Annotated in this window: 56 protein-coding genes and 2 tRNA genes (2 of these 58 cut by a window edge); 34 read left to right on the top strand and 24 right to left on the bottom strand. The window is 63.2% G+C overall.

Going from position 1 to position 55,016, the window contains the following annotated elements; genetic code table 11:
• Together D8676_RS13180 and rpoZ are read right to left on the bottom strand one after the other, a co-directional pair.
• On the bottom strand, positions 1-1,175 hold the 5' portion of the coding sequence (locus tag D8676_RS13180; RefSeq protein ID WP_121581345.1) for a bifunctional (p)ppGpp synthetase/guanosine-3',5'-bis(diphosphate) 3'-pyrophosphohydrolase. The gene continues 1,075 nt to the left of window position 1, outside the view; the window shows 1,175 of its 2,250 coding nt (coding positions 1-1,175); its start codon is at positions 1,173-1,175; its stop codon lies off the left edge, out of view.
• A gap of 115 nt (positions 1,176-1,290) precedes the next feature.
• Entirely contained in the window at positions 1,291-1,689 is a 399-nt protein-coding gene (gene rpoZ, locus D8676_RS13175) for a DNA-directed RNA polymerase subunit omega (protein WP_121581344.1), read from the bottom strand.
• Between the two features lie 297 nt (positions 1,690-1,986).
• On the opposite strand from rpoZ, the gene D8676_RS13170 reads away from it, so the two are divergent.
• Positions 1,987-2,571 carry an NYN domain-containing protein gene (locus tag D8676_RS13170; RefSeq protein WP_121581343.1) on the top strand — a complete coding sequence of 195 codons (585 nt, stop codon included), beginning with the start codon at positions 1,987-1,989 and terminating at the stop codon, positions 2,569-2,571.
• A gap of 9 nt (positions 2,572-2,580) precedes the next feature.
• A complete protein-coding gene (locus D8676_RS13165) occupies positions 2,581-3,228 on the top strand; it encodes a uracil-DNA glycosylase (RefSeq protein ID WP_121581342.1) in 648 nt (215 codons plus the stop codon).
• On the opposite strand, the gene D8676_RS13160 is transcribed toward D8676_RS13165, so the two are convergent.
• The 3 genes from D8676_RS13160 to dapA all read right to left on the bottom strand — a co-directional run bounded on the left by D8676_RS13160 (position 3,225) and on the right by dapA (position 5,438).
• A complete protein-coding gene (locus tag D8676_RS13160) occupies positions 3,225-3,938 on the bottom strand; it encodes a GH25 family lysozyme (RefSeq protein WP_121581620.1) in 714 nt (237 codons plus the stop codon). The two genes, D8676_RS13165 and D8676_RS13160, sit on opposite strands and share 4 nt — an antisense overlap.
• Positions 3,939-4,025: 87 nt before the next feature.
• On the bottom strand, positions 4,026-4,505 hold the full coding sequence (gene smpB, locus D8676_RS13155; protein WP_121581341.1) for an SsrA-binding protein SmpB: 480 nt from the start codon (positions 4,503-4,505) through the stop codon (positions 4,026-4,028).
• A gap of 51 nt (positions 4,506-4,556) precedes the next feature.
• A complete protein-coding gene (gene dapA / locus D8676_RS13150) occupies positions 4,557-5,438 on the bottom strand; it encodes a 4-hydroxy-tetrahydrodipicolinate synthase (RefSeq protein ID WP_121581340.1) in 882 nt (293 codons plus the stop codon).
• 224 nt (positions 5,439-5,662) lie between these two features.
• Between dapA and D8676_RS13145 the strand changes: the two genes are divergently transcribed.
• Entirely contained in the window at positions 5,663-7,708 is a 2,046-nt protein-coding gene (locus tag D8676_RS13145) for a lytic transglycosylase domain-containing protein (protein WP_121581339.1), read from the top strand.
• A gap of 134 nt (positions 7,709-7,842) precedes the next feature.
• Positions 7,843-8,733 carry an alpha/beta hydrolase gene (locus D8676_RS13140; protein ID WP_121581338.1) on the top strand — a complete coding sequence of 297 codons (891 nt, stop codon included), beginning with the start codon at positions 7,843-7,845 and terminating at the stop codon, positions 8,731-8,733.
• 122 nt (positions 8,734-8,855) lie between these two features.
• On the opposite strand, the gene D8676_RS13135 is transcribed toward D8676_RS13140, so the two are convergent.
• A complete protein-coding gene (locus D8676_RS13135; protein WP_121581337.1) occupies positions 8,856-10,001 on the bottom strand; it encodes a porin in 1,146 nt (381 codons plus the stop codon).
• A gap of 409 nt (positions 10,002-10,410) precedes the next feature.
• Here D8676_RS13135 and D8676_RS13130 point away from each other — a divergent pair.
• The 4 genes from D8676_RS13130 to D8676_RS13115 all read left to right on the top strand — a co-directional run bounded on the left by D8676_RS13130 (position 10,411) and on the right by D8676_RS13115 (position 14,760).
• Positions 10,411-10,500, top strand: a tRNA-Ser gene (locus tag D8676_RS13130).
• Positions 10,473-12,191 (top strand): sulfotransferase, encoded by a 1,719-nt coding sequence (locus tag D8676_RS13125; protein WP_245426787.1) that lies wholly within the window; start codon positions 10,473-10,475, stop codon positions 12,189-12,191. The genes D8676_RS13130 and D8676_RS13125 overlap by 28 nt, the downstream gene beginning before the upstream one ends.
• Before the next feature lie 205 nt (positions 12,192-12,396).
• Positions 12,397-13,593, top strand: a complete 1,197-nt coding sequence (locus D8676_RS13120) for a porin (protein ID WP_121581335.1) — start codon at positions 12,397-12,399, stop codon at positions 13,591-13,593.
• 204 nt (positions 13,594-13,797) lie between these two features.
• Positions 13,798-14,760, top strand: coding sequence for a site-specific integrase (locus tag D8676_RS13115; RefSeq protein WP_121581334.1), 963 nt, complete (start codon positions 13,798-13,800; stop codon positions 14,758-14,760).
• A gap of 701 nt (positions 14,761-15,461) precedes the next feature.
• Here the strand turns inward: D8676_RS13115 and D8676_RS13110 are convergent.
• From D8676_RS13110 to D8676_RS13090, 5 genes are all read right to left on the bottom strand, one after another.
• A complete protein-coding gene (locus tag D8676_RS13110; protein ID WP_121581333.1) occupies positions 15,462-16,478 on the bottom strand; it encodes an ABC transporter permease in 1,017 nt (338 codons plus the stop codon).
• Positions 16,475-18,055 carry a sugar ABC transporter ATP-binding protein gene (locus tag D8676_RS13105; RefSeq protein ID WP_121581332.1) on the bottom strand — a complete coding sequence of 527 codons (1,581 nt, stop codon included), beginning with the start codon at positions 18,053-18,055 and terminating at the stop codon, positions 16,475-16,477. Before D8676_RS13105 ends, D8676_RS13110 begins: the two co-directional genes overlap by 4 nt.
• Positions 18,056-18,140: 85 nt before the next feature.
• On the bottom strand, positions 18,141-19,088 hold the full coding sequence (locus tag D8676_RS13100) for a substrate-binding domain-containing protein (protein WP_121581618.1): 948 nt from the start codon (positions 19,086-19,088) through the stop codon (positions 18,141-18,143).
• 141 nt (positions 19,089-19,229) lie between these two features.
• Entirely contained in the window at positions 19,230-19,523 is a 294-nt protein-coding gene (locus tag D8676_RS13095; protein WP_121581331.1) for a hypothetical protein, read from the bottom strand.
• A 114-nt stretch (positions 19,524-19,637) separates the two neighbouring features.
• A complete protein-coding gene (locus tag D8676_RS13090) occupies positions 19,638-20,474 on the bottom strand; it encodes a DUF2189 domain-containing protein (RefSeq protein ID WP_121581330.1) in 837 nt (278 codons plus the stop codon).
• A gap of 334 nt (positions 20,475-20,808) precedes the next feature.
• Between D8676_RS13090 and D8676_RS13085 the strand changes: the two genes are divergently transcribed.
• The 3 genes from D8676_RS13085 to D8676_RS13075 are packed head-to-tail and all read left to right on the top strand — an operon-like array spanning position 20,809 to position 23,357.
• Entirely contained in the window at positions 20,809-21,849 is a 1,041-nt protein-coding gene (locus D8676_RS13085; protein WP_121581616.1) for a glucokinase, read from the top strand.
• A gap of 19 nt (positions 21,850-21,868) precedes the next feature.
• Positions 21,869-22,702 (top strand): 4-hydroxy-tetrahydrodipicolinate reductase, encoded by an 834-nt coding sequence (dapB, locus tag D8676_RS13080; RefSeq protein WP_121581329.1) that lies wholly within the window; start codon positions 21,869-21,871, stop codon positions 22,700-22,702.
• A 37-nt stretch (positions 22,703-22,739) separates the two neighbouring features.
• Positions 22,740-23,357, top strand: a complete 618-nt coding sequence (locus D8676_RS13075; protein WP_121581328.1) for a 2,3-bisphosphoglycerate-dependent phosphoglycerate mutase — start codon at positions 22,740-22,742, stop codon at positions 23,355-23,357.
• Between the two features lie 264 nt (positions 23,358-23,621).
• On the opposite strand, the gene D8676_RS27845 is transcribed toward D8676_RS13075, so the two are convergent.
• Positions 23,622-23,750 (bottom strand): hypothetical protein, encoded by a 129-nt coding sequence (locus D8676_RS27845; protein ID WP_281034281.1) that lies wholly within the window; start codon positions 23,748-23,750, stop codon positions 23,622-23,624.
• Between the two features lie 125 nt (positions 23,751-23,875).
• Here D8676_RS27845 and D8676_RS13070 point away from each other — a divergent pair.
• Positions 23,876-23,960: transfer RNA gene (locus D8676_RS13070), tRNA-Leu, on the top strand.
• Between the two features lie 289 nt (positions 23,961-24,249).
• Here D8676_RS13070 and D8676_RS13065 read toward each other — a convergent pair.
• Both D8676_RS13065 and D8676_RS13060 read right to left on the bottom strand, forming a co-directional pair.
• The gene (locus tag D8676_RS13065; protein ID WP_348629015.1) at positions 24,250-24,828 is read right to left on the bottom strand and encodes a sulfotransferase; all 579 of its coding nucleotides are present in this window, start codon (positions 24,826-24,828) and stop codon (positions 24,250-24,252) included.
• 386 nt (positions 24,829-25,214) lie between these two features.
• A complete protein-coding gene (locus D8676_RS13060; RefSeq protein ID WP_147448192.1) occupies positions 25,215-26,243 on the bottom strand; it encodes a hypothetical protein in 1,029 nt (342 codons plus the stop codon).
• 403 nt (positions 26,244-26,646) lie between these two features.
• Here D8676_RS13060 and D8676_RS13055 point away from each other — a divergent pair, with 403 nt between their 5' ends.
• The 6 genes from D8676_RS13055 to D8676_RS13030 all read left to right on the top strand — a co-directional run bounded on the left by D8676_RS13055 (position 26,647) and on the right by D8676_RS13030 (position 30,833).
• Positions 26,647-27,255, top strand: coding sequence for a L,D-transpeptidase (locus D8676_RS13055; protein WP_121581325.1), 609 nt, complete (start codon positions 26,647-26,649; stop codon positions 27,253-27,255).
• 166 nt (positions 27,256-27,421) lie between these two features.
• A complete protein-coding gene (locus D8676_RS13050) occupies positions 27,422-27,565 on the top strand; it encodes an ABC transporter (protein ID WP_121581324.1) in 144 nt (47 codons plus the stop codon).
• Positions 27,566-27,665: 100 nt separating this feature from the next.
• Positions 27,666-28,388, top strand: coding sequence for a hypothetical protein (locus tag D8676_RS13045; protein WP_245426785.1), 723 nt, complete (start codon positions 27,666-27,668; stop codon positions 28,386-28,388).
• Positions 28,389-28,484: 96 nt separating this feature from the next.
• Positions 28,485-29,066, top strand: coding sequence for a protein-S-isoprenylcysteine O-methyltransferase (locus tag D8676_RS13040; protein WP_121581323.1), 582 nt, complete (start codon positions 28,485-28,487; stop codon positions 29,064-29,066).
• 8 nt (positions 29,067-29,074) lie between these two features.
• Complete coding sequence (locus tag D8676_RS13035; RefSeq protein ID WP_245426783.1) at positions 29,075-29,872, top strand: hypothetical protein; 798 nt, start codon at positions 29,075-29,077, stop codon at positions 29,870-29,872.
• Positions 29,873-29,900: 28 nt separating this feature from the next.
• Complete coding sequence (locus D8676_RS13030) at positions 29,901-30,833, top strand: SDR family NAD(P)-dependent oxidoreductase (RefSeq protein ID WP_183097087.1); 933 nt, start codon at positions 29,901-29,903, stop codon at positions 30,831-30,833.
• Positions 30,834-30,924: 91 nt separating this feature from the next.
• Here the strand turns inward: D8676_RS13030 and D8676_RS13025 are convergent, their stop codons facing one another.
• Complete coding sequence (locus D8676_RS13025) at positions 30,925-31,788, bottom strand: FecR domain-containing protein (protein WP_121581321.1); 864 nt, start codon at positions 31,786-31,788, stop codon at positions 30,925-30,927.
• 239 nt (positions 31,789-32,027) lie between these two features.
• On the opposite strand from D8676_RS13025, the gene D8676_RS13020 reads away from it, so the two are divergent.
• Complete coding sequence (locus D8676_RS13020; protein WP_147448191.1) at positions 32,028-32,366, top strand: hypothetical protein; 339 nt, start codon at positions 32,028-32,030, stop codon at positions 32,364-32,366.
• A 76-nt stretch (positions 32,367-32,442) separates the two neighbouring features.
• On the opposite strand, the gene D8676_RS13015 is transcribed toward D8676_RS13020, so the two are convergent.
• Positions 32,443-32,709: a hypothetical protein gene (locus D8676_RS13015; protein ID WP_183097086.1), complete on the bottom strand. Its 267-nt coding sequence runs from the start codon at positions 32,707-32,709 to the stop codon at positions 32,443-32,445.
• Between the two features lie 186 nt (positions 32,710-32,895).
• Between D8676_RS13015 and D8676_RS13010 the strand changes: the two genes are divergently transcribed.
• A complete protein-coding gene (locus D8676_RS13010; protein WP_121581319.1) occupies positions 32,896-34,008 on the top strand; it encodes a pyridoxal phosphate-dependent aminotransferase in 1,113 nt (370 codons plus the stop codon).
• Between the two features lies 1 nt (position 34,009).
• Here D8676_RS13010 and D8676_RS13005 read toward each other — a convergent pair whose 3' ends face one another.
• Complete coding sequence (locus D8676_RS13005; protein WP_121581318.1) at positions 34,010-35,137, bottom strand: pyridoxal phosphate-dependent aminotransferase; 1,128 nt, start codon at positions 35,135-35,137, stop codon at positions 34,010-34,012.
• 91 nt (positions 35,138-35,228) lie between these two features.
• Positions 35,229-35,693, bottom strand: coding sequence for an NUDIX domain-containing protein (locus tag D8676_RS13000; RefSeq protein ID WP_121581317.1), 465 nt, complete (start codon positions 35,691-35,693; stop codon positions 35,229-35,231).
• Positions 35,694-35,756: 63 nt separating this feature from the next.
• Here D8676_RS13000 and D8676_RS12995 point away from each other — a divergent pair, with 63 nt between their 5' ends.
• Positions 35,757-36,917, top strand: a complete 1,161-nt coding sequence (locus tag D8676_RS12995) for an isovaleryl-CoA dehydrogenase (RefSeq protein ID WP_121581316.1) — start codon at positions 35,757-35,759, stop codon at positions 36,915-36,917.
• Positions 36,918-36,953: 36 nt separating this feature from the next.
• Here D8676_RS12995 and D8676_RS12990 read toward each other — a convergent pair whose 3' ends face one another.
• Positions 36,954-38,093, bottom strand: coding sequence for a PcfJ domain-containing protein (locus D8676_RS12990; protein ID WP_121581315.1), 1,140 nt, complete (start codon positions 38,091-38,093; stop codon positions 36,954-36,956).
• 254 nt (positions 38,094-38,347) lie between these two features.
• On the opposite strand from D8676_RS12990, the gene D8676_RS12985 reads away from it, so the two are divergent.
• From D8676_RS12985 to D8676_RS12960, 6 genes are all read left to right on the top strand, one after another.
• A complete protein-coding gene (locus tag D8676_RS12985) occupies positions 38,348-39,955 on the top strand; it encodes a carboxyl transferase domain-containing protein (protein ID WP_121581314.1) in 1,608 nt (535 codons plus the stop codon).
• Positions 39,956-40,175: 220 nt separating this feature from the next.
• The gene (locus D8676_RS12980) at positions 40,176-41,120 is read left to right on the top strand and encodes a substrate-binding domain-containing protein (RefSeq protein ID WP_121581313.1); all 945 of its coding nucleotides are present in this window, start codon (positions 40,176-40,178) and stop codon (positions 41,118-41,120) included.
• Between the two features lie 101 nt (positions 41,121-41,221).
• Complete coding sequence (locus D8676_RS12975) at positions 41,222-42,208, top strand: ABC transporter permease (protein WP_121581312.1); 987 nt, start codon at positions 41,222-41,224, stop codon at positions 42,206-42,208.
• A gap of 2 nt (positions 42,209-42,210) precedes the next feature.
• A complete protein-coding gene (locus D8676_RS12970) occupies positions 42,211-43,005 on the top strand; it encodes an ATP-binding cassette domain-containing protein (protein ID WP_121581311.1) in 795 nt (264 codons plus the stop codon).
• A 191-nt stretch (positions 43,006-43,196) separates the two neighbouring features.
• Entirely contained in the window at positions 43,197-43,823 is a 627-nt protein-coding gene (locus D8676_RS12965; protein ID WP_121581310.1) for a glutathione S-transferase family protein, read from the top strand.
• 114 nt (positions 43,824-43,937) lie between these two features.
• Positions 43,938-44,420: a DUF992 domain-containing protein gene (locus D8676_RS12960; RefSeq protein ID WP_245426781.1), complete on the top strand. Its 483-nt coding sequence runs from the start codon at positions 43,938-43,940 to the stop codon at positions 44,418-44,420.
• A gap of 79 nt (positions 44,421-44,499) precedes the next feature.
• Here D8676_RS12960 and D8676_RS12955 read toward each other — a convergent pair whose 3' ends face one another.
• On the bottom strand, positions 44,500-45,189 hold the full coding sequence (locus D8676_RS12955; protein WP_121581309.1) for an outer membrane protein: 690 nt from the start codon (positions 45,187-45,189) through the stop codon (positions 44,500-44,502).
• Between the two features lie 375 nt (positions 45,190-45,564).
• Between D8676_RS12955 and D8676_RS12950 the strand changes: the two genes are divergently transcribed.
• Together D8676_RS12950 and D8676_RS12945 are read left to right on the top strand one after the other, a co-directional pair.
• Positions 45,565-46,329, top strand: a complete 765-nt coding sequence (locus D8676_RS12950) for a VOC family protein (RefSeq protein WP_121581308.1) — start codon at positions 45,565-45,567, stop codon at positions 46,327-46,329.
• Between the two features lie 3 nt (positions 46,330-46,332).
• Positions 46,333-48,336, top strand: coding sequence for an acetyl/propionyl/methylcrotonyl-CoA carboxylase subunit alpha (locus D8676_RS12945; protein ID WP_121581307.1), 2,004 nt, complete (start codon positions 46,333-46,335; stop codon positions 48,334-48,336).
• A 47-nt stretch (positions 48,337-48,383) separates the two neighbouring features.
• Here D8676_RS12945 and D8676_RS12940 read toward each other — a convergent pair whose 3' ends face one another.
• Positions 48,384-49,508, bottom strand: coding sequence for an ABC transporter substrate-binding protein (locus D8676_RS12940; protein WP_121581306.1), 1,125 nt, complete (start codon positions 49,506-49,508; stop codon positions 48,384-48,386).
• A 282-nt stretch (positions 49,509-49,790) separates the two neighbouring features.
• Positions 49,791-50,051 carry a sel1 repeat family protein gene (locus D8676_RS12935; protein ID WP_121581305.1) on the bottom strand — a complete coding sequence of 87 codons (261 nt, stop codon included), beginning with the start codon at positions 50,049-50,051 and terminating at the stop codon, positions 49,791-49,793.
• 356 nt (positions 50,052-50,407) lie between these two features.
• Here D8676_RS12935 and D8676_RS12930 point away from each other — a divergent pair, with 356 nt between their 5' ends.
• Complete coding sequence (locus D8676_RS12930; RefSeq protein ID WP_121581304.1) at positions 50,408-50,752, top strand: DUF2147 domain-containing protein; 345 nt, start codon at positions 50,408-50,410, stop codon at positions 50,750-50,752.
• A 41-nt stretch (positions 50,753-50,793) separates the two neighbouring features.
• Here D8676_RS12930 and D8676_RS12925 read toward each other — a convergent pair whose 3' ends face one another.
• Entirely contained in the window at positions 50,794-51,498 is a 705-nt protein-coding gene (locus D8676_RS12925; RefSeq protein WP_121581303.1) for a glutathione S-transferase N-terminal domain-containing protein, read from the bottom strand.
• A gap of 175 nt (positions 51,499-51,673) precedes the next feature.
• Between D8676_RS12925 and D8676_RS27325 the strand changes: the two genes are divergently transcribed.
• From D8676_RS27325 to D8676_RS12910, 4 genes are all read left to right on the top strand, one after another.
• Positions 51,674-51,838, top strand: coding sequence for a hypothetical protein (locus D8676_RS27325; RefSeq protein WP_183097085.1), 165 nt, complete (start codon positions 51,674-51,676; stop codon positions 51,836-51,838).
• A 38-nt stretch (positions 51,839-51,876) separates the two neighbouring features.
• Positions 51,877-52,071, top strand: coding sequence for a hypothetical protein (locus D8676_RS12920; protein ID WP_121581302.1), 195 nt, complete (start codon positions 51,877-51,879; stop codon positions 52,069-52,071).
• A gap of 83 nt (positions 52,072-52,154) precedes the next feature.
• The gene (locus D8676_RS12915) at positions 52,155-53,657 is read left to right on the top strand and encodes an AMP nucleosidase (protein WP_121581301.1); all 1,503 of its coding nucleotides are present in this window, start codon (positions 52,155-52,157) and stop codon (positions 53,655-53,657) included.
• A 52-nt stretch (positions 53,658-53,709) separates the two neighbouring features.
• Positions 53,710-54,732: an endonuclease/exonuclease/phosphatase family protein gene (locus D8676_RS12910; protein ID WP_121581300.1), complete on the top strand. Its 1,023-nt coding sequence runs from the start codon at positions 53,710-53,712 to the stop codon at positions 54,730-54,732.
• Positions 54,733-54,780: 48 nt separating this feature from the next.
• Here the strand turns inward: D8676_RS12910 and D8676_RS12905 are convergent, their stop codons facing one another.
• Positions 54,781-55,016 carry the 3' end of an electron transfer flavoprotein-ubiquinone oxidoreductase gene (locus D8676_RS12905; RefSeq protein WP_121581299.1) on the bottom strand. Its footprint extends 1,444 nt past the window's final position, so 236 of the gene's 1,680 nt are visible here — the last part of the coding sequence; its start codon lies beyond the right edge, outside the window; it ends in the stop codon at positions 54,781-54,783.

Raw genomic sequence — 55,016 nt, 5'->3', positions numbered from 1 at the left:
TGGAACAGCTCCAGCCGCGTGTTCTCGAGGAAGTCCTCGGGATTGTCGCCTTCCGCCAGCTGCTCGATCGTATGCCGCAGCCAGGCATAGGCGTTGGTCTCGTTGGAGATCACATGCCCGCCGCCGCCGTTCGGCTTGCCGATCTTGTCCTTATAGAGGGCATGGGCGGCGACGCCGTACTCCGCGACGTTGTTCATCTCCCAGGTGCGGATCTGCAGCTCGATGCGCTGGCGCGACGGGCCGACGATGGTCGTGTGGATGGAGCGGTAGTCGTTCTGCTTGGGGGTCGAGATATAGTCCTTGAAGCGCCCCGGAACCATCGACCAGGTCGTATGGATGGCGCCGAGCGCGCGGTAGCAGTCGTCGACGGTGTCGACCATGACGCGGAAGCCGAAGATGTCGGAGAGCTGCTCGAAGGAGAGCGCCTTCGCCTCCATCTTGCGGAAGACCGACCACGGCTTCTTCTGGCGGCTCGTCACCTCGGCCTTGATGCCGTGCTTCTCGAACATCGCGCCGAGCGAGCGCTCGATCTCGCCGACCACGCCCTTGTTGCGCGCGAAGACGCCGGCGAGCCTTTCGGTCACCGTATGGTAGGCCTCGGGATTGATATAGCGGAAGCCGAGTTCCTCGAGCTCCTCGCGCATGCCCTGCATGCCCATGCGCCCGGCCAGCGGCGCGTAGATTTCCATCGTCTCCTCGGCGATGCGCAGGCGCTTGTTCTCCGGCACATGGTCGAGGGTGCGCATGTTGTGCAGGCGGTCGGCGAGCTTCACCAGCAGCACGCGCACATCCTCGGAGATGGCGAGCAGCAGCTTGCGCAGGTTCTCCGCCTGCTCCGCCTTCTTCGACACGAGGTCGAGCTTCTTCAGCTTGGTCAGGCCTTCGACCAGCTTGCCGATGTCGGGGCCGAACAGCTCGTCGATCTCGGCGCGCGTCGCCGTCGTGTCCTCGATCGTGTCGTGCAGCAGCGCCACCGCGATGGTCGACTCGTCGAGATGCATGTCGGTGAGGATGGCGGCGACTTCCAGCGGATGCGAGAAATACGGGTCTCCGGAGGCGCGCTTCTGGTGGCCATGCTTCTGCATGGCGTAGACATACGCCCGGTTGAGCATGGCCTCGTTCACGTCAGGCTTGTAGCGCTGGACGCGCTCGACAAGCTCATACTGACGCATCATGGGCGAAGTTCCGTAGGCTGGACCAGAAATAGATCATGCGCCGCAAAGGTTTACGGCGCATGTCATAGATAGCTACGAAACTGCCGCCACGAAAGTGGCGGCAGTACTCCAAGCCTCAGAAATCGTCGCTCTTTTCCGGCGGCACGAGCCCTTCGATGCCGGCGAGCAGCTCTTCCTCGCTCATGCGGTCGAAAGCGATGTTCTCTTCCGGCTCGTCGGCGTCTGCCGAGACGGTGGCGCCGGACTGATCGGTCAGTTCCTGGCCGTCGCTTTCCGGCTCGTCCACCTCGACATGCTTCTGCAGCGAATGGATGAGGTCTTCCTTCAGGTCGTCGGGCGACAGCGTCTCGTCGGCAATCTCGCGCAGCGCCACGACCGGGTTCTTGTCGTTGTCGCGCGGGATGGTGATCTGCGCGCCCTGGCTGATCTGCCGGGCGCGGTGGCCGGCCAGAAGCACCAGCTCGAAGCGGTTGTCGACCTTGTCAATGCAGTCTTCAACGGTTACGCGGGCCATTCATGTGCCCCTTTCATAGTCCTGGATGTATCGGAAAACAGGCGCGGTCCATAACGCGAACGGCCAAGGATTACAAGCAGGAAGCGCAGTCCCGCGTCGGCCACCGGGTCCCGGCCGGCCATCGGATTCAACTACACGGCGGATCACTTTTTCTTGTGAAGCGGCCAAATTGCTTGGAAATGGCGGATTTACGCCGATAGTTTGGGAACCAGATATCCGGATTCGAATTTTCCCGGATACCGGACGCATATCAAGAACGTTTTTGGTCTACTGCATATTTCAAGAAGGGTCTCGGGCATGTTTGATCCCCGCGAGAAGATCGCGCTCTTCATCGACGGCGCGAACCTCTATGCTACGTCACGCGCACTCGGCTTCGACATCGACTACCGCAAGCTACTGTCGAGTTTCCAGAAACGCGGCTATCTGGTGCGGGCTTATTATTACACGGCGCTCGTGGAAGATCAGGAGTATTCGTCGATCCGGCCGCTGATCGACTGGCTCGACTACAACGGCTTCAAGGTCGTCACCAAGCCGGCCAAGGAATTCACCGACTCGACGGGCCGACGGAAGATCAAGGGCAACATGGATATCGAGCTGACGGTCGACGCGCTCGAACTCGCCGAATATGTCGACCACTACGTCATCTTCTCGGGCGACGGCGACTTCCGCACGCTGGTCGAGGCGCTGCAGCGCCGGGGCCGCAAGGTCAGCATCGTCTCCACCATGGCCTCGCAGCCGCCGATGATCTCCGACGACCTGCGCCGCCAGGCCGACAATTTCATCGACCTGATGTCGCTGAAGGGCGAGCTCGGCCGCGAACCGAGCGAGCGGCCGGCGCGCCGGCCCGAGCCCGTCGTCGACGTCGACCACGACGACATCTGATCGCCTGACATGATTTTAGCCGAGCCGCCGCGCGACTGCGCTCTCTGCCCGCGCCTCAAGGACTTTCGCGACCTCTGGCGCGAGCGGGAACCAGGCTGGTTCAACGCGCCGGTGCCCGCCTTTATGCCGCCCGACGGCCCCGAGGGCGTGCGGCTGCTGATCGTCGGACTGGCGCCCGGCCTGCGCGGCGCCAACCGGACCGGCCGGCCTTTCACCGGCGACTACGCCGGCGACCTGCTCTACTCGACGCTCATCCGTTTCGGCCTGGCGCGCGGCCAGTTCCTGGCGCGTCCGGACGACGGGCTGGAACTGGTCGGGACGGCGATCATCAACGCCGTGCGATGCGTGCCGCCGGAGAACAAGCCGACGCCGGCCGAGATCACCACCTGCCGCCAGTTCCTGACCCCGGCGCTCATCGGGCTGCCCAATCTGCGCGCCGTGCTGGCGCTCGGCGCCATCGCCCACCAGTCGACCGTCAGGGCGTTCGGCCAGCGCGTGGCGGCCATGCCGTTCAAGCACGGCGCACGCTACGATGCCGAAACCGTTGCGTTGTTCTCCAGCTACCACTGCTCGCGCTACAATACCAATACGGGCGTGCTGACGGAGGAGATGTTCGTCCGCGTTTTCAGTGAGATAGCGGATTTCCTGCAGAACTAGAATCCGACAGCCTGCTGCGTCAGCTCGGCCAGCCGGGACTGCCCGCCCTGGAGCACATTGAGATCGACGTCGCCCTCTATGCCGTCGACCCGTCCCTTGTTGTCATACTGCCAGTACACCCAGTCCTCGTGTCCCGGATGACGGGATAGCGACCGCACCCAGCGCAGCCGGTCAGGCACGGTCGCGCCATAGAGATCTTCGGCTTCGCCGATCAGGTAGAAGATCGCCTGTTTGCCGAAGTAAGCCTCCACCGGCTCCAGGAACGCGGTGAGTTCCGCGCCCAGTTCCTCGGGCGTCGGTCGTCGCGGACAATTGCCGTGGAACTCGATGTCCACGACAGGCGGAAGCCAGGACCGATCGCGCGGCACCGTCGCGATGAAATTCTGCGCCTGTTCGATCGCCGGCCGACAGAAGGTGAAGAAATGATAGGCGCCGACCGCGAGGCCAACTTCCTTCGCCCCTGCGATGTTCCGGAGGAACGACTTGTCGACCCAGTCACCGCCCTCGGTCGCCTTGACTACGGCGAAGGAAACGTCATCGGCCGCGACGCGCCGCCAGTCGATCACGCCCTGATGGTTGGAAACGTCGATGCCGCGAATGGGGTAAACGGCCCGGTCCGGCGAAAAGCTCATGAAATATCTGTAGCCGACGGCGAGAGCGGCACAACCGAGGACAACAAGGACCAGCAGGCCGAACAGATAGCGTCGCATGGTGCGTTTGTCGGTGCCTATCACGACGGAATTTAGCCTGCCGCCTGGGCGTAACGATTTTACGGCACGCGCCGGCGGCGTGCGAGGTCAACCTCGTTCCTTGAGCAGCCGCCCCTTCTCGCGCGCCCAGTCGCGATCCTTTTCCGTCTGGCGCTTGTCGGCGACGTTCTTGCCGCGCGCCAGCGCCAGCAGAAGCTTGGCCCGGCCGCGATCGTTGAAGTAGATCTTCAACGGCACCATCGTCATGCCCTGCCGTTCGACGGCCTGCGAGAGCTTGGCCATCTCCTTCTTCTTCATGAGCAGCTTGCGGCGCCGGCGCGGCTCATGGTTGAAGCGATTGGCCTGCAGATATTCCGGAAGATAGGAATTGATCAGCCACAGCTCACCGCCTTCCATCGAGGCGTAGGATTCGGCGATGTTTGCGTGCCCGCCACGTAGTGATTTCACCTCCGTGCCGGTCAGCGCCAGCCCGGCCTCGTAGGTGTCGATCACCTCATAGGAGAAGCGCGCCTTGCGGTTTTCCGCGGCGACCTTGCTGTTGGGATCGGATTTCCGGACCTGGTTCATGGCCGGGACAGGTAAGACCCTCCCGGCCTTTGATCAAGTCGGTTGATGGACTCAGTTGATCAAGCCGGCAAACTTCATCGCCGCATCGATCTTGGCCGCCGTGCCTTCTTCGACAGTGGTCAATGGCGAGCGCACGACGTTCTCGACCCTCCCGAGCCGCGACAGCGCATATTTCGCGCCGGCCAGCCCCGGCTCGATGAAGATCGCCTTGTGCAGCGGCATCAGCCGGTCCTGCAGTTCGAGCGACTTCTCCTTGTCGTTGTCCAGCGTCGCCGTCTGGAATTCGGCGCAGAGCCTGGGTGCGACATTCGACGTCACCGAGATGCAGCCGATGCCGCCATGGGCATTGAAACCCAGCGCGCTGGCGTCCTCGCCGGAAAGCTGGATGAAGTCCTTGCCGCAGGTCATCCGCTGCTCGGACACGCGCTCCACCTTGCCGGTCGCGTCCTTGACGCCGGCGATGTTCTTGAAGTCATGCGCCAGCCTGCCCATGGTCTCCGGCATCATGTCGATCACCGAACGCGGCGGGATGTTGTAGATGATGATCGGCAGCGTCGTCGCCTTTGCGACGGCAGCGAAATGCGCATAGAGGCCACGCTGCGTCGGCTTGTTATAGTAAGGCGTGACGACCAGTGCCGCGTCGGCGCCCGCCTGCTCGGCGAACTTCACCAGGCCGATCGCCTCTTCGGTGTTGTTGGAACCGGCCCCGGCGACCACGGGCACCCTGCCCTTCGCCGCTTCGACACAGGTCTTCACGACAAGGCGATGCTCGTCATGCGACAGCGTCGGTGATTCGCCGGTCGTGCCGACGGGAACCAGGCCCTTTGTGCCTTCGGCGATCTGCCAGTCGATGAACGCGCGAAAGGCTTTCTCGTCGAAACGCCCGTCCTTGTCGAACGGCGTCACGAGCGCAGTGAGAGAGCCTCTCAGCATGATGCGATACTCCAGAGTATTATCGGTTTTTTCTCAACTCCCGCGCGGCTTCTAGCCGAAAGCGAAGCTTGGCGCCATAGCCGGCCGACCGGTGGCGCAATGTCATTTCCGGGTCTGGCTACCCCGCCGCTACCCACAAAGATAACATATCCTTTACTTATGCTTCACCACCCCCAGCCAGACTGTCCCTACCCGTTCCGGTCCATTTCGTGTAAGGACAGGACATGATCAGCAAGCTGCGCCGCAGGCGCGATAGCCGCTTCGCTCTCATCGCCGCCTCGCTGGCGCTGGCGCCGGCCGCTGCCGTCGGCGCCGAAAAGGATGCGACTTTCGCGTTTGTGATGCCCGACGCGGGAGCTGTCGCCGCAGCCGGCGAGATCGCCCTCCTGAAGGCCGGGCTGGACGCGATCGAGGCGATGGACATAGGCAAGGCGCGCCGTATCCGCGACCGCTTGCCGGAGGCGAGCATCGACCGCCACATCCTCACCTGGGCGATCGCCTTCGACGGCGGCAGGGATGTGTCGAGCATCGATATCGCCAGCGCGGCGCTCACGCTGCCCAACTGGCCCGGCATGAAACGGCTGCGGCGGAACAGCGAGCGTGCCTTCTACCGCGAGAACCCCGACGCCAAGCGGGTCGTAAGCGTTTTCGGCGACAGCAGGCCGCAGACGCTCGACGGCATTGTCCTGCTCGCCCGCGCGCATGCCTCGCTCGGGCAGGTCAAGGACGCGCGCGCCGTATTGGCGCCCTTCTGGCGCACGGCAAAGCTGGAAGCGCCGGAAGAGCAGCGCATCATCAAGGAATTCGGCGCCATCCTCCTGCCGGAGGACCACCGCGCCCGCATGGAAGGCATGCTCTATGCGGAGCGCGTCAATTCGGCCGACCGCGTCGCCGAGCTCGCAGGCGCCGAGCCGCTCGCCAAGGCGTGGACGGCCGTCATCCGCGGGGCAAAGGAAGCGCCTGCGCTGCTCAAGGCCGTGCCGGCCGACATGCGTTCGGCCGGCTATTATTTCGCGGAAGCCCGCTATCTCCGCAGGAAGAACAAGTTCGCCGAGGCCGCAGCGATCATGCTGAAGGCGCCGACGAATCGCGAGGCGCTGGTCGATCCCGACGCATGGTGGACCGAGCGCCGCGTGCTGTCGCGCGAGCTCGTCGACCATGGCGACATGAAGCTCGCCTACCGAATCGCCGCCGCGCACGCCGCCGAAAGCCCGGTCGAGGCCGCCGACGCCGAGTTCCACGCGGGCTGGTATGCGCTGCGCGGGCTGAGCGACGCCAAGGCCGCGGCAAAGCATTTCGCCCGCATCGCGGAGATCGCCGAAGGGCCGATCTCGCTCGCGCGCGCCTATTACTGGCTCGGTCGCGCCGCCGAAGCCGGCGCACCTGGCGACGCCAGGACCTTCTACGAAAAGGCCGCAGTCTACGGCACCGCCTTCTATGGCCAGCTTGCCGCCGACCGAATCGGCGGCAAGACGCTGAACGTCGCCTATCCCGAGCCGACCGCAGCCGACCGCGAAAGCTTCCGGCGACGCGAGACCGTCAAGGCTATCCGCCGCCTCGAACGCTGCGGCTATCAGAAGCTCGCGGACATGCTCTATCGCGAGCTTGCCGGGGATCTTGCCAAGCCCGGCGAGCTGGCGCTGCTGGCCGACATGGCCGAAAGGCGCGAGGATCACACGCTGGCGCTGAAGATCGGCAAGATCGCCGCCGGGCGCGGCCTCGACATCGGCGCCCTGTCGCACCCGGTCGGGGCGATCCCGGCCGACGCCGACATTTCAGGTTCGGGCAAGGCGCTTGCCTATGCCATCGCCCGCCAGGAGAGCGAGTTCAACGCCGCCGCCGTCTCCCATGCCGGGGCGCGCGGGCTGCTGCAGCTCCTGCCGGGAACCGCGAAGTCAGTAGCCAGGAAGGCGGGCATGACCTTCTCGCAGGAGCGGCTGACGACCGACGCTGGCTACAACGCGACGCTCGGCGCCGCCTTCCTCAGCGAGCAGCTCGGCCGATTCGACGGCTCCTACGTTTTGACCTTCGTCGGCTACAATGCCGGTCCCGGCCGCGCCCGCGACTGGATCAAGCGATACGGCGATCCGCGCGGCAAGGACATCGACACGGTGGTCGACTGGATCGAGAGGATCCCCTTCACCGAGACGCGCGCCTATGTGCAGCGCGTGATGGAAAACTACCAAGTCTACAAGATGCGTCTTTCGGGAAGTTTTGACATCGAAGGCGACCTGGTGAAGGGACGCCAGCGTACCGCCGCCGAATACTGACGGACCGGGTCCGACGACTCGCGCTCCCCCACCTCCCCTTCATCCTCGCCCGAAGCGGGCCCGATCGTTCCTTTGACGCGGCCGCAACCGGTGGTATCTGCTGAAAGACCACACCTTCCCGAACGGAATCATCGATGACCACCGAGCAGGGCTTTTCGGATTTTTTCTATTCCGCGCCGGACGGGCTGAAGCTTCATGCCCGCATCTACGGCACCGAACGCGCCGACACCACGCCGGTCGCCTGCCTTCCCGGACTGTCTCGCAATGCCCGTGATTTCCACGAGCTGGCTCTCCATCTCTCGCGCCGCGAGGAACGGCCGCGTCAGGTGATCGTCTTCGATTATCGCGGGCGCGGCCAGTCGGCCTATGACCGCAACTGGCGAAACTACGACGTCAGGATCGAGGCGGCGGACGTCGACGCCGGGCTGATCGCCGCCGGCATCGAAAGGGCTCATTTCATCGGCACCTCGCGCGGCGGAATGATCATCCACGCACTGGGCTCGATGCGCCCGACCGTGATGAAATCCGTCGTGCTCAACGATATCGGCCCGGTGATCGAGGGCGAAGGGCTGGCGCAGATCCGCTCCTATCTGGAGCGCTCGCCGCGGCCCCGCGACATGGCGGAGGCCGCCGCCATCCAGCGCGCCGCCCACGGCTCGGCGTTTCCCGCCCTGAACGAGGCGGACTGGCAGCGTTTTGCCGCCGCGATCTACCGCGACCACAAGGGACAGCCGGTCGCCGATTTCGATCCGGCCCTGCTGAAGGTCGTCAAGACATTCGATCTCGACAAGCCGATCCCCGTCATCTGGCACCTGTTCGAGGCGCTGCGCGGTTTTCCGATGCTCGTCATCCGCGGCGCCAACTCGAAGCTCCTGTCGGCGGCGACGCTCGCCGAAATGGCCCGCAGGCATCCCGACTGCCAGACCGTCACGGTCGAGGGCCAGGGCCATCCGCCGATGCTCGAGACGGGCGACCTGCCGCAGACGATCGCCGCTTTCTTCGACCGGGCAGAAGCTGGCGCCTGAGCTTTCTCCGCAGGCTCACGTTACGTTGGCAGGCCTCAGCCCTCTTTTATTCCAGCTCGAAAACGAAAACGGCCCGCGCTCTTTCGAGCGCGGGCCGCCTTGACTAGCTCGTCAGCCGATTATCAGCCGCCGAAGTTCGCCTGCAGGCGGAGGAAGCCGCCCCAGTTGTCATCCGGATCGGTGTCGAAGTTGTCGACGTAGACGATTTCCGGAATGATGTGGAAGTTGTTGACCAGCTCGTAGTCGACGTTGACGGCGGTCGAGAAGTTCTCGAGGTCGTCATAGCCAACTTCGAAGTTGAGCGTGGTCTTCTCGTTGAACTGCCAGGCGCCGCCAACCCAGACGGCCCACTCGCCGCCCCAAGGAGCGTAGTAGTTCTGCGCATCGGCCAGGGTCGAATCGTCGTTGCTGGCCCAAGCGCCCATCACGAAGAGCGACAGAGCGTCGGAAGCGTTGAAGTCGACGCGGCCCTTGATAGCGCCTTCGCCGTAGACGGAGTCGTAGCCGCCGACGACCGAGATGCCGCCCCAACCGCCGGTCCAGCCGACGCCGCCAACCACGTGCGGGACATAGTCGTCCAGCGCATAGCTGGTGAGGTCATAGGCACCCTCGCCGTCGCCGCCTTCTTCGAGAGCGACTGCAGCGGTGAAGCCGTTGCCGCCGTTGAAGGTGTAGGCGATCTGGTGGGTTCCGAACGGACCGTAGGGAACGAGACCGTCGTTCGAGACGCCCGACGAGTAGCCGGTGAAGGTCGAGAACAGCGAGTCGGTCTTACCGATGCGGAAACCGCCGAGCTCGATATAGGCGTGCTCGATGGCGACCTCATCCTGGGTGAAGGTGCTGCTGCCGATGAAGACATCTTCGTCATCGAAAATGTCCGCCGTTTCAACGTCGTACTGGAAGTTGATCTGGGCGTAGGTGCGCAGGGTGCCGAGTTCGGTCTCCGCACGGCTGTCAACGCGAAGCGCGAAACGAGCACGCTTGTAGTAGGTGTCGTTGAACGAAGCCTCGCCGTCCACGAAGTCTTCCTTATCGAGGACGTCCTGGAAGCCGGAGGCGCCGATGCCGATGTCGTAGCGCATGTAGCCGGAGACCTTGAGGCAGGTCTCGGTGCCGGGGATGTAGTAGAAGCCGACGCCGTACGTGTCGCAGACGCGCACGTATTCCATCGGTTCCGGTTCGGCGATCACCACCGCGTCGGCGGCGCGCGCACCGGACACTGCGACGAGAGCCGCAGCGGAGCCGAGAAGCAGGCCCTTGATGTTCATTTTCTGACCTCCAGTCAAAAGTTAAAAAACGGGTCTGGGTATTTTTGCTGAAGGACAGCGTTCCCTGCCCCATCCCCAATTGCGAAAAAGAGGCGCCTCGCGCTGCTTCTTCATCGCCGACATTACCGATGGAGCGCCGTCATTCAACCACGATCTAGCCCCGTTTGCCGTCGTCGGTCCGCTATCCGGACGCGATGTTGCACAAATGACACGATTTGGCCGGGCCCGGAAAGCTTCGATTAACCATTGGGGCCAGCGAAGGGGTTGAAACCGCAGCGCAAGGCGATTCGCCTGCTGTTTCGCCAGGGCGCCGGCGAATCGAGGCTTGCAGGCGGCTCCATAGTTTTTTCGATGGCGGCGGGGATGGCTGTTGATTGTGGGAGTGCTTTTCTTTATCCAGCGCGGCGACGGAGAGGTGGCCGAGTGGTCGAAGGCGCGCCCCTGCTAAGGGCGTAGAGGTGGAAGCTTCTCGTGGGTTCGAATCCCATCCTCTCCGCCAGCACCCCGCGCTGCTGCTGGATTCCCTTCCTTATTGTTGGTAGCCATTCCTGCATGAGCAGATTGCCGACCTCCTTCGCCAAGCATCTGAAACCCGTGCGCCAGCCCCAAATGCGGCCGCCGGCGGCCAAAAATGGCGTAGAAGAGGCGCTGCGAAGGGCAAAAGAGCACTACGACAGGGGCGAGGTCGCCCAGGCGGAGAAGCTGTCCGTCGCTATACTGACGCGCGATCCCCACAACGTCCCGGCGCTGATGCTTGCCGGAGCGCTTGCGCGCCGCGTCCAGGATTTCGGCCTTGCCGTGAGCTTCTTCAAGAAGGTCGTCGCGCTGCAGCCGAACTCGACCGAAGCCCATCTGGTTCTGGCAACTGCATACGGCGAGGCTGGCGAACACCCGGACGCAATCAAACATTTTCGACAGGTGCTGGCCCGCAAGCCCGACCTGGTCGCAGCTCTGGGCGCGCTTGGAAAATCCTATACCGCAGCCGGTGAGGCGGAACTCGCCCTGCCGCTTTTCGAAAGAGCGACAAAGCTTCAGCCAAACCACACGGCGCTGCGTTACGATCACGCGACGGCGCTTATCGCGCTCGGGCGCATGGATGATGCCGCCGACGTCCTGAGAGAGAGCATCGTGCGAGGGTATCGCGTCGCCGCCTCCTACCGGTCGCTGGCAGACACGCAGAAGTTCTCAAGCGAACCCGTGGAACTTGGCGCGATCTTCGCGAAGCTCAAGGAATCCAACCTCGATCGGGCGGACCGGATCGCACTTCACCACGCGGCGGGCAAGATTTTCAACGATATGGGACGCCACGAAGAGGCGGTCGATCAGTTCCAGGCCAGCAAGCTTGCAGCCGGCCACGGCTTCGATATCGAAGCCTACCGCCGTCGAATCGATACGCTGATTGCTGCCTTTACGCCGCAGTTGCTGAAGTCGAAAACGGGATTCGGCAATCCCACCGCGGTTCCGGTCTTCATCGTGGGCATGCCTCGCTCGGGAACGACCCTGATCGAGCAGATCTGTGCAAGCCATCCTGCGGTGCACGGCGCCGGCGAACTCACCAAGCTGGGATCGGTGGTCCGATCGGCCGGTTACACACATGAACCGAACGGCTCCATACAGAAATCACCGCAAGCCTTGACTGCGGAGGAAACTCGCTCGCTGGCGGAGAATTATCTCGGTTTCGTTCAGCGAATGGCCCCTTCATCGGCCCGAATCATCGACAAGATGCCGCACAACTTCCAGTCGATAGGAATGATCGCGCTTCTCTTTCCGAACGCGAAGATCATTCATTGCACGCGGGACCCGATCGACAACTGCATTTCCTGCTTTTTCAATACCTTCAACGAAAGGCACGGCTACAACACGGACCTGCGCACGCTCGGGCTCTACTACCGGGAGTATGCACGCCTGATGCGTCACTGGTACGCGCTGCTGCCGGGCCGCATCCACGAATGCCGCTACGAGGCCATGATCGCGGACCAGGAGGCAGAATCACGTCGGTTGATCGATTTCCTCGGCCTGCCCTGGGACGAGGCATGCCTGAACTTCCACGAAACAGAGCGCTCGGTCACCACGCCGAGCCGCTGGCAGGTGCGCCAGCCGATCTATGCCTCTTCGGTCAAGCGCTGGAAAAGGTACGAAAACAAGATCCAGCCGCTGATCGAAGCGCTCGGGGACCTCGCCGAGGTCTAGTTTTCAGGGGTGTCGGCGCGCTCGTGGCGCCGCGGTGCCAAGCGCTTAGAGGTCGATTGCTGCTGGCGGGCCTAACTTCCTCCCATTCCGTTAGATTTCTCAATGCTTTGAAATTGTTGATTTTTTCGATCTGAATTCCGGCAAAATAGCCCGGAAGAGGACCCGAAATGTGAGGCCTCCGCTTTTTTAGACTGGAGGTCAGAAAATGAACATCAAGGGCCTGCTTCTCGGCTCCGCTGCGGCTCTCGTCGCAGTGTCCGGTGCGCGCGCCGCCGACGCGGTGGTGATCGCCGAACCGGAACCGATGGAATACGTGCGCGTCTGCGACACGTACGGCGTCGGCTTCTACTACATCCCCGGCACCGAGACCTGCCTCAAGGTCTCCGGCTACATGCGCTACGACATCGGCGTCGGCGACGCTCTGGGCATCAACAATGCTCTGGATCGCGATTCCGTGTTCGACGGCAACCCGGGCTTCGAGACCGACGACACCTATTTCAAGCGCGTTCGTTTCGCGCTTCGCGTTGATAGCCGTGCGGAAACCGAACTCGGCACCCTGCGCACCTACGCCCAGATCAACTTCAACTACGACACCGGTGATGTGTTGGAGGGTGCTAATCAGCCCAACTTCGCCATCACGGATGCCTATGACTATGTCGCCATCGAGCACGCTTATATCGAGCTCGGCGGTTTCCGCATCGGTAAGACCGACTCGCTGTTCTCGACCTTCACCGGCTACTCGTCGGGCGTCTCGAACGACGGTCTCGTTCCCTACGGTCCGTTCGGAACCCACCAGATCGCCTACACCTTCAACGGCGGCAACGGCTTCACCGCTGCAGTCGCTCTCGAAACGGGCGATGGCGACTACAATCCGTTCGGCCTGGCTCCGGCGCCGTTCGACAACAGCTTCACCATTGACAGCTACGTGCCGCACGTGGTTGGCGGCGTCGGCTGGACCGGCGGTTGGGGCGGTGTCTCCGGTGTCATTGGTTATGACTCCGTCTGGGAAGAAGTCGCGGTCAAGGGTCGCGTCGACTTCAACGCTTCCGACGCTCTGTCGCTCTTCGTGATGGCCGGCTGGAAGTCGGTTGACGACGACTGGAACGACAACGCCCCTGGGTTTGTTAACCTCGATGGCGACAGCCCGAACTACTACGGCCAGTGGCAGGGCGACTGGGCCGTGTGGGTCGGTGGCGCTTGGGCCTTCAACGAGAAGGCCACGCTCAACTTCGAAGTTGGCTATGACGACCTCGAGAACTTCTCGACCGCCGTCAACGTTGACTACGAGCTGGTCCACAACTTCCACGTCATTCCGGAAATCGTCTATGTCGACAACTTCGACGTCGATGATGCCGATGCTTGGGGCGGCTATCTCCGTCTGCAGGCGAACTTCGGCGGCTGATCCGGCATGCCGGCAGTCTGAAACAGTCAAGCGGCCCGCCTTTTCGAAGGCGGGCCGTGTCTTTTTTGCAACAACAAGGAAAGGAACGGAGCGCCGGGGGGCGTAACTGGTAGCCGACTCACCATTCCAGTTAAAAAAACGCTTCGTCCAAACCGCCTAAGGCCGTAGCCTTCAGGTGGGGGATGGGAAAAAATGCAAAACTGGATGAGCGCTGCGCAGGGTCAGGACTTTGCTGATGCTGCCGATACAAGTGCAAGCAGCGTAAGTTATTCTTTCGGCGCCAATCGACTGGTCAAGAAGGTCGAAGCCTTCACAATCTCGGAATTGTTCGCCGCCTACGGCCCGATCCTGTGGGACGAAGGCAGGCACAAGGAGAATGTGAAGTCCTTTTTGGGCGAGATCGACGAGATATTCCTGAACAAGAGGTTCAGCACCTTCAGCCAGGAGACGCTGGACGATCTGATCGGGACGCTCCGCGAGCGCGGCAACAGCAACGCAACCATCAATCGGAAGATGGCTGCGCTCAGCAAGTTGCTCCGCAAGGCTTGCAAAATGGGGGATATCTACAGCCTTCCCGAGTTTCGCCGTCAGAAGGAGCGAAGCGGCCGTATCCGTTTCCTCGAGATCGACGAGGAGGAGAGGCTGTTCGCCGAGATTCGCCTCCGTTCGGAGCATTACTGGCAACTCGCGGTGTTCCTCGTCGACACCGGTGCACGGCTCGGCGAGGCAACCGGGCTGCACTGGAACGATGTCCACGACGGCACCGCAACGTTCTGGCTGACAAAATCCGGCAGAAGCCGCACCGTGCCGTTGACCGAGCGTGTCCGCGAGATCCTCCGTTCGATGGAACGTGAAAAATCCGGCCCCTTCGGCAAGATCAAGCAGTACCAGTTCCGCGCCGTCTGGCACGAAGCCAAGGGCGCGATCGGCCTCGGTACCGACATGGAACTGGTTCCGCACTGCCTCCGGCACACCTGTGCGTCCCGCTTGGTGCGCGGCGGCGTCGACATCAGGCGTGTCCAGATGTGGCTCGGCCACCAGACGCTGCAGATGACGATGCGCTATTCCCATTTGGCGACGCACGATCTCGACGTGTGCGTTCCGATCCTGGAGCGCGCCGTCGCAGGCAAGCCGCCCATCACGAAGGCGAGAAGCTCCGGCAAATAGCAAGGAGAGACGCTGCCAACGCGTCGTAATTGAAAACCGGTATTCGTCCGATGGATAGGGGTAATCGCAGGTTAGCGTTGCCCCTATCGTCCTGCCTGCCTCGCTCTGCACCCCTCCCCTTTTCAAAAGTTGCTTGATGGAGGCGGAAGGTGGGCTCTGCGGAGGGTGGACTCTTACGCGGCTGCTTGGGGCGGCAGTCGATAAACCTGGCCGAATCGGTTTCACGGCCTCTGCGTAAGCGGTGAACAAGTTTTTCGAGGAAGGAAATTTTTATTAGCCTGAAATCAATCACTTATACGATTTCAGCCTCTCCTCGCCCTACCATTTTACCAACACCCCTGCCGCCTCCCGCATACTCCTCGTCAGCAGCTTGCTTGTGGGAACGGGTGTACACGACCTCCATCCAGGCAAGTGTGGCGCTGGATCGCGTCCCGTGTTGGTCACATGGGCGGCTCCGGTCCCGGTGCTGGCCTGCGCGCCCGCTCCTCCAGCCTATCGGAAGGGGATGGACCGGGAACGGCAGCGGGAAAAAACGCCGGCGGCGCATGGCTGCGCGTCAACTAGATTACTTAGAAGACGTCGCAGCCATGCGCCGCCTCCCACATCTTTCAACGGCCAGATTGCGAAAGCAGGGCGTGGCGATGATGAAACACGCGCTCAACCAAGGACCCAGCCATGGCAAGCAAATGCGCCGAATCGCGTCAGCGCCTGACGCGCGATTTCAGGAAGCGGTCGAAAGCAACGGCGAGGATCAGGATCAGGCCTATGACGATCGACTGCGTGTAGGACGACACATTGTTGAACTGCAGCCCGTTCTGCAGCACGCCGATGAGCGCGGCGCCCACCACGGTGCCGCCGACGCTGCCGATGCCGCCGAAAAGCGAGGTACCGCCGATGACGACGGCCGAGATCACCGTCAGCTCGTAGCCCATGCCGGCGACGGCTTCCGACGAGTTCAGCCGCGCCGACAGCACGAAGGCCGCCAGCCCCGCGAAGAAGCCGACGATCACATAGACCGAGACGAGGACGCGGTCGACGCGCAGGCCCGAGAGCCGCGCGGCCTCGGCATTGCCGCCGACGGCATAGACGGCGCGGCCGTAGCGCGTGTAGCGCAGCACGATGTGGCAGAGGATGGCGGCAACCGCGAAGATGATCACCGGCACCGGAACCGGGCCGACCATCCCGTTGCCGAACCAGCGCATGGAGGCGTCGAAACCGGAGATGGGTCCGCCGTTGGAGATGGTCAGCGTCAGCCCGCGGAAGATGGTCAGGCCGCCGAGCGTGACCACGAAGGGCGGCACCTTGAGGCGCGTGATGGCGAGGCCCTGCACATAACCGGCGAGCGCGCCGACCGCGACCGCGGCGAGCAGCGCCGCGAACCAGCCGTAGCCGGTTCCGCCGGACGCCGAAAGCGACAGCGTGTTGGCCGTGCCGCCCTTGGCCACCACTGCCGCCACCATGCCGCAGAGCGCGAGCAGCGAGCCGACCGAAAGGTCGATGCCGGCTGTGAGGATGACGAAGGTCATGCCGAGCGCGATCAGGCCGGTGATCGAGATCTGGCGCAATATGTTGAAGATGTTGAGCGGGTCGATGAAGTTCGGGCTCATCACCGTGAAGACGATCATCAGCGCCGCAAGGAAGATGAGCGGCCCGAAATTCACCATCAGGCGCGTGAGATTGACGCCGCCGCGTCCGTCCTGTTCCACCGTGCTGCTCATTGCGCCCTCCCCTCCCGCCTGTCGAGCGCCATCAGCTCCATCAGCCTCTCCTCCGTCGCCTCGATGGCGGGCATCTCGCCGGTGATCCGTCCGCGCCGCATGGTGACGATCCTGTCGGACACCGCAAGCACTTCCGGCAGCTCGGACGAGATCATCAGGATGGCGATGCCGCGCTCGGCGAGCTGTACCAATATCTGGTGCACCTCGGCCTTGGCGCCGACGTCGACGCCGCGCGTCGGCTCGTCGACGATCAGCACCTTGGGGTCGCGCGCCAGCCAGCGGGCGAGCACGACCTTCTGCTGGTTGCCGCCGGAAAGGCCTTCCATCGCCTGTTCCGGCGAGGCCATGCGGATCGACAGCATCTTCTTGTAGTTTGACAGCGCCTCGCGCTCGCGCCGTTCAGCCATGAACCCAAAACCGTTGCTGAAGCGGCCGAGCGCCGCCACCGAAAAATTGGTGAGGATGCCGAGCGCGGCGAAGATCGCCTGGTGCTTGCGGTCCTCCGGCACCAGCCCGATGCCGAGCCGGATTGCGTCGGCGGGGGATTGCGGCGCGATCGGCTTGCCGTCCAGCGTGATGGTGCCGGCGGCGATACGGTCGGCGCCGAAGATGGCGCGCGCAAGCTCGGTGCGGCCGGAGCCGACGAGGCCGGCCACGCCGAGGATCTCGCCGGCCTTGAGATCGAGGTCGACGCCCTCGAGCACGATGGCATGCGGCGCTTCGGGATCGCGCACGGTGCGCAGGCCGCGCACCGAAAGCCTGACCTCGTCCGGAACCTCGCGCTTGTGCGGCCGTGCATAAAGCTCGGAAGCGGCGCGGCCGACCATCCTTTCGATGATCTTCGGTATCTGGACCGGTTCGCCGTTTTCGCGATCCAGATGGCCGGCAAGCCTGCCGTCGCGCAGCACCGTCATGCGGTCGCAGATGAACGATGCCTCCTCCAGGCGATGCGTCACGAACATGATGGCGACGCCGTCCTTGCGCAGCCTGTCCATGATCGCGAGCAGCCGCTGCACCTCGGATTCCGTCAGCGCCGAGGTCGGCTCGTCCATGATGATGAGGCGGCTTTCGAGCGACAGCGCGCGCGCGATCTCGACCAGTTGCTGCTCGGCGACTGAAAGAACCGAAACCGGCGTGCGCGGATCGATGGTCAGCCCGACGCGGCCGATGATCTGGCGCGAATCCTCCACCATCTTCTTCCAGTTCACCAGTCCGAGCGGCCCGGTCGGCGCGCGGCCGATGAATATGTTCTCCGCCACCGTCAGCGTCGGGACCAGGCTGAGCTCCTGGTAGATGGTGACGATGCCCGCCCGCTTGGATTCCTCCGGGCTTGCCGGCTTGAATTCGGCGCCGTCGAAGAGGATGCGCCCGCTCGACGGCGGCTGCACGCCCGACAATATCTTGAGCAGCGTCGACTTGCCGGCACCGTTTTCGCCGAGCAAGCCGAGGATCTCGCCGCGCCTTACGTCGAGCGATACGTCGTTCAGCGCCGTCACGCCGGCGAAATGCTTGGTGACGCCCTCGACCGCGAGGAGCACGTCGTCAGCCGGCGCTGTTGCGGCTTGCGCTAGAGACAAGCTTCTCTCCCCGCGGAATGGACATCCGAAGAACGCAGGCCGGCCCCGTTATCGGGCGGGCCGGCCTGCAGCCGTTCTAGTCGCGCTACTGGGTTTCCCCGAGGCGCTCGGCCTTGTCGAGATTGTCCTTGCCGATGACGATTGGCGTCAGCAGCACGAGCTTCTCGGCAGGCTCCGTCTTGTCCTTGACGTAGGCGACGGCGATACGCACCGCCGTGCGGGACTGCTCGCCGGGGAACTGCTCGACCGTGCCGGCAAGCTTGCCGTCGCGCACCGCCACCAGCGCCTCGGGAAGCGCATCGAAGCCGTAGATCTTGACGTCATTGAAGCCACGCGCCGCGCAGGCTTCCATGGCGCCGAGAGCCATATCGTCATTGGCGCAAATGATCGCGTCCGGCTTGCCGTTGGCGGCGAGGCCGGCCTCGGTCACCGACAGGGCTTCGGCGCGCGCGAAGTTCGCGGTCTGCTCGAAGACGATCTGGTACTTGTCCTTCAGCGGATCGAGGACATTGTGAACGCCCTTGTTGCGGTCGATCGCCGGGCCGGCGCCGGGCTGGCCCTGCAGGTGGAAGAGCTTCGCACCGTCCGGGAAGGCATCGACGACGGCCTGGGCTTCCGCCTCGCCGCCCTTGACGTTGTCGGCGCCGACATGGGCGAGGATGCCCTCGACGCCATCGACGCGGCGGTCGATGGTGACGACGGGGATGCTGGCCTGGATCGCCTGCTCGACGGCGGGCGCAAGCGCGTTGACGTCAAGCGGCGAGATGACGATCGCGTTGACCTTCTGGACGATGGCCGCCTCGATGTCGGCAGTCTGCTTCGGCGCGGAATTCTGGCCGTCGCTTTCGATGAGGTTGACGCCCTGGGCTTCAGCCTCGACCTTGATCTGGTTCAGCATGTGCACGAAGAACGGGAAGCTGAGGCTGGGCACCGAACCCAATATGGTCAGCTTGTCCTGTGCGAATGCAGCGGGCGCCCCGAGCGCCAACGCGCCGACGGCCACCGACGATACCAAAAACTCACGTCTGTTCATGGAATTGCTCTCCTCCTGATGAGCGTTTCGCAGCGGCATCGTTTTCCTCCCGGCGCCGACCCAAGGGAAACTAGCCAAGCCCATTTCAATGCGCAAGGAAGTTGGTAGCGCTACCCTTCGGGGTTCTTGCGCATCGCAAGGTCAGAAGCGGTTGTGGATCTTCAGGACGCACTTCTTGACGCTGCAGGACTTGTCGGCCGCCGGAACGCTGGCGAAGGTGACGATCTCGCCCGACCAGCAGAACCGCCGGTCCGACACGTAGCGGCCGTAAAGCGGCATGCCGCTCCGTGAGCGCCAGCGAAGGACGACTGAGCCGTTGGCCTGCACGGCGGCCTGGACGCTGGCGCAGCTCATATTGGTGATGGAATAGGCCGGCTCACCGAAGGCGGCGGAAGCGGCCAGCAACATGGCGCCCGCCAACAGAAGCTTCCTCATCCGATTACCTCCGTCTGCGTCAAAGTGCCGGCGGCGCTTCGAGGCGCATTCAAGCAGAACGCGTTCTCGAAGTCGATTGCAGGCGCCGATCCGTCGGAGGGTCGCCGGCCGCGCCTAGGCCGCAACGGAACCAATCCGCGCCGAAGTGGGCGCAGGCTCGATTACCTTGCGGTAGAGATGCCAGGTCGCGTGGCCGAGGATCGGCAGCACCACCGTCAGCCCGGCAAAGAGTGGCAGCGACCCGATGGCGAGCAGCACGGCGACGATCAGGCCCCAGACCAGCATCTGCAGCGGGTTGGCCGCGACCGCACGCACCGAAGCGTGGATGGCCTCGTAGGCGCCGACGTCGCGGTCGAGCAGCAGCGGGAAGGCGATGACGGTCGTGCAAAGCACGATCGCAGCGAAAACGAACCCGATCGCGTTGCCGGCGATCAGCAGCATGCGGCCATGCTCGGTCTGGAATATCTCGTTGAGGAAGCTTGAGAGCGAAGCCGGCGGAGTCGGACCGAATGTGTGCACGTAAAGTGCCTGGGCGACCAGCAGCCAGGTGATGAAGATCGCAAACAGCATTATGCCCACCGCCGCGATCGACGGGAGCGCGGGCGAGTGGCGAACGTCGAAAGCGTGCGACCAGGAAGTGTCGAGCCCTTCCTCGCGCCGCCGGCTGATCTCATAGAGGCCGAGCGCAGCGAACGGGCCGATCAAGGCGAAGCCGGACATCAACGGAAAGAGCATCGGCAGAGCGCTTGCATTGGATGAGGTCCAGGCGGCGAGCAGGACACCGACGATAGGATAGATGATAATGATGAAGACGACGTGGGAGGGCTTGGCCATGAAATCGTCAAGGCCCCCGCGAAGAGCGTCGAAAAGATCGCCGATACCGATCCTGCGCACGCTCACATGGTTCAGGGTGCCGGCAGCGTTTGCATAGACATGGAAGCTCATGACCATTCCTCCTGCGATCTGGATACGATCCGGGCGGCCGCGGCTCTTGTGCTGGCGTCTTGCATGACGGGTCACGCAAACCGCGACCTGCACTCTTTTCAAGATAATGCGGCTGCCGGAATTTTCCACAGGGGGGTGGGAGCCGTTCACCGATGGTTGATCGCCAGCAAGACGCCAAATGTCACGAAACCGCCGGTCAGTTCGCCCTTTCTTCAACGGCCAAACCTGCCTATAGCTCTGGCCGTTCCGGGCCGACAGACGAGCGGCCGGAGGATTGCGTCAACTGCCTGTGCAGGCAGCCGAAGTCGCCAGGGGCAGATAGGGTATGACTGACGGGGACATGACGGACGGAAGCGTGACGGCCGCCGGAGAGCAGGCCGAGGCGTTCGAGTTTCCAATATTGGTCGGCGACATCGGCGGCACCAATGCGCGCTTTGCCGTGATCGAGCATGCCGGCGCGGCGACGGGTGAGCCCCGGATCGTCTATACCGCCGACTTCTCCACAATCGACGACGCGATCCGCTCCGTTGTCCTGGAAAAACTCGGCGTCAGGCCGCGTTCAGCCCTGCTGGCGATCGCCGGCCCGGTGATCGGCGACGAAATTCCCCTCACCAACTGTCCCTGGGTCGTGAAGCCGAAAGGCATGGCGGCCACCGTCGGCCTGACCGACGTCATGATCCTCAACGATTTCGAGGCGCAGGCGCTCGCCGTCGTCGCGCTGGGCGACCATCATGTGGAGAAGATCGGCGGCGGAGAGTCCCAGGCGCATGCCGGCCGCGCCGTGCTCGGCCCCGGCACAGGGCTTGGCGTGGCGGGCCTGCTCAAAACCGACGGGAAATGGATACCCGTGCCCGGTGAAGGCGGTCATATGGACATCGGTCCGCGCACGCCGCGCGACTATCAGATCTGGCCGCATATCGAGCCGCTGGAGGGGCGCGTCTCGGGTGAGCAGATCCTCTCAGGCCGCGGCCTGGTCAACACCTACCGCGCCGTCGCCATCGCCGACGGCAAGACGCCGGTTTTCGCCACGCCGGCCGAGGTCGCGAAAGCGGCACTCGATAAGACCGATCCTGTCGCGGAAGAAGCACTGGCGCTCTTTGCCACCTGCCTCGGCCGTACGGCAGGTGACGTCGCGCTTGTCTTCAAGGCGCAGGGTGGCGTCTACCTTGCCGGCGGCATCGCCCAGAAGATCATCCCGGCCCTTAAATCAGGCAATTTCCGTGCGGCCTTCAATGACAAGGCGCCGCACAGCGAATGGATGGCCGAGATTCCGGTCTATGTGATCACCGATCCACTTGGCGCGTTGGCCGGGCTGGCCGCCTATGCGCGCGCGCCGCATACATTCGGCGTCGAGACGGCCGGCAGGCGCTGGCGGAACTGAGCGCGGAAAGGAAAAAGACATGAGCGACCAGTCCGCAGATATGGGCCTCGTCGTGGTCGGAGCAGCCGGCCGCATGGGCCAGGCTCTGATCCGGGCGATCTCCACCGTGCCGGGAGCGAAAGTCGCCGCCGCGATCGAGCGCAAGGGCTCGCCCCAGATCGGCCAGGATGCCGGACTGCTGGCAGGTGTCGGCCAGCTCGGCGTGGCGATCACCGACGATCCCCTGCCCGCCTTCGCCAAGGCCGACGGTGTGCTCGATTTCACCACGCCCGCGGCGACCGTCGAGTTCGCCGGCTACGCCGCGCAGGCGCGCATCGTGCACGTCATCGGCACCACCGGCTGCAGCGCCGAGGATGACGCCCGGATCGCAGCCGCCGCCCGCCACGCGACCATCGTCAAATCAGGGAATATGAGCCTCGGCGTCAACCTGCTCGCGGTGCTGGTCGAGCAGGCTGCGAAGGCGCTTGGGCCCGACGACTTCGACATCGAGATCCTCGAAATGCATCACCGCATGAAGGTCGACGCGCCGTCAGGCACGGCGCTCCTGCTCGGCGAGGCGGCTGCGCACGGCCGCGCGGTCGCGCTTGGCGAGAACAGCGTGCGGGTGCGCGACGGCCATACGGGCGCCCGGCAAGCAGGCACGATCGGCTTCGCGACCCTGCGCGGCGGCTCGGTGGTCGGCGACCATAGCGTCATCCTCGCCGGACCGGGCGAACGCATCACGCTTTCCCACCACGCAGAGGACCGCGCCATCTTTGCACGCGGCGCCGTCAAGGCCGCGCTGTGGGCGCGCGGCAGGAAGGCCGGGCTCTATTCGATGCGCGACGTGCTCGGCCTCGGCCAGGCCTCATGAACCTTCCCCCGACCAGACCGCAACCATAGGAGCATCCATGTCCGGCACACTCGTGCTCGTCCGTCACGGCCAGAGCGAATGGAACCTGAAGAACCTCTTCACCGGCTGGCGCGACGTCGACCTGACCGAACTCGGCCGCGAGGAAGCGAAGGCAGGCGCAGACAAACTGAAGGCGCGCGGCGTGAAATTCGACGTCGCCTTCACCTCCGCCCTGCAGCGCGCGCAGAAGACCTGCCAGATCATCCTCGACACGCTCGGCCAGGGCGACCTGAAGACGATACGCGACCAGGCGCTGAACGAGCGCGACTACGGCGACCTCGCCGGCCTCAACAAGGACGACGCGCGCGCCAAATGGGGCGAGGAGCAGGTGCATATCTGGCGCCGCTCCTACGACGTGCAGCCGCCGGGCGGCGAGAGCCTAAAGGACACCGGCGCGCGCGTCTGGCCTTATTACATGCACGTCATGCAGCCACATGTGCTGCGTGGCGAGACGGTGCTGGTCGCCGCGCACGGCAACTCGCTGCGGGCGCTGATCATGGCGCTGGAAGGGAAGTCCGGCGAAGAGATCATCAAGCTCGAGCTCGCGACCGGCGTGCCGATCGTCTACCGGCTCAATGCTGATTCGACGGTGAAGTCTAAGGACATCCTCAGCTAAGCTTGCAGTCTGCGAACGGCCGGCTCGACCTGCCGAAAGATTCCGGCAGGCGGACGCTGAAATTCCTCCGCGTCCGCCTGCCTTGCGCCCCAGCCCCCCGACCACTGTGGCACAATTCATGGGGTGGTCAGACGTTCGCCTGCCGCGCCCCGTTCTCACTCGCCGTCCGCCCTTAGGGACGAACCGAGTTCAAGTCCTGCTGAGGTCGACAAGGCCGCAAAGGTCTTGGCGTTCTTGCTTTCCGGCAGCTTGCCGGCGCCGCTCCTAGCGCCGGCCGGCACCCTTGCGCCGCGGCGATTTCGACCAGGTCAGGTCGCTGTAGGTGAGTGCCACGGTGAAAAACGCGAAGGCGGCGATCACGCCGCTCAGCACAATGATTGTTTCGGTTGGCATCGATGCGCTCCTGTCTGTTCGCGTCAACGATGCCGCGGCATCGACCGCGCCGCCTTGATCAGGATCAAGCAAAAGAAAAAGCGCGTTGACAGGTCAGGCCGGCCCGCTTACATGAGCCCGCACCAGCCCAGATGGCGGAATTGGTAGACGCGCACGGTTCAGGTCCGTGTTCCGCAAGGAGTGGAGGTTCGAGTCCTCTTCTGGGCACCAACGGTTTTCGCCACCGTTGATCTTGCTGCACCGTTTGGTGATTTTGCCCTACTTTTATCAACCGGCTGAGACGGCGCGGCAGTTCATCCGCTTTCCAGTTGCGGTACCGGCCTTTGCGTCATCTTGCCGCCGATTCGCTTGTGATCAACGTTCTTCGTTCAGACTGTTCCTGGCCCGCGGCTGCAGTGGTTGGCCAGCCACTGAAAACGCAGTCCAAGGCTACACCGGCGAAATAGCAATGGCGGCAGTGGTTTCCTCTCGACAATCTGGCCGCGCAGCGACTACCCGGCTAACTGTAGCCGAACTGCCGCATGAGCGAGCCGAGTTCGCCAACGTTGAATGCGGCAGCGACCTCGGTCGATAGTTCGTGCTTCCATCGCCCCCTGCCGTCAAAAATGGGCTGGTTTATCTGCCACGACCTCAACCGTTGGTGATCGCCACCCACGCCGGTCCCCTTCTGCTTTCCGTCGCGCCCGTTGTAGCGGACCGGATGGCGGTGGAAATCGAGCATTTCCCGCAGATACGGAATTCCGACAAATGCGCATATGCGGCGGACGTACCCGATCGGATCATCCACGAAGTCCTCATACCGGAGGCAGAGAACATCGGGGGCGTTCACTTCGCGCGCCGTGATGGCGGCGGCGGCCTGCCATCGCCTGACGCCAGAGGATGAGCTGTGTTTGCGATGCGCTATCGAGGCGGCGACATCACGTCCGTCTCGGATGGTTATGATGAATTGAGCCCCGGGTACCAAACGCCGGATGTGCTCGATGTGCTTCAGATGGTCAGGGGTTTTCTCGACCAGAACGCGGCGACCGGAGGCGACAGTCTCACGCCGAAGTCGTCTCAGCATGCCCCACGGCGGCATGGCCTTCAAGAAAGCCTCTGATTCATACATGGGAGCGTAAACTGCCGGGTGCTCACCAATAACCCGCAGAGTAACGCTGGTACCGCTGTGAGGTGAACCGCAAACGAATGTGACCTGATCGGCCCACGGGCGATAAGCCCACCGACTGGGTTCTGTGAGAGCAGCGAGATAGGATCGCCCGAACATGAGCGGCTTGCGCCGCAGTTCTCTGTAAAGCTCGGACCGAGGGCTGCTCATGAAAGGGGATCGTTACCGCTTATCTGATCGCCCCCAGTTCGTTCTACTGATTCGCAGCCTTCCCTTCAACTTCTCAAAATGACACCAGACCGGCATGCACAGGCAGTAGAACGCCGACGGCAGCCAGCACTGCGCACCACCCTAAACGCCTAGGCCGTGATCAATGCCTGATCGGGTGAGGATGTCTGCCATTTCGCACGGCCCTTAACGGTCCAGAAAGCGGCATCGTCTGTTTTCCCTACAGCCATGATGTTTGCCGGCAGCCCCCTGATGCGGCTACGGATGGCTGAACTGGAAAGCCTGACCAGATAGTAGGGGACTATCTGATCGACGCAAAATCGCTGGCGGCGGCCCAAATTAACCAGAAGGGCTCGTGCAAACCTATTTGAGAAAGTTTTCGCTGACAGGTCGTTCTTCAGCAAAACCGCATTGGCCAAGATTTTTTGCCAAGCGTTCTTCTTGTCTTCGCGAAAGACGAAGCCGACGGTCATCTCCTGAGGCAAGCCATCAATGATAGGCCAAGGCGATTTGATCATCGTGGAGTCGACGTCGATTGCGAGGATACGACGGGCACCTCTCTCCAGCAAATAAGGCGCCACAAGGAAACGCCCGGCGGCGTAGTAGATGTAGTCAAGATTGCCAGGAAACGCCGCGTTGCACGCATCCGTCGTGTAGCTGACTTGGATGTTATTCAGGCTGTCGCCGAGGCGGGTAACGGCATCGATAGTCGCGCTCGACGGACGCATGAGGTGGATGTGAGTCACGAAGGTTTCGGGCAATTGGTTCATGGATTGAAGCAGTGGCACAGCAAACCGATCAAAATATACGTCATCGCAAGCAACTAGTATCACGTCCTTACCATCTACTTGAATTGAATCGATGCCGCCTATTTGATCTCTGAAGTTGGAGAGATGGTGTTCACCATAGCTCCGAAACAATGTCACCAGAGCACATCGAAACTGTATCGCCGCGCGGGAAAATCGGCTCCATTCTCCACTTTTCCTAACGACTTTTTTTCCGCTTGCAGGAGCAGTTTCGCGCCAAAACGCGGGTCGCGCCAAGCAAGCAACGCAAGCGATGCCGCTGAAAAATCCACAAGTAAATATAAGGAAGCCCCACCCCATCGGGTAAACTCCCAAGCCCGTACGAATATTGCTCCTTTGCTTGAATAAAAGCAAGAACCTCAACTTCTCAAAGGATATCTGACCTTACCAACCTCGGCCTAGATGCGACCGCGCGCCAATATGTCGGCCTGACGGAGATGATCAATGGACCACAGGACGCCCTATATGCTGAAATGGCGGAGTTGATCGGCGCACCTCTCTACCCAGGAACGCCCCAAGCCGCAGCAACTGCCTCCCCCACGTGTCGACCAACGCGGCATGAGATGCAGACCGTCGAACTCAGATGGGTCTACGCTTCCAGCCCGCCCCGGCGGGCCTGTCACTGTAGGACCCCTCGATCACCTGTAACAATAATAGCACACACAAAACCCGGAACGGTTCAATACTGGTTTAGATATTGGCTAGAACCGGCCTCCGGTGTTAATTCCATCTGGAAGCGACGCTGTCAGTAAGCTGGATGAATCACGAATTTACCCGCCGAAAGCTACTGTGGATCGGAATGACGCTCACGGCGAGTGGATGCGTATCTGCGCCGCCCGGGTTGGCACCGCGCGATCTGGTCGAGGTCGACGGCGTCACCTATGACAGGCGGGCTCAGATCGACCCGCAATACCGCCGCCAGCGGGTTCGCTACCGCGGAGCCGGCGAACCTGGAAGCATCGTCGTCAACACTGATGACAAGTTTCTCTATCTCGTCGAAGGAGACGGCTGGGCGACGCGCTATGGCGTCGGTGTCGGTCAGGCGGGCCTCTCGCTCAAGGGGAATGCGACCGTCGGGCACAAGGCGGAATGGCCTTCCTGGACGCCTACCGAGAATATGATGCGGCGGAAGCCGCGCCTCGTGCAGTACGCCAGCGGCGTTCCTGGCGGACCTGACAACCCCCTGGGCGCAAGAGCTCTTTATCTATACAGGGGCGGCAAGGACACCATGTTCCGGGTACACGGCACCAATGAGCCGTGGTCGATCGGCCGTGCGGTTTCCAGCGGATGCGTGCGCCTGCTCAATGACGATGTCATCGACCTCTACAATCGTACTCCCGTGGGAACGAGCGTCGTCATAATCTGAGTATAGACGCCCGGCCGCGGCCCGCCGAATCCCGCCGGTCAATGGTTAATCTTCAAATTAGACGACGCAAAAATCGATATGTGACTTTTCTGCACTAGGTTGCAGCGAATTTCGCAGGTAGGTTTGCAATTGCGACCAGTACGTGACTCGGGAAAGGACCCCGCGAATGAGCAGAATTCTGATCATGGTCATTACGAGCATCGCCCTCGCAAGCGTTGCCGGCTGTGCCAACATCGGTAAAGGTAAAGGCAAGGGTAAGGCTCCGCCGCCGGTTTATGAAGAACCCGCGGCTGCTCCTGTTTACAAGTAAGCGATTTCGAGTACGGGAAGGCCGCAAGTCGAGCCTTCCCACTCTCTCGCGGACCGTTGTGAAACGCGCCGTCACGATAGCTTCATGGCGGAGCGGGGCCATGCCGACCATTCCTGGCTTTCAATACCGATCGCGGACAAACGAGATCGTGGCACGACTGGGCTTGCTCTTTAGTCGCGTTCTACTTGTCGCCTTGCTCGGGATTGCCGTCGCCGCTTGTCAGAGCAGTTCGACTGAAGCCGACGGCTCCGCAGCTGTTACATCGACAAAGATCGTTTCGGCGAAGTCTCGAACTTCCGATGTCGGCGCATCGCAGCCGAACAAGTCCGGTCGATACTTCATCGAGTTCCGCTCCCGTTATGCCTATACCTACGGGCACTCCTACGTCGTTTTCGGCAAGCTCGACGCCCGCGGAAAAATGATCAAGCCCGAGGTAGCCGGGCTTGCGCCGAAGTCGGACGATCCGTCCATCTACATGGCCGGCCATATGGTGCCGGTCGAGGCTTCAACCGGCTGGACCGACGGGGATCTGGAGCCGGAGTACATGTCCGCCTATTGGCGGATCATGCTCAGCGAACCCGAGTACAGGAAGGTCGTTGCAGACATTCGCAAGTTGCAGGCCAACTCTCCGCTCTGGCATGCCTCCTTGTACAACTGCAACGCGTTCATCGGCGATATCGCCCGTTCCATGGGATATAGAACGCCGTTCCACTGGCTTTTGCCTCGCGATTACGTAACCAAGCTGCGCAAGATGAACGGGGGGCCTAACGCCATCGGCTGGACCCGTCCCGAGGACCCCACCAAGCCACGTGGCAAGCGTTGATCCGACGCATCGGATGTGGGATGTTTCCCTGTACGCGAGAATTCGTCGCGCACCGTGCTGCTTCCGGGCCGCCGTTGTTCTAGTCGGAAAACAGCAATGGCTTCAGTCGGAGAGGTAAGCTGGCTGCTGGGTATCGTCGCCTGGTACATCATCCGTTACCCCTTCGAACGCCGCGCCAAGCGCGTGCGGGTCGTCCGCGACTACCGCTCCCTTTCCGAAAAGATCGCGCTTTCGGTGGCCTTTTTCGGAATGGCCATCCTGCCCGCCTTCTATGTCGCCACAGGCATTCCGTCGGGAGCCGACTACACGCCTCGCCTATGGGCGATCGCCGCCGGTATCGCGGTTTTCGTGTTCGGTCTCTGGGTTTTCCGCAGAGCCCACAAGGATCTGGGCCGGAACTGGTCCGTCACGCTGGAAATCCGCGACCAACATAAATTTGTCTCTCGGGGTCTCTACCGTTTCGTTCGGCACCCTATGTATGCGTCTTTCCTGCTCGTTGGGCTCGCCCAGGCGCTCCTTTTGCCGAATTGGGTCGCCGGGATGTCGGGCTTGATCGGCTTTGCAGTTCTCTTCCTTATGCGCGTCAACGTTGAGGAGCGAATGATGTTGGACAATTTCGGCGATGAATACCGCGCCTATTGCGGGACGACCAAACGCATCATTCCGTATATCTACTAGAGCCAGCCATGCGGGGCCGCGCAATAAGACTATCGCCCGCGAGGCGCCTTGTCGGCGACCTGATGCGGTTTTCGAAAAACATTCCGAGGATCACCGTTCAGCGCCGCATGAATCTCAACGCCGTCATGCAGGCAAGGCGGGCGCTAAGCCCTCGCCCGTCGTGGACCGCCATTTTCCTGAAAGGCTATGCGCTTCTTTCGCAGGAGACGCCCGAGCTGCGACGCGCCTATGTGAAGCTGCCTTGGCCGCATCTCTACGAATATCCATCGAGCATCGCTTCGCTCGCCTGCGAGCGCGAGCTCGACGGCGAGCGGGTGGTGCTGCTCCACCGCATCAAGCGGCCCGAAATCGACTCGGTCGCCCAACTCGTAAGAAAGATCCGGGCGGCGCAATCCCGCCCGGTAATGGAGATCAGGGATTTTCGCCAGGCCTTGAAGCTGGCCCGGGCGCCTGTTCCGTTCAGGAGGCTTGCCATGTGGCTCGGCCTGAACATCGGCCGCCAGCGGCCAAATTATTTCGGCACGTTCCAGCTATCCGTATATTCGGGCCTCGGAGCCGAATCGTTCAATCCCCTGACGCCTCTGACCACGCTGTTGAACTATGGGGGGATCGACGAGAATGGTTCGGTCGACGTGCGCATCCACTACGACCACCGAGTGATGGACGGGGCCAATGTCGCAAGAGCGCTCGAGCGGCTGGAGGCTATTCTGAACACAAGGGTCGCCGATGAATTGAGAAGTCAGCCGCCGGAGGCCTTGCGGGATGACGCCGGTGGTGATCGAGAAGCCCGCACCATGCTAGCTTAGTCAGTTCACTGGATTCTCCGAGGTCGGGTTGATGTCACAGAATGGACTCCGTCCTTGCATCGTAGTGACCGGCGCCAGCAATGGTATTGGACAGGCGATGGCCAAGTCCGCGGCAAAGGGCTTTGTCGTCGTCCTGGTCGGCCGATCAGATGAACGCCTGACGGCTGTAGCCGAGGAAATACGCACCGAGGGAAGCGAAACGCTCACCTTGCAACTCGACCTGTTGGCGGACAACGCGGCAAGGCAGGTGAAGGACTTCCTCGACGCCAATGGCCTTGCCTGCCATGTCCTCGTCAACAGCGCAGGCCAAGGGCTCCAGGGCCTTGCGGCCTCACGTCCCCTGGATGCGCAACTGCGGATGATCGATCTCAACGTCCGCCTGCTGGTGGAACTCACCCTGACCTTGATCCCGGGCATGGTGGCGCGGCACGGCGGCGGGGTCATCAACCTGGGTTCCCTGGCGGGATTGATCCCCGGCCCCCAGATGGCGGTCTATTATGCGACGAAGAGTTTCGTGTCCTCCTTCTCGCAGGCTCTCTACGAAGAACTCCGCGGCACCGGGGTCACCGTTACCTGCGTCATACCGGGGCCGGTCGACACGGGTTTCCTGCACGGACGCGGGATCAAGGATCTGCCGCTGTTCAAATATATGCCGAGCTTGTCTGCGGAGGACGTAGCCGAAAGCGCCTGGCGCGGATTCCAGCGGGGCCGCCGCATGGTCGTGCCGGGAATAACGTCAAAACTTGCAGCCCTCGTTATGTCATTGGTGCCATTGCGCCTTGCCCTTCCGGTGATCAACCAGGTGCAGACGAGATGGGCCGATCCATGCCCATGCGGTTCGGGCAAGACATTTATCCGCTGCTGCGGGATGAAATCATCGACGCGGCGCCGCTTCGGGTTCGGCATTCCGGGGCTCCTGGAAAGGAAGCCGAAATCTCCAAAGGCGAAGCGAGTTCCCTAGACCGTTGACCAGAGTTACTGCCGAGCTTCGGCCAGAACAACGCGGTATGCTGCGGGCGGAAACTTGGCTGACTCATCAAGCCCGCCCGGCTCTATCTTCCCTTGTCGCTCTTCCCATTGGGTGAACCGTCACCACCGCCATTGCCCTTCCCGTTGTTGCCTTTGCCGGGGGACGGCGGAGAGGGTGGCGAAGGCGGCGACGGCGGCGACGGAGGATCGGGTGACGACGACGGTGCGCCTTTGGCACCGGTGCGTCCCGGCGACGGCGTCGGCGACTTCTCGAGCGACGCCGAAAGCTGGCACCCGCCGCCGACGCGGAATTTTCCCGACAGTCGCTGATGGCCGGAAATGAAAGGCAATGCGCGTGGCGAGCCAAGGTCTTTCAATATGCCGGCATGAACCCGCCTGGGATCGGTGATGCCACCTCCGGGCGTGGCCACGACTACGTCGCAGCGGCGCTTCAGTTCCCGGCAGCCGTTCCTGCCGCAGAAACGGGCTTGCCCGCTCAACAAGACGACCGCCGTCTTGCCGCCAGCGCCGACGAAGATGTCGAGCGCGGTGCCGCGGATACCGACCGTCCCTGCCGGCGTGTTGATTTTGTAGGCTGACGAAGGCGACCCGCCGCTGATCCAGCGGAAGCTGCCTTTTGCGGCCTTGATTGTCAGATCCTTGACCGAACTGCTGCCGTCGAAAACGAACTTGTCAATGACCACTGACGAGTTCCCTCCTACAGCGAATTTCGTGCCGTCGCGGAAGACGAATTCGCCGAGACCGGTGTTGGATGTCCTGATCCTCTCGTCCCGATACACGGGCGAGCGGGCGGCAAGCGTTCCGCCGCCACCAGTCACCGTCGTTTTGATGAGAACCGCTTCGCCGACCTTTTCGGCCGCAGTAGCGCTGCCCGCCGCAAGCGAAACGAACACTGCGACGAAGATGCTCCAACGCGATCTAGACATCCCCTGCATCCCGCGCGCAGCCAAGACGCTATCAATGAAGCCGACCTAACAAGCTTTCCAAGCTAGACCTAATTTAGCGGATGTCAATCGAGTTTACGTAGCGTTAACCAACCCTCGACGGGGCCGCCACGATCAACACCCGGCGCAGGAACACGTATTGGTCGCCCGCGCGAAGCCATTTGCGGCGGCTGATATTTCCTGCAACTATGGGATCAGAGGCATGTCCGTGGGTGATGCGCATGAAGCGATTGATCCTGTACACAGCGCTCGTCCTGGGTGGCTGCCAATCCACTGTCACCGAACCCGAGCAGACGACGGTGCTCGCCGGCGACTATCAGCTTCTCTCCGACTGTTTCTATCGGAAGGTCGCTACGGCACCCGGCTTCAAGAAGGTCGACGATCCTTCGACACGTACCAACACCATCGAAGGCCGCTCGAATGGCGGGCCGTCAGACAAGATCGCCTTCACAGCCACGGGGGACGGCATTACGAAAGTCCGCGCGCAACTCGCCACGCCGGGCGGAAGCGAGGCCTGGGCCGGCTATCTGTCGGCTTTGAAGGAGTGCGAGAACCCTTAGCGCGTGACTCACGCCAGGTCGCCGCAAACGGGACCGCCCGCGCAGAGGCGAGCGGTCCCGTTTGCATATATGCGGATCAGTTCGCCTTGAGCGCCTTCGGCTTGGCCGCGCCGCCGATCTTGGCGACCTGCGAACATTTGCCGTAGACGGTTCCGTTCTTGTCGGTGGCGTCTGTGTAGGTGCCCTTGCAGTCCAGCTGCAGCACCAGACACGAACCCGCGCCCTTGCAGACGGCGCCGCCGTTGCCGTCGGGAAGAGTACCGGCCGAAGCATTGCCGGCGAACATATTGACGGCGATCAGCGCGACATAACCGGCGACAATGTACTTGATGGAAGGTTTCATTGGTTTCTCCTTTCGAAAACGATCCTTCGCATCTTTGTCGCAGCGAGCCGGAAGAAGGTTCATGAGGATCGTCGCAGCTGCGGGCATCGCTGTTTCAGCCGGCTCCACCAACCATCGCCGCCATTGCACTTCGCCACGTTTCGAAGCAGAACGCCGATCGGAGCATCTCGCCGCCTGGAGTTTCCGATGGCCCAACGCCCTGCCCTCACGCCGCTCGTCGCCGCATTGCCTCCGACCGTTCCCTTCGTCGGACCGGAAGCGCAGGAACGCGACCGCGGCGGCCGCCCGTTCCGGGCGCGCATCGGCGCCAATGAAAGCAGTTTCGGCCCGGCGCCGTCGGTCATCACCGCCATGCGGGCCGCCGCACCCGACATGTGGATGTATTGCGACCCCGATAATTTCGATCTGAAGACCGCCATCGCCGCCCATCTCGGCGTCGGCTACCACAACGTCGTCGTCGGAGAAGGCATTGACGGGCTGCTCAACCTCGTCGTGCGCATGATGATCTCGCCTGGCCAGCCGGTCGTCACCTCGCTTGGCGCCTATCCGACCTTCAACTTCCACGTTGCCGGCTTCGGCGGACGGGTGGTCGCCGTACCTTACGAGAACGACCATGAGAACCTCGACGGCCTGCTCGCAGCGGTGAAGCGCGAAAACGCGCCGCTGGTCTATCTCTCCAATCCCGATAATCCGATGGGCACATGGTGGGAGGCGGCCGACATCATGCGTTTCGCCGAGGCGCTGCCGGAAACGACAATGCTGGTGATCGACGAGGCCTATGGCGAACTTGGCCCGGCGACCGCGCTGGTGCCGATCGACGTGTCACGGCCGAACGTGATCTGGATGCGCACCTTCTCCAAGGCCTACGGGCTTGCCGGCATTCGCTGCGGCTATGCCGTCGGCGAGGAAGGCTTCATCCGCGATGTCGAAAAGGTCCGCAACCACTATGGCGTCAATCGCATGGCGCTCGTCGCCGGCGAGGCCGCTCTCGCCGACCAGACCTATCTGGCGCAAGTGAAAGCAAAAGTCGCCGCCGGCCGCGACCGGATATCCGCGATCGCACGCGACAATGGGCTCTCGCCGATCCCGTCGGCCACGAATTTCGTCACCATCGACTGCGGCGCCGGCGGCGACTTCGCACTCAAGGTGCTGAAGGAAATGATCGCGCGCGACGTCTTCATCCGCAAGCCGATGGTGCCGGTGCTCGACCGCTGCATCCGCGTCAGCGTCGGTCTCGACCACGAGCTCGACATTTTTGCGGAAGAGCTCCCCAAGGCGCTCAAGGCCGCGCGCGGCTGACCTACTGCTCCCGCAGGACGCGCTCGAAGATCGCGAGACCTTCGAAAAACTTTTCGCGTTTCAGGAGCGCGAAGCCCAGGCGCATATGCTCCGGCTTGCCGAAACAGTCGCCGGGCGCAACCGGCACCCCGTTCGCGGCAAGCGCCTCGCAGAAGGGCCGGCTGTCACGGCCATCCAGGAACCAGGGGAAGCACACGGTGCCGCCCTCGGGCCCCGCCCAGCCAAGGACATCCGAGGCACGCTCCATGAAATCCGAGAGCACCGCAAGGTTCTCGCTCGCCACGGCATGCAGCCTCGACAGCAGCACCTCGCGATTGGCGAAGGCATGCACCGCGAGCCGCTCGAGCAGCGGCGAACTGCTGATGGTGAAGTAGCCGCGCGCATCGATCATCTGCTCGCGCCGCTTTGGGTCGCGCTCGACCAGCCAGCCGAGCCGCAGGCCGGCCAGCGACAGCGCCTTCGACATGTCGCCCATGACGTTCACATTGGGGATAGCAGCGGCCGACACCTGCTGCTCGCCGAAATAGAGGGGGTGGTAGACCTCGTCGACGATCAGCGATGCACCTTTCCGGTGCAGGGCGGCGGCCAGGGTCTCGATCTCCTCGCGCGGCATGACGGTGCCCGCCGGATTTTGCGGAGTGTTGACCAGCGCAACAGCGGTCCTGTCGTCCACCGCTTTCAACACGTCCTCGGCACGCTGCCGAAAGCCGTGCTCGCGCGACAGCCTGACATGGCGGACGTCCAGCCCCCAGACGCCGGCAACAGGATCGAAGGCCGGATAGCCCGGGTGCGGCAGCACCACGTTCGCGCCGGTCCGCGCCGCCGTACAGAGCAGAATGGAAAAGGCCTCCGACGCTCCGAGCGTGATCACGACCCAGTCCGGATCCACACCAAGGAAAGCGCCGATCGCGTCGCGCAGCGGCCGGCTGCCCTCCGGCGATGAATAGCCGAGGATCGTGTCGTCCAGGCTTGCGCCCTCTCCCAGCGCCAGAAGCTCGCGCACGGTCCATTTCGGCCCGGTGCTGGCCGCGAGATCATAAAGGATGGGCGGCGTCGCAAACCGGGCTTTCGACAGCCAGTGGTCGAGCTTGAAGGGGGTAGATGCATTGCGGCCTCCGGCAGAACCCAACACCAATTCCGATCAAGAGCGTAATTCGCGACAGCCAGCTAGGTCCATGCCTCGCGGAGGCTACTTTCTGGGCTACGTCGCTGCCGGCAGATCAGCCGCCCGCAAGCAGCGCCTCAAGCCTATCGAGCAGTGGTCGCTGGCCCTCGACCATCTTCTCGCGCGCCGCATCGAGACCGAACCACCCTGCCCTGTCGACCTCCGGAAAACTGGCTTGCCGCCCACTCCTTGGCGGCCATTCCATTTCGAATCTGTTGCTTTCCAGGCTCGCCGGTTCGAAGTCGCCCTCGACTGCGAAGGCTGTCACCGCCTTTCCTGCCTTCTGCCTTATCTCGCCGAGAGAGGTGAACTCTCCATCCAGCTTCCAGCCGGTTTCTTCCGTGAATTCGCGCCGCGCGGCCGTTTCGGCATCTTCGACGTCGGCATACTCGCCCTTGGGGATCGACCATGCGCCGGCGTCGCGTTTGGCCCAGAACGGTCCGCCCGGATGGACGAGCAGCACTTCGACCGCTTTTGGCCGCCTTCGAAAGACCAATACGCCTGCGCTCTGCTTCCTCATGTCCGAGCTTCCCTCATGAGGATTGTTGCCGCAAGATCGGAGCGGTGAGCCGAGGAGGAAACCATGTATCTGAACACGCTCGATTTCGGCTTTGGCGAGGAGATCGACGGCCTTCGCGACATGGTGCGCCGCTTCGCCCAGGAGAAGATTGCGCCACTCGCCGCCGACATCGACCGCTCGAACGAGTTCCCCACGCATCTATGGACGGAACTTGGCGAGCTCGGCCTGCTCGGCGTCACTGCCGATCCGGAGTTCGGCGGCTCCGGTATGGGATACCTCGCTCATGTCGTCGCCATGGAGGAGATTTCGCGGGCGTCGGCCTCGGTCGGCCTCTCCTACGGCGCGCATTCCAACCTCTGCGTCAACCAGATCAACCGCTGGGGCACGGCGGCGCAGAAGCAGAAATACCTGCCCGGCCTCTGCTCGGGCGAGACGGTCGGCGCGCTCGCGATGTCGGAGCCGGGCTCCGGTTCCGACGTGGTGTCGATGAAGCTGCGCGCTGAAAAGAAGAATGATCGTTTCGTGCTCAACGGCTCGAAAATGTGGATCACCAACGGTCCCGACGCCGGCACGCTGGTCGTCTACGCCAAGACCGATCCTGACAGGAAATCGCGGGGCATCACCGCTTTCCTCATCGAGAAAACGATGACCGGCTTCTCGATCGCACAAAAACTCGACAAGCTCGGCATGCGGGGATCAAACACCGGCGAACTGGTGTTCCAGGATGTCGAGGTTCCCTTCGACAATGTGCTCGGCGAGGAAGGGCGCGGTGTCGAGGTGCTGATGTCCGGCCTCGACTACGAACGCACTGTGCTCGCAGGCGGCCCACTCGGCATCATGGCAGCCTGCCTCGATGTCGCTGTTCCCTATGCACGCGAGCGAAAACAGTTCGGCCAGCCGATCGGCGATTTCCAGCTGGTGCAGGGCAAGCTTGCCGACATGTATTCGACCACGAGCGCCTCGCGCGCCTATGTCTATGCCGTCGCCGCCGCCTGCGACCGCGGCCAGACCACCCGCAAGGACGCTGCCGGCTGCATCCTCTATGCGGCCGAGAAGGCGACACAGATGGCGCTCGACGCGATCCAACTGCTCGGCGGCAACGGCTACATCAACGACTATCCGACAGGCCGCCTGCTGCGCGACGCCAAACTCTACGAGATCGGCGCCGGCACCAGCGAGATCCGTCGCTGGCTGATCGGCCGGGAGATGATGGGAGAAGATTAGCCCCACGCCGGCGTTTCCGCCGGCGCGGGTTCTTGGCTACAAGCGCCAGACCCCGTTCGCCTTCGCCCAGCGATCGAGCACACGGTTCTCTTCGCTCGTCGCGACGCGGTTGCCGAAGCCTCGCACCTGCACGGCGCGATGCCGCCGGTCGAGTTCGACCGTCAGCAGCCGCGACACGCTCTTGCCGCTCTTCAGCCTGAGAGACCAGATCGACGCATAGCCGGCGATGCACTTCTCCGCATAGGTCCACACGCAATGGTGCATCGCGCGACTCTCGGCCACGAGATCGCTCGCGCTGGTCAACTGCACCATCGCGTACTCCTCGCGCCGCGCCTTTGCCTCTTCGCCCGGCGGCCGCCACGACCAGTCGGGAAGGCCTGCGCCAGCCCAGCGCCCCACAGGAACTTGGCTCGCGAATGCCGTCTGGCGGCGCTGCATCGCCTCGATGCGGGCGATCGCCGCCACGTCACGATGCCACTCGTCCGACGCACGCCGCAGCGAAGCCAGCGTCCTGCCCTTCAGGCTGTAGCTCGCATCAGCCCGCAACCTTGCGGCCAGATAGTCGGCAAGATCGTCGATCTCTTCAGTCCCTGCCGCCTGGCTCGTGAACAGCCGCGCGGCGTCGCGCCAGAAGTTGATCTGGCTGCGCGGTGTGAACGCGATCTTCGACCGGGCGACACGGAACGCAGTTGCATCAGCTCCCATGCCCCGCGCGATGGCGAACCAGAAGGCCTGCTCGAAGTCGAGGCCATCCGGAGCGTTCAGAAAGGCGTGTACCTCCTTGCGCGACATCCACTCGGATGCGCCCGCCTTGTAGAGCGAGTCACCGCGCGCCACGGTGGCATACCAGCGCCTGCGCAACCTTTGCTCGGCAGGGTCGATGCCGTCATCGGACATCCAGATCACTTCCAGATGCGTACCGACGGGATATCGCGCGTAGAGATGGCGCGCGGCAGCAAGGCGAAGACGCCCGGGGTCGCGCGTCTTCAGCTTCGGCCGCCACATCGCGCCATCGCGGATCGCCTGGCCCGCAAGCCCGGCGCGCGCTTCGTCCAGCGCCCGCCCGAAATCCGGGGCGGGCCGAGCAGCGGCGAAGACACGCCGCAGCGTTATCTCATAGGCATTATCGCGCTGGCGCTCGGCCTCTTGCCGACGCCGGATCATGGAATGTGCCATGACATTTCAACCTCAAGGAATTGCAGTTCGCCGAACGCCATTCGAGCGTCGGCACGATAGGTGTCGAACTCGGACGGGATCTCACGGCTGCTCTCCTTTCGGGTTGAACGGGGCGGGCGCACTAACCCTGCGTTAAGGCGAAAACATGGCAGCCACCACTGGGCGGCGAGGTCCGGCAAAGACTAGCGGCTTGTGTGGCTAAACTGGTACATCGGGGCATGCCGATAGGCACGCCGCCGGAGGAATTGACACGCATGCCGTCCATCCAGTCCGCCATCTCCCTCGCCTCCGACACCTTCCGCGCCAATGCCGAACGCATGAAGACGCTGGTCGCCGACATCTCGGCCAAGGCGACCTCCGTCGAGCGCGGCGGCTCCGACGAGGCGCGCGAGCGTCACATCTCGCGTGGCAAGCTCTTGCCTCGACAGCGCCTCGCGCAACTCATCGACCCAGGCTCACCCTTCCTGGAGGTTGGCCAGTTCGCTGCCTGGGGCATGTATGACGATGACATTTCCTCCGCCGGTCTGATCGCCGGCGTCGGCCGCGTGTCTGGCCGCGAGGTGATGGTGGTCGTCAATGACGCAACGGTGAAGGGCGGCACCTACTATCCGCTCACCGTGAAGAAGCATCTGCGCGCGCAGGAAATTGCGCTGCAGAACAATTTGCCCTGCGTCTACCTCGTCGATTCCGGCGGCGCCAACCTGCCCAACCAGGACGAAGTGTTTCCCGACCGCGAGCATTTCGGCCGCATCTTCTTCAACCAGGCGAACATGAGCGCCGCCGGCATTCCGCAGATCGCCTGCGTGATGGGTTCCTGCACGGCGGGCGGCGCCTACGTGCCGGCGATGTCGGACGAGAGCGTCATCGTCCGCAACCAGGGCACGATCTTTCTCGGCGGCCCGCCGCTGGTGAAGGCCGCCACCGGCGAGGATGTCACCGCCGAGGAGCTCGGTGGGGCGGATGTCCACACGCGTCTTTCGGGCGTCGCCGACCACCTCGCCGAGAACGATGCGCATGCGCTGGCGATCGTCAGGCGCATCATCGGAAACCTGAATCGGAAGAAGGCGATAGGGCTCGACCTCAAGAAACCGATTCAACCGCTTTACGCGGCGGACGAGATTTACGGCATCGTTCCCGAGGACACACGAAAACCCTATGACGTCCGCGAGATCATCGCGCGCATTGTCGACGGCTCGGAGCTTGACGAGTTCAAGCAGAACTACGGCGTCACGCTGGTCACCGGCTTCGCGCATCTGATGGGCATGCCGGTCGGCATCATCGCCAACAACGGCGTTCTTTTTTCCGAAAGCGCGCTCAAGGGCGCGCATTTCATCGAGCTCTGCTGCCAGCGCAAAATCCCGCTGGTCTTCCTGCAGAACATCACCGGCTTCATGGTCGGCAAGAAGTACGAGCAAGGCGGCATCGCCCGCGACGGCGCCAAGCTGGTCACCGCCGTCGCCACCGCCCAGGTTCCGAAGGTCACCCTGATCATCGGCGGCTCTTTCGGCGCCGGCAATTACGGCATGTGCGGCCGCGCCTATTCGCCCCGCTTCCTTTGGATGTGGCCCAACGCCCGCATCTCGGTGATGGGCGGCGAACAGGCCGCGACCGTCCTGGCGCTGGTCAAGCGCGAAGGCATCGAGCGCAAGGGCGGCTCGTGGTCCGCCGAAGAGGAGGCCGCGTTCCGCGCGCCGATCCTCGAGAAATACGAGCGCGAGGGGCACCCGCTCTATTCCTCGGCTCGCCTCTGGGACGACGGCATCATCGACCCGGCAAAATCGCGCGAGGTGCTGGCGCTTTCCCTCTCTACCGCCCTCAACGCCCCGATCCCGGAGACGAAGGTCGGCGTCTGGCGGATGTGACCAGGACGCAATCGCGTCTGGCACAATCCTCGCCGATCTGATGCAATCTGATGGAACCTTTGATGGCATCCGCGTCCCTGCCGGCTAGCATCGAGGGTGGAGGCTTGCCATTCGGCAAGAAAGAGGGTGCACTCGCATCCGACCAGAGGAGGAACAGTCCGGACGTCGCTGGTGCCGCGCCCGGGCGTGCAGGTTTTGATACTAACGGGAGGAAACCCTTATGCTCAGTAAGTTGAGACTACTTGCGGCCGGCGCGGTGCTGGCGCTTGCCGTGCCACTGTCCGGCGGCGCCTATGCGGCCGGCAAGACGTTCTACTGGATTTCGCACGGCAGCCCGGCCGACCCGGTGTGGACCTATTTCCTCGCCGGCGCCAAGCAATGGGAGGCCGACACCGGCAACACGGTGAACACGTCGTTCCACAATGGCGACGTGGCGGCGCATCAGGAAGCCGTGCGCGCGGCCATCGCGGCCGGCGCCGACGGCATCACCACGACCAGCCCCGATCCGGGCAGCCTGGTCGAAGTGGCCAAGGAAGCCAACGCGGCCAAGATCCCGATCATCAACTTCAATACGCCCGATCCGACCGCCAGCTTCGACGCCTATGTGGGCGGCGACAACGTGGTCTTCGGCCGCGGCTGGGCGCAGTATCTGGTCGACAAGGGCCTTGTGAAGCAGGGCGATTTCGTCTGGATGCCGGTCGAAATCCCGGGCGCCACCTATGGCGTGCAGGAAGAAGAAGGCATCAAGAGCGTCTTCGAGCCGCTCGGCATCACCTACGAGATCACCGATTCGACGCTCGACCAGGCCGAGGTGATCAATCGCATGGTCGACTACCTCACCGCCAACCGCGACAAGATCAAGGCCATCATCGGCCTCGGCGACCTCGTCACCGGCTCGATCAAGCGCGTCTTCGACCAGGTCGGCGTGAAGCCGGGCGAAATCCCTGTCGTCGGCTGGGGCAACTCGCTCGACACCACGCAGGAAGTGCTGAACGGCTACGTGAACGCCGCGCAGTGGCAGGACCCGCAGGCGACGAGCTACGTCGCGCTGTCGCTCGCCGCCATGCAGGCGGGCGGCGTGCCGGCCGGCTTCAACGTCATCACCGGCGCGCTCTACGAGAAGGACACCGCGCAGGTCTACGACGACATCCTGTCCGGAAAGTGATCCCGGCAGCGTCGGCGGCTATCTGCCGCCGACGCATTCCGCGGCGCTGCAGGTCACGTGCGCCGCGACGCTCGACAACAAAAACTTGAGGCGGGGTCCAGTTGGAAAATCGCTCGATCGTCCGGAAGCTGATCGCTAGACCGGAATTCGGCCCGTTTGTGCTTCTGGTTCTGGAGATCGCCGTCTTCCAGACGCTGAACCACAATTTCCTGTCGCCGCAGAACATCTCCAACACGCTCGCCTTCACCGTCGAACTCGGCCTCATCGCCCTGGCGATGACACTGCTGATGACGTCAGGCGAATTCGATCTGTCCGTCGGTTCGGTCTTCGGCTTCTCGGCAGTGCTGATGTGGACGCTCTTCAACGCCGGCGTCACCTCGCTGGAGGTCGGCTTCCTGCTGACGCTCGTCACGGCAGCGCTCATCGGCTTCGTCAACGGCGTCTTCGTCACAAAACTCAAGATACCGTCCTTCCTCGTCACACTCGGCATGCTGCTCGTCGTGCGCGGCACCGCGCTCTTCGTCACCGACGGCTTCCCCCAGCGTACCTGGAACGCGGAAGGCAACTGGCTTGCCGAACTGCTCGTCGGCGATTTCTTCATCGGACCGTTCCGGCTCTACATGTCGCTCGTGTGGTTCATCCTGGCGATCGTGGTGCTGGGCTACATCCTGACGCAAAGCCGCGTCGGCAACTGGATCCAGGCGGCGGGCGGCAACCCGAACGCGGCGGCGGCCCGCGGCGTCAACGTCACCCGCGTCAAGATCGGCCTCTTCATGCTGTCCTCGGCAATGGCCGCCCTCGCCGGAATCATCAGCTCGATCCGCACGTCGTCGGCCAATCCGAACAGCGGCACCGGCTACGAGCTCGAGGTCATCGCCATGGTGGTCATCGGCGGTACGGCGCTGATGGGCGGACGCGGAACCATCATCGGCACCGTGCTCGGCATCCTGATCCTGCGCGTCATGCGCAACGGCATCATCATGGTCGGCGTGCCGGGACTGGCCTACAACATCTTCATCGGCGCGATCATCCTCGGCATGATGGCGCTGCATTCATGGCTCGAGCGCCGTCACCGGGCAGGAACATGACCATGCCAAATAATGGGCCAAACGGGAGCGAACCCCTGATCCGGATGGTGAATATCCGGAAATCCTACGGTCAGGTGCAGGCGCTGGTCGACGCGAACTTCCATGTCAACGAACGTGAGATCGTCGGCCTGCTCGGCGACAACGGCGCCGGCAAGTCGACGCTGATCAAGGTGCTTTCCGGCGCGGTTCCGCTTACCAGCGGCGACATCTTCATCCGCGGCAAGAAGGTCGATCTGAGGAACACAGGCGACGCCATCGCCCACGGCATCGAGACGATCTACCAGGACTCGGCGCTGGTCACGCAACTGTCCATCGCCCGCAACCTCTTCCTCGGGCGCGAGCCGCTCAAGGGACCCCGCTTCCTCAACCGAATGGACCAGGCGGCCATGAACGATGTCGCCAGCGGGCTCCTGAAGAAGGTCGGCATAAGCAAGAACATCCCGCCGACCACGCCGATCGGCTCGCTGTCGGGCGGCGAGCGCCAGGCGGTGGCGATCGCGCGCGCCATGCATTTCGACAGCGACCTGATCATCCTCGACGAGCCGACCAACAATCTCGGCGTCGCCGAGACGCAGGGCGTGCTCAACTTCGTCAGGGGTGCGCGCGATTCAGGCCATTCCTGCATCTTCATCGCGCACAACATCCACCATGTCTTCCAGGTGGTTGACCGCATCGTCGTCATGCGCCGCGGCAAGGTGGTGGCCGACGATATCGACCCGAAGAAGACGACGGTGGAAGAGGTGGAACGCATCATCACCGGGATGTCGGAGGCGGACATCAAGGCGGCGGTCTCCTGACCCTCTCGGATGAGGATCGGGTGATCGCTTAAGGAGCCTGGCGGCTTCCCGCGTCAAACCCTCCCAAGCCCGAACTTGGAGGATCACGGACCGACGGCCCTGCACCTGATGTCAGCAGCCGTTCCGCCCCGGCCTTGTCGCTACACGGCTCCGTGTGACACTCTCCGGCCCGCTCCGGAGCACGAGACACAATGATCCTCATAGGCCAATACGATTCCTCCTTCGTCCGCCGCGTCGGCATCGCGCTGAAGCTCTATGAACTCCCCTTCGAGCATCGCCCGTGGTCGGTGTTTTCCGACAAGGAGAAGATCAGGCCGCTGAACCCGCTGATGCGCGTTCCCGCACTCGTCCTCGACGACGAGGACGTGCTCGTCGACAGCCACCTGATCCTCGCCCATCTGGAAAGCCTGGCGCCGGCCGAGCGTTCGCTGCTGCCCGCCGCCGAGCCGGACCGTCATCGCGCGCTCAAGGTTGCGGGCCTTGCCACCGGGCTTGCCGACAAGGGCGTCAGCCTGTTCTACGAGCAGCGTCTCCATAACCAGGTCTCGCCGCTCTGGGTCGAGCGCTGCCGCGCACAGATCGCCGGTGCGCTTTCGATCCTGGAGGAGGACCGTGCCGAACGGCAGAGCGAATACTGGTTCGGGGGTCGCATCGGCCATGCCGACATCGCGGTCGCCTGCGCCATCCGCCACACGAAGGAAGCCCTGCCGGATGTCATCGCGATGCAGGACTACCCCAACCTTTATTCGCACTGCGAGCGACTAGAGGAATTGCCCGTCTTCCGGGAGATCAGCCAGCCCTTCATCGCGCCGGCCTGAAGCGACGTCCCTCCCGTTCGCAAAATGACATCGCATACGCCCGGCAATTGCCGATAACGCTGGGGAAGGTTAAAGCGTAGGCGTCAAGTCGACAAAACGAGGGAAACCACGAGAATGGCAAATGCACCGCTTATGCTGCGCCTCGCACCGCTCGCCGGTGCTGCGCTTGCGCTTATGATCACCGGCCCGGCCTGGTCCAAAACCCAGATCGGCATGCTCAAATGTGACACGTCGATCGGCATCGGCGAGATCCTGGTACGCAAGCAGACCATGACCTGCGTGTTCACCCACACCGACGGCAAGACTGAAAACTACACCGGCAAGGTCCACCAATACGGTGTGGAGATCGGCATGGTCGAGGAAGGTCATCTTGCCTGGGCCGTGTACGCCGTCTCGCCCGCCTCGGGCACCGGCGCGCTGGCAGGCAAATATGGCGGCGTCGACGCCGCCGCGGCAGCGGGCATCGGGCTCGGCGCCGACGTTCTGGTCGGCGGCACCGGCGAGGCCTTCTCACTGCAGCCGCTGGCCGTAGAAGGCGAGCCCGGCATCGGCATCGCCGCCGGCGTCGAGCAGGTCGAGCTCGTCGCGGCCAATTGAGCAGGATCGCTTCGCCACAAAGCAAGACGCCGGCACGAAGGCCGGCGTCTCGACTGTCCCCCTGGCGCCTCGCGCCGGGTTAGAACTTGTATGCGATGCCCAACCGGACGTCGTTGGTCGACAGATCGACCGATCCGCTTCCGTCGCCGATATTGAAATCGAAATCTCCGAAATCGGTATAACGGTATTCGGCGCGCCCGATGATGTTGTCGGTGAAGGCGTAGTCGAGACCTACGCCGATCGTCCAGCCGACAGCCGTATCGTCATCGCTTCCGAGCGACGCCGGAGCGAGACTGAATATCTCGGCATCCATTTTTCCGAACGCCACGCCGCCCGCGACATAGGGCAGGAAGCGGTCGACGGCGTAGCCGAGGCGCCCCCTCACGGCGCCTTCCCAGTCGAGTTCGCTCTGGATCGAGCCGATAAGGGTTCCGCCGCCGTCGAAGGCGGACGCGTCGTCGTCCGCGCCAGTCCAGGCGAAATCCGCGTCGATGCCGAGCACCACGTTGTTGGTGAACTGGTAGTTGTAGCCGACGTAGAGACCACCCAACCAGCCGTCAGGTTCGACCGACGCGACCGAGCCGTCATCGGCATCGAGATCGCCGTCGCCCCAGAGATATCCGACCTGGCCGCCAATGTAGCCGCCTGTCCAGTTGAATACGGGAGCTACGTAAACTTCGGGAGGGGATTCGACGACGACTGCGTCAGCCGCCAATGCGTAGCCGCTCATCGAGCACAGGAGGGTAGAGGCCAGGAGAATCTTCTTCATCTCAGACTCCGCATCAACCCACCCGAACGAACTTTAGCACAGGCATTTTTCCTGAACAGTTGAGCAGATGAAGTCCGGCGATTTTCTGCGGAACCGTTGCAAATCGACAACAGGCTTTTCTCGTAGAAAATCCGTCTTTGCTTTGGTCAATATTGTTGACGCTCTGGACCTTGACTGTTCCGGAATTTGGCAGGCTTCGAAATTTGACTTTCGTAACACGGCCAATCGGCATTGTCGCCGTGATCTACCGACAGACCGCAGCGCCCGGCGTCCTGTCAGGAGATGCGCTTCACCACGTCCGCGCCGGTTTGCGCCCTCCCCCTGCGCCTCGTAACATGCACGCCTGCGGAGGCGCGACAGCCAAAGGAGGACGACATGGCATCCGAATTCTTCTGGTACGAGTTGATGACGACCGACGTCGCTGCTGCCGAGGCTTTCTACAAGAAGGTGGTTGGCTGGACGTCTCAACCCTTCGAGGGTTCGGGGGTAGACTATGTGGTCTTCAGCGCCGGTGAGCGCGGCGTCGCCGGTGTGATGCTGCTTCCCGAGGAAGCCAAGGCGATGGGCACGCCGCCCTGCTGGATGGGTTATGTGCACGCCAAGGACGTGGATGCCGCAACGGCGAGCGTGCAGAAGGCGGGCGGGGCGGTACATCGCGAACCGTCCGACATTCCTGGGGTCGGCCGTTTCTCGGTCGTAGCCGATCCGCAGGGAGCAGCCTTCATGCTGATGAGCCCGTCCGGCCCCGACGAGCAGCCGATCCCGCGCACGGCACCCGGCCATGTCGGCTGGCACGAACTCTATGCAGGCGAGTACAAAGCTGCTTTCGGCTTCTATTCGAAGCAGTTCGGCTGGACCAAGGTGCGCGACTTCGACATGGGCGAGATGGGCATCTACCTGATCTTCGGAACCGGAAGCGACGAAGGCGTCGGCGGCATCATGACCAAACCGCCGCAGATGCCGATGCCCGCCTGGCAGTTCTACTTCAACGTCGACGACATCCAAGCCGGCGCAAAACGCATCACCGACAATGGCGGCAAGATCACGATGGGACCGATGGAGGTTCCCGGCGGTAGCTGGGTCGTCAATGCGCAGGACCCGCAGGGGGCGCATTTCGCGCTGCTGGCAGCGAAGAAATAGGGCATGTTCAGGAAGATCCTCATTGCCAATCGCGGCGAGATCGCCTGCCGCATCATCCGCACCGCCCGCCGCATGGGGGTCGCCACCGTCGCCGTCTATTCGGACGCGGACGCCGGCGCCCTCCACGTCGGCATGGCCGACGAGGCGGTCCATATCGGCCCCTCGCAGGTCGGCGAAAGCTATCTGCGCGACGACAGGATCATAGCCGCCGCGATCAATACGCGCGCCGAGGCCATCCACCCGGGCTACGGCTTCCTGTCGGAGAACCCTGATTTCGTCGACCAGGTGACTGCGGCGGGGCTCGTCTTCATCGGCCCGTCAGCCGCCTCGATCCGGGCAATGGGCCTGAAGGACGCTGCCAAGCGGCTGATGGAGCGCGCCGGCGTACCGGTCGTTCCCGGCTATCACGGCGAGGCGCAGGAGCTCGTCCTGCTCGCTACCAAGGCGCGGGAAATCGGCTATCCCGTGCTGATCAAGGCGCGCGCCGGCGGCGGCGGCAAGGGCATGCGCAAGGTCGAGCTGGCGGATGATTTCGCCGAGGCGCTGTCCTCGGCGCGGCGCGAGGCGAAGGCAGCCTTCGGCGACGACCGGGTGCTGGTCGAGAAATATGTCGACCGGCCGCGCCACATCGAATGCCAGGTCTTCGGCGACAATTTTGGCAATGCCGTTCACCTCTTCGAACGCGACTGCTCGGCGCAGCGGCGTCACCAGAAGGTGATCGAGGAGGCCCCTGCCCCCGGCATGTCCGAGGCGATGCGCGCGGCGGTGACCCAGGCTGCGGTCACGGCGGCTAAGGCGATCCGCTATTCGGGCGCAGGCACGATCGAATTCATCGCCGACGCATCGGAGGGGCTGAGGCCCGACCGCTTCTGGTTCATGGAGATGAACACGCGCCTACAGGTCGAGCATCCGGTGACCGAGATGGTCACCGGCCTCGACCTCGTCGAATGGCAGTTGCGCGTCGCAGCTGGCGAAAAGCTGCCGAAGACACAAGACGAGATCACGCAGTCGGGTCATGCCTTCGAGGCGCGAATCTATGCCGAGGACGCCGCGCGCGGCTTCCTGCCGGCCACCGGTAAGCTGCATCACCTGAGGTTCCCCGCCACCGGCCCGGCACTCCGCGTCGAGACCGGTGTGAGAGAAGGCGACACGATCTCGCCGTTCTACGATCCGATGATCGCCAAGCTCGTCGTGCACGGGCCTGACCGCGCGGCAGCGCTCGATGCCCTGTCGAGTGCGTTGGAATCCACCGAGATTGCCGGGTCGGTCACCAACATCGCTTTCCTGTCGGCACTGGCGCGCGATCCTGATTTCGCCGCGGGTGATGTCGATACGGCGCTCATCGCCCGCAAGCTCGATACGCTGACGACGACACCGGCCCCCTCACCCGAAATCGTGTCCGCCGCCATGATTGCCGCCGCCGGTCTCGATACCCTGCCGCAGGACGACGATCCGTGGTCGTCGCTTGCCGGCTATACGCATTTCCATCCGATCGAGCGGCGCGTCGGCATCGGCTTCGGCGATGAGCGGATCGCAGCGGATGTTTCGGTGGCGGACTGGCGCGCGACGATCGCGGCATTTCCTGTTGAAGGTAACGGCGAAGCAAGCGCAGGCGCGCAACCGGACGTGTCGTCCGTGATGCTGCGCACCGTCCCGCCTTCAACGGCGGAGACGCTCCGCACCGCCCGCTGGCCCGGCCACGTCACCGTGTTTTCGGATGGCGCGTCCTTCGATTTCGTGCTGCCCGATCCCTTCGCCGAAGCCGCCAAGGCCGAGGCAGCCGTCGGCAGCATGCGCGCCCCGATGCCGGGCCTGGTGAAGATCGTGCGTGCCGCCAAGGGTGATGCGGTCACAAAGGGCCAGCCACTGTTGGTCCTCGAGGCGATGAAGATGGAGCACACGATCGCCGCGCTACATGACGGCGTCGTCGCCGAGATCGTCGCGGAAGGCGCACAGATCGCCGAAGGAACCGTGCTCGTCACGTTCGAGGAAGCCGTCGCCCCGTAAAGAAAAAGGCCGGGCGGACCCGGCCTTTCATGGTCGGCTAAATCGGATTATGGCTTGATCGGCGCGTACTGCCCGTCATGCCACTGGTTGATGTCGTAAGTGGCATCCTTGATGTCACCCTTCTCGTCGAACGTGATCTGGCCGACGACCGTGCTGATCGGCTCGCCGTTCTTGAGCGCTTCGGCGACCTTCATCGGATCGTCCGTGCCGGCGCGCTCGATACCCTGGGCCACGGCCTGGACCACGGCATAGGAAAACAGGGTGAAGCCTTCCGGCACGAAGCCGCTGGCCTTGATCTTCTCGACCGCTTCCTTGGCCTCGGGCTTGGACTGCGGGTCCGACGGGAAGACGAACATGGTGCCCTCGCCCGCCGGCCCGGCAACCTGCCAGAATTCCGGCGAGGCGATCGAGTCGGGCATGATCAGCTGGAACTTGAAGCCCTGCTCGGCGGACTGGCGCAGGATCAGGCCGGCCTCGGGGTGGTAGCCGCCGAAATAGACAACGTCGGCCTTGAGTTCCTTCATCTTGGTCACCAGCGCGGAATAGTCCTTGTCGCCGGCATTGATGCCTTCGTACATGACCTCGTTCAGGCCGCTGGTGTTCATCGTCGCCTTCACCGCATCGGCGACACCCTGACCGTAAGCGCTCTTGTCGTGCAGGATGACGACGTTCTTGTCCTTGTACTTCTCGGCGATCCACGGCCCGATGAATGCGCCCTGCGCATCATCGCGCGTGTAGAGGCGCATGATCGTCGGCCAGCCGCTCTCGGCGGCAGCATCGGTGAGCACCGGATTCGAGGAAGCCGGGCTCATCATCAGCACGCCCGCTTCCGCATAGACCGCGGACGCCGGTATGCTCGAGCCCGAGCAAGCGTGCCCATCGATGAACTTGATGCCTTCCGCCACGATGCGGTTGGCAACCGAGACCGCCTGTTTCGGATCGCAGACGTCATCCTGGATAGAAAGCTTGATCTGGCGGCCGTTTACGCCGCCCGCCGCATTGATGGCGTCGGCAGCGGCCTGTGCGCCCGTCTTGAACTGGTCGCCGATGGTCGCGAGCTGCCCGGTGATCGGGCCGGCGACCGCGATGACGATATCTTCCTGGGCGCGGGCGCCCTGCGCGCCGAACGCAAGGCCAAGTGCCGCGGCACCGATGATTGTCGTGAGTTTCATTCGAGCTTCTCCCCCTGATGACCCGAAAATGGTGAGTGAAATTATTGCGGAATGCAAGACGATCCACGCAATTGAGCGGCGGCGCCAACGGACGATGCCGCATCCAAACGCGAAAGGCCGCGCCGGCTCTTTGTCCGATCGCGGCCTTTTGGTGGTTGCCGCCGGGTCGTCCCCACGCCCCGGCATCGCCTCTGCCCTGTCGTCACAGCGCGGGTTGACCCGCGTCTTTTGCCGGCCGGGCCGTCTTCGCGGCCTCGGCCAATTCATCGCCTGACCCGGAGATCAGTGCATCGTCATCCACTCGCGCGCTTCGCGCAGCGCCTTGGCGATATCGGCCTTCGACATCGTGGCCGACAGTTCCGAGCGCAGTTCCGCCGCGCGGACCGAGCCCTTGATCGCGGCGATGTTGAACCATTTGTGGGCGGCGACGATGTCGGTGTCGCAGTCGCGGCCGGTCGCATACATCATGCCCAGTTCGAAAAGGATGTCCGCCTGCGCGCCAGCGCTACCGAAACCCTGCTCAAGCATTTCAAATCGTGCCATTTTTATCCCCTGTCACAACTCCAGAGAGCGGCTCCCTTTTGTGTCCCCGGGCTGCTCTTCCGATGCTTCGAAGGATGGCCGGCCAGCCTTGAATCCGTCGTTAAATGGCTTGCTTAATTTGCGACAAACAAAGTTCAAACAGGAGGTAAATGCCGGAAATCATTAAGGATACGAAGCGCGGCCCTGCGCGGCTTTCGCGAAAAGGTGCTTAAAATCCGCATGACCGGCGGCAAGCCTTTGATAACCACGCGAGACGGAGCATGCGCCGTCATTGCGAAGACGATTGCTTCCGCATCCCGCTGGTTTGGCGTAATTTGGCGGAGCTGGCGCGACAACGCGGAGCCCGGGAGGACGAAATGTTTCGTAGATTGAGCCTAGCGATCGCGGCTTCGGCAGTAATAGCTGGATCGGCCTACGCAGATCCGATCGAAGGCAACTGGCGGACCGACAAGGGCTCCATCGCCGCGATCTCGGGCTGCGGCTCCAGCTTCTGTATCAAGCTCGCGTCCGGCAAATTCGCGGGCAAAAGCATCGGCAAGTTCAAGGCCGACGGCGATAACCAGTATTCCGGCAACATAACCGACCCAGAGACCGACAAGACCTATTCAGGCAAGGGAACGCTCTCAGGCAACTCGCTCAAGATGAGCGGCTGCGTTTTCGGTGGACTGATCTGCCGTTCGCAGAACTGGAAGCGGCAGTAGGGCGGCGCGGGGCCGCCCGACTTTCCGCCCATGATTGGTCGCTAGGCTCTTGCGCGCTGTCCGAACAGCACCTTTTGCGCTTCCTTATCGTCGGCGAGGTTGTTGCGCCGTTCCTGCCCGACCGCGATGGCCCGTTCGACTGCCGGGCGCGCATGGAGCGCATCGAACCACCGCTTCAGATGCGGGAAGTCCTCGATCTCCTGGCCCTGGTTCTTGTAGGATCTCGTCCAGCCGACAGAGGCCATGTCAGCGATCGAATAGTCGCCGGCCAGGAACTCCCGGTCCGCCAGACGCTTGTTCATGACGCCGTAAAGCCTGTTCACCTCGTCGGTGTAGCGCTTGATCGCATAGGGAACCTTCTCAGGCGCATAGTTCCGGAAGTGATGCGCCTGCCCGGCCATGGGACCGAGCCCGCCGACCTGCCAGAAAAGCCACTGTTCTACGTCGACCCTGGCGCGCTCCTCGGCTGGATAGAACTTTCCGAACTTGCGGCCGAGATATTGCAGGATCGCGCCGGATTCGAAGATGGAGAGCGGCTCTCCGCCCGGCCCCTCGGGATCGATGATCGCCGGCATGCGGTTGTTCGGGGCGATCTTCAGGAATGACGGCTCGAACTGCTCACCCTTGCCGATGTTGATGTACTTGACCTCGTAGGGAACGCCGAGTTCCTCCAGCATGATGGTGACTTTCCAGCCGTTCGGGGTCGGCCAGTAATAGAGTTCGATCGGCTTCGTCTGCGTGGTCATCAGGCGGTCTCCGCTGCTGCTTGGAAAGGCTACCCGGACATAGGACCGCCCTCGCGAAACGCAAGTCCGCCAAGGCGTTAACGCCGGTCAATAAAATTGAACGCACGATGAACGGCCTTCTCAGAGCCGGTTCAGCCGCCCGCGCGCATTCTCCCTCGCATCGAAGGAGACCGAAATGCTCGCCCGCCGCTTCACGATCGTCTGCCTGCTAGTGACCCTCTTCGGCATGGTCTTTGCCATCCTGGTCGCGGAAGCCAGCCGATCGGGCCACCACTACCAGAGCGGCGCTTCCTGCCTCCTGACACCGAAAATCTTCTGCCGATCCGTGAACCAAGACTGACCTCAGAGACACAGACCAACGAAAGCGCAGTGAAAACCATGACCCGCCACCTTGAAACGACCCTCAAATGCCTCAGGCTGCTGCCTCGGGCCATGGTGGTGATATTGGCGATCTCCGCGCCGATCCTGATGGTGCCGAGCCTGCGGGCTGCCGACCAGACCACGATCGAGGCTCCCGCGCTGAAGAAGACCGGCGCCGGCTTCGTGCTGATGGTCAGCCTGCAGCGCGCCTGAGCACGGGAGGGGCCCGGAGGCCTGGCCTGCCGATTTCTGAGGCAGGCTCTCCCAACCGTCACAAAGGCCCATTATACTGGGTCATGGAAAAGCGAATCTATCCCGAACCCATAGAATCAGTCGTCTCGCCCGAACCGTTCGGGCGCAAGAGCTTCACCGACGCGGCCGAGGCAGTCGCGACCCTGAGGGAACTCTACAGCCGTAATACCAGGTTCCTGCGCGACTCCTTCGCCGGACTTGCCGAAGGCGGCGATCCAAACAAAAGATACCGGGCATTCTACCCCGAGGTCGGCCTGACCACATCGTCCTACAGCCAGGTCGACTCGCGCCAGGCCTATGGCCACATGCCCATACCGGGGCATTTCTCGACCACCGTCACACGCCCCGACCTTTTCGAGAGCTACCTGAACGAACAGCTGCGCCTGATCATGCGCAATCACGGCGTGCCGGTCGTCGTATCCGAGTCGGAAACCCCCATCCCGCTGCACTTCGCCTTCCTCGAAGGGACCTATGTCGACGGCGCGATTGCCGACCGCATCCAGCGGCCGATCCGCGACCTCTTCGACGTGCCGGACCTCGACGGAACCGACGACCATATCGCCAACGGCACGTTCGAGATCGTTCCCGGCGAGGCGCGGCCGCTGGCGCCTTTCACCGCGCAGCGCATCGACTACTCGCTGCACCGGCTCGCCCATTACACGGCGACCAGCCCCGAGCATTTCCAGAACTTCGTGCTGTTCACCAACTACCAGTTCTACATCGACGAGTTCTGCATTCTCGCGCGCGAGCTGATGGCCAAGGGCGGTGGCGGCTACGAGTTCTTCGTCGAGCCAGGCAACATCACAACGCCGGCTGGCGAGGACCAGCCGCTCGAAGGCTCGACGCTGACGCGCATGCCCCAGATGCCGGCCTATCACCTGAAGAAGGCGGGCCATGACGGCATCACCATGGTCAATATCGGCGTCGGCCCCTCCAACGCCAAGACAATCACCGACCACATAGCGGTGCTCAGGCCCCATGCATGGCTGATGCTCGGTCACTGCGCCGGCCTGCGTAACACTCAGGCGCTCGGCGACTACGTGCTGGCGCACGCCTATGTGCGCGAGGACCACGTGCTGGACGACGACCTGCCGGTCTGGATCCCGATCCCGGCGCTCGCAGAAGTGCAGGTCGCGCTGGAGGAGGCGGTCGCCGAGGTTACCGGGCTTGCCGGCTACGACCTCAAGCGCATCATGCGCACCGGCACGGTCGCCACCATCGACAACCGCAACTGGGAACTGCGGGACCAGCGCGGCCCCGTGCAACGTCTGTCGCAATCGCGTGCCATCGCTCTCGACATGGAATCGGCGACGATAGCCGCCAACGGCTTCCGTTTCCGCGTGCCCTACGGGACGCTGCTCTGCGTGTCGGACAAGCCGCTGCACGGCGAGTTGAAGCTGCCCGGCATGGCGTCCGAATTCTACAAGCGTCAGGTCGCCCAGCATCTCACCATAGGCATACGCGCCCTGGAGAAGCTCGCCGAAATGCCCAAGGAGCGGCTGCATTCGCGCAAGCTCAGGAGCTTTGCCGAGACCGCCTTCCAGTAGGTAGACGGCCACCCATCTTGATTGGGCCGCAATCCTGCAGAACAAGGCGCCAATGGATGGGAAGACCGTGAACCGCACGATTACCCTCGTCGCCTTCTGGGTGACGGTCCTGCTGTCGCTGCCGCTCGTGGGTGGTTTTTTCGGGCGGCTGCATCCGGCCTTCGATTCCCTGGCGCATTTCCGCGTCCATCTCGCCGTGCTGCTCCTGGTCGCGGCGCTTCCGCTGCTCCTCGCCCGCTCGTTCCGCTGGCATGGATTCCTCGCCGCCCTGTTCGGCAGTGCAGCCATCCTGACCGTCACCGGCGCGTCGCTGCCGGGCGCCGGCCCGGTCCAGGCCTCCCACCAGCCTGCTGATCCGCTCAGCCCGGTCTACCGGCTGCTGCATCTCAACCTGCGCTACGACAACCCGGAGCCCGGGAAAGTTCTGTCGCTGATCGGGCGCACGCGTCCCGACGTGGTGACACTGAACGAGGTGTCCGCCATGTGGGCGGAAAAGCTTTCGCTTCTGTCGAGCGCCTATCCCTACCGCATCGTCTGCGCGGGAGACAGCGGTGCCGGCGGCGTCGCCATCCTGTCGCTAAGGCCCCTTGCCGAGGGCATCGAGGCCCAATGCCTGGACGGCGGAACCATGGCCACCGCCACCGTCGACTTCGGCGGTACGCACGTCGACGTCGGCGCGCTCCATCTGCATTGGCCATGGCCGTTCAGCCAGTCCAGCCAGATCGATCGGAGAGCGCCCATGCTGGCGGCCATGGCGGAGACGGCGATCCTCGCCGGCGACCTCAACGCAACGCCGTGGAGCGCAGCATCGGCGCGCATCGCCGCCGCCTCCGGCATGGCGCCGGTCGGCCCCGCCGGTCCGACCTGGATCCACCACCGTCTGCCGGAATTCCTGCGCTTCGCGGGATTGCCTATCGACCGGATATTCGCCAAGGGCGCGGTGATCGTGCACTCGGTCGCCACGCTGGAACCCGTCGGCTCCGATCATCTGCCGGTGCTGCTCGAATTCTCGCTTGAGCCTGCCGATCCCGAAGCCGACGACCCGCTGACCGCTACCGCGTCGCTGGCCGAGTAGCGTCAGGGTCCTGTCAGCGCGTCGATCAGGCCCCTCAGCCCGGTCGCCTCACATGTTCGGGTAGACCGGTCCTTCGCCGCCTTGCGGCGGCACCCAGTTGATGTTCTGGTTGGGGTCCTTGATGTCGCACGTCTTGCAGTGGACGCAGTTCTGCGCGTTGATCACGAAGCGCACGTCCTTGGCCGAAGGATCGGCCGCAGCATTGCCGTCCGCATCGACCCATTCATAGACCGCAGCAGGGCAGTAGCGCGTCGATGGGCCTGCGAACACGTCGTGCTCGGAGC

The organism is Mesorhizobium sp. YM1C-6-2, assembly GCF_003666685.1.
Classification (GTDB): domain Bacteria; phylum Pseudomonadota; class Alphaproteobacteria; order Rhizobiales; family Rhizobiaceae; genus Mesorhizobium_K.
The sequence above is the reverse complement of the archived record's forward strand: the minus strand, read 5'-3'. Positions and strand labels throughout refer to the sequence as shown.

Coding starts and splice junctions, on each gene's coding strand:
- rpoZ (WP_121581344.1), bottom strand. CDS start 1,689: ATGGCCCGCGTAACCGTTGAAGACTGCATTGACAAGGTCGACAACCGC.
- D8676_RS13170 (WP_121581343.1), top strand. CDS start 1,987: ATGTTTGATCCCCGCGAGAAGATCGCGCTCTTCATCGACGGCGCGAAC.
- D8676_RS13165 (WP_121581342.1), top strand. CDS start 2,581: ATGATTTTAGCCGAGCCGCCGCGCGACTGCGCTCTCTGCCCGCGCCTC.
- D8676_RS13160 (WP_121581620.1), bottom strand. CDS start 3,938: ATGCGACGCTATCTGTTCGGCCTGCTGGTCCTTGTTGTCCTCGGTTGT.
- smpB (WP_121581341.1), bottom strand. CDS start 4,505: ATGAACCAGGTCCGGAAATCCGATCCCAACAGCAAGGTCGCCGCGGAA.
- dapA (WP_121581340.1), bottom strand. CDS start 5,438: ATGCTGAGAGGCTCTCTCACTGCGCTCGTGACGCCGTTCGACAAGGAC.
- D8676_RS13145 (WP_121581339.1), top strand. CDS start 5,663: ATGATCAGCAAGCTGCGCCGCAGGCGCGATAGCCGCTTCGCTCTCATC.
- D8676_RS13140 (WP_121581338.1), top strand. CDS start 7,843: ATGACCACCGAGCAGGGCTTTTCGGATTTTTTCTATTCCGCGCCGGAC.
- D8676_RS13135 (WP_121581337.1), bottom strand. CDS start 10,001: ATGAACATCAAGGGCCTGCTTCTCGGCTCCGCTGCGGCTCTCGTCGCA.
- D8676_RS13120 (WP_121581335.1), top strand. CDS start 12,397: ATGAACATCAAGGGCCTGCTTCTCGGCTCCGCTGCGGCTCTCGTCGCA.
- D8676_RS13115 (WP_121581334.1), top strand. CDS start 13,798: ATGAGCGCTGCGCAGGGTCAGGACTTTGCTGATGCTGCCGATACAAGT.
- D8676_RS13110 (WP_121581333.1), bottom strand. CDS start 16,478: ATGAGCAGCACGGTGGAACAGGACGGACGCGGCGGCGTCAATCTCACG.
- D8676_RS13100 (WP_121581618.1), bottom strand. CDS start 19,088: ATGAACAGACGTGAGTTTTTGGTATCGTCGGTGGCCGTCGGCGCGTTG.
- D8676_RS13095 (WP_121581331.1), bottom strand. CDS start 19,523: ATGAGGAAGCTTCTGTTGGCGGGCGCCATGTTGCTGGCCGCTTCCGCC.
- D8676_RS13090 (WP_121581330.1), bottom strand. CDS start 20,474: ATGGTCATGAGCTTCCATGTCTATGCAAACGCTGCCGGCACCCTGAAC.
- D8676_RS13085 (WP_121581616.1), top strand. CDS start 20,809: ATGACGGACGGAAGCGTGACGGCCGCCGGAGAGCAGGCCGAGGCGTTC.
- dapB (WP_121581329.1), top strand. CDS start 21,869: ATGAGCGACCAGTCCGCAGATATGGGCCTCGTCGTGGTCGGAGCAGCC.
- D8676_RS13075 (WP_121581328.1), top strand. CDS start 22,740: ATGTCCGGCACACTCGTGCTCGTCCGTCACGGCCAGAGCGAATGGAAC.
- D8676_RS27845 (WP_281034281.1), bottom strand. CDS start 23,750: ATGCCAACCGAAACAATCATTGTGCTGAGCGGCGTGATCGCCGCCTTC.
- D8676_RS13065 (WP_348629015.1), bottom strand. CDS start 24,828: ATGCCGCCGTGGGGCATGCTGAGACGACTTCGGCGTGAGACTGTCGCC.
- D8676_RS13055 (WP_121581325.1), top strand. CDS start 26,647: ATGAATCACGAATTTACCCGCCGAAAGCTACTGTGGATCGGAATGACG.
- D8676_RS13050 (WP_121581324.1), top strand. CDS start 27,422: ATGAGCAGAATTCTGATCATGGTCATTACGAGCATCGCCCTCGCAAGC.
- D8676_RS13045 (WP_245426785.1), top strand. CDS start 27,666: ATGCCGACCATTCCTGGCTTTCAATACCGATCGCGGACAAACGAGATC.
- D8676_RS13040 (WP_121581323.1), top strand. CDS start 28,485: ATGGCTTCAGTCGGAGAGGTAAGCTGGCTGCTGGGTATCGTCGCCTGG.
- D8676_RS13035 (WP_245426783.1), top strand. CDS start 29,075: ATGCGGGGCCGCGCAATAAGACTATCGCCCGCGAGGCGCCTTGTCGGC.
- D8676_RS13025 (WP_121581321.1), bottom strand. CDS start 31,788: ATGTCTAGATCGCGTTGGAGCATCTTCGTCGCAGTGTTCGTTTCGCTT.
- D8676_RS13020 (WP_147448191.1), top strand. CDS start 32,028: ATGAAGCGATTGATCCTGTACACAGCGCTCGTCCTGGGTGGCTGCCAA.
- D8676_RS13015 (WP_183097086.1), bottom strand. CDS start 32,709: ATGAAACCTTCCATCAAGTACATTGTCGCCGGTTATGTCGCGCTGATC.
- D8676_RS13010 (WP_121581319.1), top strand. CDS start 32,896: ATGGCCCAACGCCCTGCCCTCACGCCGCTCGTCGCCGCATTGCCTCCG.
- D8676_RS13000 (WP_121581317.1), bottom strand. CDS start 35,693: ATGAGGAAGCAGAGCGCAGGCGTATTGGTCTTTCGAAGGCGGCCAAAA.
- D8676_RS12995 (WP_121581316.1), top strand. CDS start 35,757: ATGTATCTGAACACGCTCGATTTCGGCTTTGGCGAGGAGATCGACGGC.
- D8676_RS12990 (WP_121581315.1), bottom strand. CDS start 38,093: ATGGCACATTCCATGATCCGGCGTCGGCAAGAGGCCGAGCGCCAGCGC.
- D8676_RS12985 (WP_121581314.1), top strand. CDS start 38,348: ATGCCGTCCATCCAGTCCGCCATCTCCCTCGCCTCCGACACCTTCCGC.
- D8676_RS12980 (WP_121581313.1), top strand. CDS start 40,176: ATGCTCAGTAAGTTGAGACTACTTGCGGCCGGCGCGGTGCTGGCGCTT.
- D8676_RS12970 (WP_121581311.1), top strand. CDS start 42,211: ATGCCAAATAATGGGCCAAACGGGAGCGAACCCCTGATCCGGATGGTG.
- D8676_RS12965 (WP_121581310.1), top strand. CDS start 43,197: ATGATCCTCATAGGCCAATACGATTCCTCCTTCGTCCGCCGCGTCGGC.
- D8676_RS12960 (WP_245426781.1), top strand. CDS start 43,938: ATGGCAAATGCACCGCTTATGCTGCGCCTCGCACCGCTCGCCGGTGCT.
- D8676_RS12955 (WP_121581309.1), bottom strand. CDS start 45,189: ATGAAGAAGATTCTCCTGGCCTCTACCCTCCTGTGCTCGATGAGCGGC.
- D8676_RS12950 (WP_121581308.1), top strand. CDS start 45,565: ATGGCATCCGAATTCTTCTGGTACGAGTTGATGACGACCGACGTCGCT.
- D8676_RS12945 (WP_121581307.1), top strand. CDS start 46,333: ATGTTCAGGAAGATCCTCATTGCCAATCGCGGCGAGATCGCCTGCCGC.
- D8676_RS12940 (WP_121581306.1), bottom strand. CDS start 49,508: ATGAAACTCACGACAATCATCGGTGCCGCGGCACTTGGCCTTGCGTTC.
- D8676_RS12935 (WP_121581305.1), bottom strand. CDS start 50,051: ATGGCACGATTTGAAATGCTTGAGCAGGGTTTCGGTAGCGCTGGCGCG.
- D8676_RS12930 (WP_121581304.1), top strand. CDS start 50,408: ATGTTTCGTAGATTGAGCCTAGCGATCGCGGCTTCGGCAGTAATAGCT.
- D8676_RS12925 (WP_121581303.1), bottom strand. CDS start 51,498: ATGACCACGCAGACGAAGCCGATCGAACTCTATTACTGGCCGACCCCG.
- D8676_RS27325 (WP_183097085.1), top strand. CDS start 51,674: ATGCTCGCCCGCCGCTTCACGATCGTCTGCCTGCTAGTGACCCTCTTC.
- D8676_RS12920 (WP_121581302.1), top strand. CDS start 51,877: ATGACCCGCCACCTTGAAACGACCCTCAAATGCCTCAGGCTGCTGCCT.
- D8676_RS12915 (WP_121581301.1), top strand. CDS start 52,155: ATGGAAAAGCGAATCTATCCCGAACCCATAGAATCAGTCGTCTCGCCC.
- D8676_RS12910 (WP_121581300.1), top strand. CDS start 53,710: ATGGATGGGAAGACCGTGAACCGCACGATTACCCTCGTCGCCTTCTGG.